This window comes from Parasutterella sp. (assembly GCF_057870745.1).
Genome location: NZ_DBMALT010000013.1, coordinates 1 through 57,671, shown reverse-complemented (window position 1 = coordinate 57,671; position 57,671 = coordinate 1). Strand labels below are relative to the sequence as shown.

General features: G+C 46.9%; 32 protein-coding genes and 1 pseudogene (1 of these 33 running past the window's edge). 16 read left to right on the top strand and 17 right to left on the bottom strand.

The window, feature by feature from the left end:
• From ACZND6_RS05240 to ACZND6_RS05225, 4 genes are all read left to right on the top strand, one after another.
• Positions 1-4,919, top strand: the 3' portion of a protein-coding gene (locus ACZND6_RS05240; RefSeq protein WP_489524440.1) for an autotransporter family protein. The gene continues 118 nt to the left of window position 1, outside the view; the window shows 4,919 of its 5,037 coding nt (coding positions 119-5,037); its start codon lies off the left edge, out of view; the stop codon is at positions 4,917-4,919.
• An 88-nt stretch (positions 4,920-5,007) separates the two neighbouring features.
• On the top strand, positions 5,008-5,688 hold the full coding sequence (locus ACZND6_RS05235) for a hypothetical protein (protein WP_489524439.1): 681 nt from the start codon (positions 5,008-5,010) through the stop codon (positions 5,686-5,688).
• Positions 5,689-6,363: 675 nt separating this feature from the next.
• Positions 6,364-7,959: a ShlB/FhaC/HecB family hemolysin secretion/activation protein gene (locus ACZND6_RS05230; RefSeq protein WP_489524438.1), complete on the top strand. Its 1,596-nt coding sequence runs from the start codon at positions 6,364-6,366 to the stop codon at positions 7,957-7,959.
• Positions 7,960-7,966: 7 nt separating this feature from the next.
• Positions 7,967-26,716 (top strand): leukotoxin LktA family filamentous adhesin, encoded by an 18,750-nt coding sequence (locus ACZND6_RS05225; RefSeq protein WP_489524437.1) that lies wholly within the window; start codon positions 7,967-7,969, stop codon positions 26,714-26,716.
• Positions 26,717-26,789: 73 nt separating this feature from the next.
• Here the strand turns inward: ACZND6_RS05225 and ACZND6_RS05220 are convergent, their stop codons facing one another.
• Genes ACZND6_RS05220 through ACZND6_RS05205 form a run of 4 tightly spaced genes read right to left on the bottom strand, consistent with a single transcriptional unit; the run spans position 26,790 to position 30,809 of the window.
• A complete protein-coding gene (locus ACZND6_RS05220; RefSeq protein WP_293737552.1) occupies positions 26,790-28,343 on the bottom strand; it encodes a tripartite tricarboxylate transporter permease in 1,554 nt (517 codons plus the stop codon).
• A 10-nt stretch (positions 28,344-28,353) separates the two neighbouring features.
• On the bottom strand, positions 28,354-28,821 hold the full coding sequence (locus tag ACZND6_RS05215) for a tripartite tricarboxylate transporter TctB family protein (RefSeq protein WP_293737551.1): 468 nt from the start codon (positions 28,819-28,821) through the stop codon (positions 28,354-28,356).
• 20 nt (positions 28,822-28,841) lie between these two features.
• Positions 28,842-29,795: a Bug family tripartite tricarboxylate transporter substrate binding protein gene (locus tag ACZND6_RS05210; RefSeq protein ID WP_300875944.1), complete on the bottom strand. Its 954-nt coding sequence runs from the start codon at positions 29,793-29,795 to the stop codon at positions 28,842-28,844.
• Positions 29,796-29,840: 45 nt separating this feature from the next.
• Positions 29,841-30,809: an aminopeptidase gene (locus ACZND6_RS05205; protein ID WP_293737549.1), complete on the bottom strand. Its 969-nt coding sequence runs from the start codon at positions 30,807-30,809 to the stop codon at positions 29,841-29,843.
• A gap of 469 nt (positions 30,810-31,278) precedes the next feature.
• Here ACZND6_RS05205 and ACZND6_RS05200 point away from each other — a divergent pair, with 469 nt between their 5' ends.
• Complete coding sequence (locus ACZND6_RS05200) at positions 31,279-34,491, top strand: S8 family serine peptidase (RefSeq protein WP_300875947.1); 3,213 nt, start codon at positions 31,279-31,281, stop codon at positions 34,489-34,491.
• 114 nt (positions 34,492-34,605) lie between these two features.
• Here ACZND6_RS05200 and ACZND6_RS05195 read toward each other — a convergent pair whose 3' ends face one another.
• Positions 34,606-35,595, bottom strand: a complete 990-nt coding sequence (locus tag ACZND6_RS05195; RefSeq protein ID WP_489524436.1) for a LysR substrate-binding domain-containing protein — start codon at positions 35,593-35,595, stop codon at positions 34,606-34,608.
• Between the two features lie 153 nt (positions 35,596-35,748).
• Between ACZND6_RS05195 and ACZND6_RS05190 the strand changes: the two genes are divergently transcribed.
• Positions 35,749-37,026 carry a pyridoxal phosphate-dependent aminotransferase gene (locus tag ACZND6_RS05190; RefSeq protein ID WP_302178829.1) on the top strand — a complete coding sequence of 426 codons (1,278 nt, stop codon included), beginning with the start codon at positions 35,749-35,751 and terminating at the stop codon, positions 37,024-37,026.
• A gap of 88 nt (positions 37,027-37,114) precedes the next feature.
• On the top strand, positions 37,115-38,386 hold the full coding sequence (locus tag ACZND6_RS05185; protein ID WP_293737545.1) for an amidohydrolase: 1,272 nt from the start codon (positions 37,115-37,117) through the stop codon (positions 38,384-38,386).
• 84 nt (positions 38,387-38,470) lie between these two features.
• Here ACZND6_RS05185 and ACZND6_RS05180 read toward each other — a convergent pair whose 3' ends face one another.
• Positions 38,471-39,844, bottom strand: a complete 1,374-nt coding sequence (locus ACZND6_RS05180; RefSeq protein WP_489524435.1) for a dicarboxylate/amino acid:cation symporter — start codon at positions 39,842-39,844, stop codon at positions 38,471-38,473.
• A gap of 234 nt (positions 39,845-40,078) precedes the next feature.
• Positions 40,079-40,639 carry a hypothetical protein gene (locus tag ACZND6_RS05175; RefSeq protein WP_489524434.1) on the bottom strand — a complete coding sequence of 187 codons (561 nt, stop codon included), beginning with the start codon at positions 40,637-40,639 and terminating at the stop codon, positions 40,079-40,081.
• A gap of 174 nt (positions 40,640-40,813) precedes the next feature.
• Between ACZND6_RS05175 and ACZND6_RS05170 the strand changes: the two genes are divergently transcribed.
• Positions 40,814-41,686 carry a hypothetical protein gene (locus tag ACZND6_RS05170; protein ID WP_293737543.1) on the top strand — a complete coding sequence of 291 codons (873 nt, stop codon included), beginning with the start codon at positions 40,814-40,816 and terminating at the stop codon, positions 41,684-41,686.
• Between the two features lie 80 nt (positions 41,687-41,766).
• Positions 41,767-43,098, top strand: coding sequence for a sodium-dependent transporter (locus ACZND6_RS05165; protein ID WP_008863818.1), 1,332 nt, complete (start codon positions 41,767-41,769; stop codon positions 43,096-43,098).
• 76 nt (positions 43,099-43,174) lie between these two features.
• On the opposite strand, the gene ACZND6_RS05160 is transcribed toward ACZND6_RS05165, so the two are convergent.
• The 4 genes and pseudogenes from ACZND6_RS05160 to ACZND6_RS05145 all read right to left on the bottom strand — a co-directional run bounded on the left by ACZND6_RS05160 (position 43,175) and on the right by ACZND6_RS05145 (position 44,200).
• Positions 43,175-43,345 (bottom strand): DUF4113 domain-containing protein, encoded by a 171-nt coding sequence (locus tag ACZND6_RS05160; protein ID WP_363324216.1) that lies wholly within the window; start codon positions 43,343-43,345, stop codon positions 43,175-43,177.
• Between the two features lie 57 nt (positions 43,346-43,402).
• Positions 43,403-43,642 (bottom strand): annotated as a pseudogene (locus tag ACZND6_RS05155) (DinB/UmuC family translesion DNA polymerase); the annotation flags it as partial.
• 12 nt (positions 43,643-43,654) lie between these two features.
• A complete protein-coding gene (locus ACZND6_RS05150; protein WP_008863820.1) occupies positions 43,655-43,879 on the bottom strand; it encodes a DNA polymerase Y subunit UmuC family protein in 225 nt (74 codons plus the stop codon).
• A gap of 36 nt (positions 43,880-43,915) precedes the next feature.
• Positions 43,916-44,200 (bottom strand): Y-family DNA polymerase, encoded by a 285-nt coding sequence (locus ACZND6_RS05145; protein ID WP_333492415.1) that lies wholly within the window; start codon positions 44,198-44,200, stop codon positions 43,916-43,918.
• 127 nt (positions 44,201-44,327) lie between these two features.
• Between ACZND6_RS05145 and ACZND6_RS05140 the strand changes: the two genes are divergently transcribed.
• The 3 genes from ACZND6_RS05140 to ACZND6_RS05130 all read left to right on the top strand — a co-directional run bounded on the left by ACZND6_RS05140 (position 44,328) and on the right by ACZND6_RS05130 (position 46,496).
• Positions 44,328-44,552 (top strand): hypothetical protein, encoded by a 225-nt coding sequence (locus ACZND6_RS05140; RefSeq protein WP_008863822.1) that lies wholly within the window; start codon positions 44,328-44,330, stop codon positions 44,550-44,552.
• A gap of 136 nt (positions 44,553-44,688) precedes the next feature.
• Entirely contained in the window at positions 44,689-45,492 is an 804-nt protein-coding gene (locus tag ACZND6_RS05135) for a hypothetical protein (RefSeq protein ID WP_293737540.1), read from the top strand.
• A gap of 140 nt (positions 45,493-45,632) precedes the next feature.
• Complete coding sequence (locus ACZND6_RS05130) at positions 45,633-46,496, top strand: DMT family transporter (protein ID WP_293737539.1); 864 nt, start codon at positions 45,633-45,635, stop codon at positions 46,494-46,496.
• Positions 46,497-46,613: 117 nt separating this feature from the next.
• On the opposite strand, the gene ribB is transcribed toward ACZND6_RS05130, so the two are convergent.
• Together ribB and ACZND6_RS05120 are read right to left on the bottom strand one after the other, a co-directional pair.
• The gene (ribB, locus tag ACZND6_RS05125; protein WP_293737538.1) at positions 46,614-47,273 is read right to left on the bottom strand and encodes a 3,4-dihydroxy-2-butanone-4-phosphate synthase; all 660 of its coding nucleotides are present in this window, start codon (positions 47,271-47,273) and stop codon (positions 46,614-46,616) included.
• Positions 47,274-47,382: 109 nt separating this feature from the next.
• Positions 47,383-48,696: an NCS2 family permease gene (locus ACZND6_RS05120; protein ID WP_293737537.1), complete on the bottom strand. Its 1,314-nt coding sequence runs from the start codon at positions 48,694-48,696 to the stop codon at positions 47,383-47,385.
• A gap of 202 nt (positions 48,697-48,898) precedes the next feature.
• Between ACZND6_RS05120 and ACZND6_RS05115 the strand changes: the two genes are divergently transcribed.
• Positions 48,899-49,372 (top strand): NifB/NifX family molybdenum-iron cluster-binding protein, encoded by a 474-nt coding sequence (locus ACZND6_RS05115; RefSeq protein ID WP_021867418.1) that lies wholly within the window; start codon positions 48,899-48,901, stop codon positions 49,370-49,372.
• Positions 49,373-49,466: 94 nt separating this feature from the next.
• Here the strand turns inward: ACZND6_RS05115 and ACZND6_RS05110 are convergent, their stop codons facing one another.
• The 3 genes from ACZND6_RS05110 to ACZND6_RS05100 form a co-directional block, all read right to left on the bottom strand.
• Entirely contained in the window at positions 49,467-50,984 is a 1,518-nt protein-coding gene (locus ACZND6_RS05110; protein ID WP_489524433.1) for an FAD-dependent oxidoreductase, read from the bottom strand.
• Between the two features lie 138 nt (positions 50,985-51,122).
• Positions 51,123-51,821: a potassium channel family protein gene (locus tag ACZND6_RS05105; RefSeq protein ID WP_008863830.1), complete on the bottom strand. Its 699-nt coding sequence runs from the start codon at positions 51,819-51,821 to the stop codon at positions 51,123-51,125.
• A gap of 13 nt (positions 51,822-51,834) precedes the next feature.
• Positions 51,835-53,682 carry a TrkH family potassium uptake protein gene (locus ACZND6_RS05100; protein ID WP_302178832.1) on the bottom strand — a complete coding sequence of 616 codons (1,848 nt, stop codon included), beginning with the start codon at positions 53,680-53,682 and terminating at the stop codon, positions 51,835-51,837.
• Between the two features lie 279 nt (positions 53,683-53,961).
• Here ACZND6_RS05100 and ACZND6_RS05095 point away from each other — a divergent pair, with 279 nt between their 5' ends.
• The 3 genes from ACZND6_RS05095 (at position 53,962) to ACZND6_RS05085 (ending at position 57,324) form a co-directional block, all read left to right on the top strand.
• Positions 53,962-54,654 carry a Crp/Fnr family transcriptional regulator gene (locus ACZND6_RS05095; RefSeq protein ID WP_293738009.1) on the top strand — a complete coding sequence of 231 codons (693 nt, stop codon included), beginning with the start codon at positions 53,962-53,964 and terminating at the stop codon, positions 54,652-54,654.
• A 69-nt stretch (positions 54,655-54,723) separates the two neighbouring features.
• The gene (locus tag ACZND6_RS05090) at positions 54,724-55,536 is read left to right on the top strand and encodes a MerR family transcriptional regulator (RefSeq protein ID WP_302178833.1); all 813 of its coding nucleotides are present in this window, start codon (positions 54,724-54,726) and stop codon (positions 55,534-55,536) included.
• 102 nt (positions 55,537-55,638) lie between these two features.
• Positions 55,639-57,324, top strand: a complete 1,686-nt coding sequence (locus ACZND6_RS05085) for a flavocytochrome c (RefSeq protein WP_300877028.1) — start codon at positions 55,639-55,641, stop codon at positions 57,322-57,324.
• 51 nt (positions 57,325-57,375) lie between these two features.
• On the opposite strand, the gene ACZND6_RS05080 is transcribed toward ACZND6_RS05085, so the two are convergent.
• Positions 57,376-57,627 (bottom strand): hypothetical protein, encoded by a 252-nt coding sequence (locus ACZND6_RS05080; RefSeq protein WP_489524432.1) that lies wholly within the window; start codon positions 57,625-57,627, stop codon positions 57,376-57,378.
• Positions 57,628-57,671: the final 44 nt, after the last annotated feature.

Here is a 57,671-nt window from a genome sequence, read left to right as displayed (position 1 = left end):
ATTTTTGTCTTGCGTCAAGACAAGCCTCTCCGCTTAAGCTTAAATTTGATCAATTCGACAGATCTTTTGGCGGCAAAAAATTTGGAGTAGTTACTTTTTCTGTTTTGGTCGCGTTAGGCGCAATATTTTCCCCTACAGAAAGTTTTGCATTCCCTGCGAGTCTAACTCAAAACGGGGATGAATGGACTTTTGGAGTTGATAGCGGTTTTACCATTGTGACAGATCCAGACCAAAGGCCGCAGTATACAGTTTTAAGCAATTCTATAGATGACCCTTTCGATAATAGTCTTGCTTGGATTTGGTCTTATTCAACCTTTACAACAGAAAGTTCCAGCACTTTAAATGTAACGATTTCGAAAACACAATCTTGGAACCATGAGTCAAACGGTCATTTTGTAGATAATTCAGACTCCACTATTTGGATCGCCGGTGGCCTACAAACAGATTTTGGTAAAACAAAAGAAGAAATTGGAGCTCTCACTGGAGAATTCTCGACTGGAAATTATTCGAAAACTACAAATGGCAATACACTCAGCATCAGCCTAGAAGAGAATGTGACCTTCATGGGTAAATTTTTTGGTTCTAGAAATGATATCGGTGGAGGGGTAGAAAAAGATATACAAAACTCAACTTATAGTTCTGTTGGTCAGGCGACTCATAATTCAGTTCTGGTGAAGCTTGCGCCTAAATCCAAACTTTATGCAAAACTGATTTTCGGTGGCCGTTCCGCACAGCTGGATGCTATTGAGGGAAGCGAAGTGACATTCAATGGTGTCACTACTACTGCTATACATAAAGGTTTTAAAACAAATAATAATCAGATTTTTATAACAGGTTCACTTTCGAACTCTCACACAAATGCAAATGATTTTGTAGCTAATGAACCTGGCAATGCCTCTCTTTTAATAACTAAAGGGATTTTTGGTGGAGAAGGTTATGAAAGCAGTGATAACCTTGTTTCCGTGAAAGACACTCTGTTAGTTGCCGGTTCTGTCAATGCTAGAAAATTAGGCTTGGTTGGCGGACGGGGTGTCTACTACATGAGAATCAACCAAGTTAATTTACCCAATGCAGATAACAGTTTTCACATCAACAACTCTCTGGTTTGGGATGGAAACGCTATAGCTAGCAATTCGGCTATCGCAAATCACAATGTGGTTACAATTGAGAATTCTTATATAGGGTATAAGGTTTCCAAAGATCTTAATGATTGGGATCCTGAAAATTTGAGTTCAAGTTGGGGAGATTCCAATCAGGCATTCTCTATATACGGTGGATGGTCAACGGGTTTAGCTGCAAATAATATTGTATCCATTAAGAATTCGACAATTAACGGAAATGTCATAGGTGGATTGGAATTATTAGACCGCCTATCTGCCAGTGCTAGTGACCTAAGAGAACTAAGTCCCAATTTAGTATCTCTATTTAATGTTAAGTTAGAGAAAGGTTCCGCAGTTTACGGTACTTCGACAGCTGAAGGGGAGTGGGAAACGACTGAGGGTGTTGATAGAGTTAAGGAAAGTTCCCTGAAAGCAGTAAATAGACGGCGAGGCGTTGTATATCTTTCGGGCGAAAACGAAGTTGATTCAGTTTACGCGCGATATGTTCATTTTGGTCAATATGTCGAAAACTCTATTTTAGAAAAAGATCCAAACACAGAAAGAAATATATCTAGAGATTATTATCCCACATCGGATAATTATCAAGCAGTTCTTGATAATCCAAATTATGTAGTTAAAGACTCTGCGGCACTAAAAAGAATTACATCTACTAATTCTGAGGCTGCTCAATACAGCATGAGGCTTGGCGATTTAGTGGCTAATAGTTATGTCATTAGTAGGACAGGTTTTCACTCTTCTCTTACTTCACGGGATCCTTCAAACGTTTCGGACGAAACAAACGGCCTTCACAATTTTTGGGTTGGCTCTTACGTTAATCTAGTGAAAGCGGTGAATGGAGATGGGGCGAACTTTAATAAGAATAAACAGGACTTATTCCAGGATAAAGCTAAGTATGTTGTTAACCATTCGTATGGGACTGGGGACTCAGAAAAGGACCAGAATTTGTCCCTGTTGGTTCATGACGACGGAATGATTTATTCATATGTAAGCTCTACCGGATCTGGGAGTTCCGGAGATTCTAACGCTGAGCATCGACCAGCTCTTATGCACAATTTTAGGTATCACTACGATGGGCTAGTTTTGTATACCGGTGTGAATACTGGTCTAGATGCCGACGGAAATAAGATCAATGCGGTTGCTATATCGTTTGACCAAATCGAGCAGTTCAGAGAACAAAGCAAGCAAAACCTTAATGCCTTCGGTAATACTTTCGTTGGAGTATTTTTAGAGGGCAATCCTCATCCTTTTTTTAAGCCAAGCTTCGAACATGGTTATGAATCAGTCTCTGCCTCAGAGATGACCTTTGAACCAACAACAATTAATGGTTCTTCTCCTTTTGAAATTTATCAGTCTGGTAGAGTTGTAGCTTTTGCAACTTATGGTTTCTATAAATACATGCATTTTGATGGGGAAGACGGTTTATTTAGTGATCCTTATGCAAAAGATGAATTTGGAAATCTAGTTGGAAACGTTAGTGGAAAATTAACTGAACCAGGTGAAAGTGGGGGTGTGGGGGTTAAGTATTGGCTTAAATCTTTAGATCTTGTTGAAGGCGAGACACTGTTGTTAAATGGTGCGTTAGATGATTCTGATTTAGGCGAAACTGAAAGCATTCGACTTCAAGAAAGATTTACTCTTTCTGCTGAATTAAAAGGAAAAGGAAACTTAGCGATTGCCGAAAAATCGACAGTTATCTTAGGTTCACCAAAAACAATATACACAATTGATTCAGTTAATGTAGATGGAGGGGTGACATATCATAAACCGATTCAAAATGCCTTTACCGGATCAACCATGGTTGAAACAAATGCAACCTTAATTTCAGGTATTGATGGTGCATTAGGCTCTTCGGATAAGTATACATGTAGCTTACAGTTGGAAGAGAAGGCTGCTTTCTACTTGCAAAAACATGTTCAAGATATTGGTCACCTGAACGTAGAAACGACGGCATTGCTTGATTTATCAAATGAACCTAAATTAGAGGCGATAGGCAATTCAAATTCTTCCTTAAATTACTCGCCAGATTGGGGGGGAAGTGGAGGAGTGTTGATTGTCCATAATACCCTTCAGAGGGAAGGAGAAACAGTTTCCAGTGTTATTTCTGGGAATATTCAGGGTTCGTCTGACTCAGCATTAATAGTCGACACTGGAAGAATGATAATCAACTCGGAAAATACTGAGTTTTATGGTGATTTTGAGCTGAGGAAGGCTGCTGGACTCTTGAACAATCCTAAGGCTCTATATCAGGGACGGGCGATTTTAACAACGAATTCCTCTTTATACTTCAACAGCGCATCAGCGTCGCTTACGCGTGGGGTTGATCCTAGAAGTGAGGCTCATATTAGAGCTATTCAAAATGCCGGAGATGTTTTCCTTTCTAGCGGCGAAGATAAAGTATCAAACTTAAACCATGTGAATGTGGCAGAGGATTATGTGGGCGAATCAGGATCCGTCATCCACTATAGAGGCTTAGTGCAAGGAGCGAATAATTCCTATGTAGATGTTATTCATTCTGATACCGCTTCTGGTACATCTAAGGTCTCCTTCGGCGATGATCATAGCAAGATTCCGGTCAGCGGTATCTTTAAAGAGGCTAGAGGTGAAAAAACTCTGAAGAGCGAAGGTATTCCAATCTTCGTTATTGCTGATAAGGGAATTGAAGGAAATCAACTTCGGCTTGAGATGCAGCCTTTCGGTGTCGTTGCTAAAGACAATGAGGCCTATAAATGGATTTATAGTCTTGGTTACAACGATGAAGAGCAAGGTTCGCAAAGAACTTGGGTGCTCTATAACTCGGACGACAAAGATCACTATGAACCTTCAGTACCTCCGAAGGAAGAAGAAAATCTAGTCCTCAGACCGGAAGCTGGTGCTTACGTGGGAGCATCTCAATCTTGGGCCAAGATGCACATGAGACTGCACGACCGCTTTGGTCAGGCTTACTATATTGACCCGTTTGACGGAGAAGAAAAGCCTGCAGCAGCTTGGGTCCGTCAGGTTGGTTCTCACTCTCACTTCCGCATGGCGGGTGGGCAGAGTAAGACTCATTCCAATACTGCCGTTACTCAGATCGGCGGCGATTTGCTGAGAAACGAATTTAACGAAGATTGGAAGTATATTGGCGGTGTCTTTGCCGGTGGGCTCTACAACCGTTCTGATAGCCGTTCTTGGGATAGCGCAAAATCCCGCTCAGATGGTTACTCCTTGGGTATCTACGGAACTCTGTACACAGGCAATAGCCCTGATGACGGTTTCTATGTTGATAGTTGGCTGCTCTTCGGTCGTTATGACAACAAGATTTGGTCAGATGAAATTTCTCCGTTCAAATTCAAATCACACGGCTGGGTTTGGTCAGTTGAAACCGGTTACACGATTCCTATCGGAGAAAGCGGAACGAAGGATTACAACAAGCTGATTTGGACATTCCAGCCGGAAGCCCAATTAGTATGGGACGGCGTTAAGGCCAATTCCGCTAATGACTCCTTCGGGACGAAATATCGCCAGTTGGGCACTGATAATGTCACGCTCCGAGTCGGCGCAAGACTACATGCTAACTATATGAATAAGGGCCTGGGATTCATTGAAGGCAACTGGATTCATAACAGCAAGAAGGCCGGCGTTCAAATGGGCACTGACAAGGTCTATATGGACGGCGGGAGAAACCTCGGGGAATTCCGTATGGGCTTAGAAGGTCACTTAAGCCGCAATACGCTTGGCTGGGCAACTGTTGGCGTACAGGCCGGTAAATCCGGATACCACAACGAAACCGCTCAGATCGGCATCAAGTACATGTTCTAAGCAAACGCTGAACGCATAGCTGATGGAACGGCGCGGAATAGATTCCGTGCCTCCCATCCCGACTCGTTTACCTAACGGAATAAGCATCATGAATACTAAAACGACATTATTAGCAGCTTCGGTCTGCGCATTGAGTTTGGCTCTGAGCGGTTGCGCTTATGACCATAAAGACTATCCGAGAGAAAGCTGGTTTGTTCAGCCGACAACCGTGATAGAAGCCGATCAGTTCAGGAAAGTAGAGGAACCGCTAAAGGTTTCGCTGGTTGTAAATTATCTGTGGGAAGGTCGTCCTATTGTGACGGAACCGTTTGATAAACGTCCGGCTGACTGGCGCGAACACTACGGTCTCTGGCTCGCTTCCGAACGCTATCTTGAACAGACAGGTCTCTTCAAGATCGTGAAGGAAGACGCGGAAGACAGACAAGGCGAAGTGGTAATTGATTTGACCCGCGCAATGGATCCGAAGACAAAGGCTGCGATTGAAGCCAAAAAGGCGGATCCTGACAATCATCCGGAAAAGATCGTCTATGAATACGACATGACGATGAAGATGGTGGTCAAATTAAAAGATAAGCCTGAACTAGAAGTTTCTCCGAAGACAGATCATATGTTCATAGGCCATGAAGACTCCAAAGAAGTCGGCCAGGATCCGAAGCGTTTCACGTTTTCGTATTTCAACAATATGGATTTCCACACAGAATTTGTCCGCCGTTTCTATAAGCAGATGGTCTTTGAAAGCGTGAAACAGTTGGAGAACAAACTGCCTTGATTTCTCAAGGCAGTTAGAAAAGTTTTATTTAATTTGTAGCATTTAGACCACTTCAAACTCGAAGCTGTCCCCTCGGTCGACTTCGTGGGTCGGAGCCTTGATAAGAAATCAAGGCTCAATTTTTTTTTAAATCTAAGTATTTGTTCTATTTGTTTGTTCTTCCAAACGTGAGTATACGTCTAGCATCTTCCTTAATCATTAAGGCTGCGTGAATTCATTTTTTGGTAATAATTTGAACCGCTTTGCTGAAGGAGGGTGGCTCGGACAAAAATTATCGCAATTTCAGACGACTCTCACGAAAAACATGAAAAGCCAAGCAAAACGCTTACTGGGAATTCTCTCTTGCCAAATGAAAATCATTTTGAAAGTTAAAAGTGAAGAAAGCTAAACATTCTTAATTTGTTAGTCGTAATTTTTATTAGAAATAACCCCGAAATAATAGCTGGGTGAACTTTTGTTTATTTTGAAATAATCTATTTTTCTCATTGAATATAAATAAAAAACTCTCTTCGATTTCTGAAAATTCAAGACTACCACGGCTGTTAAAATCTTTCGATAAACATAAAGAATCCCAAGGAAATGAATAAACTGCCGACACTTGTTTGTTTAGGGGTACTGACTTTTTTGTCTTTTAGTGTCCAAGCACAAATAGTTAACCCCGCTATCTCTGCTTCTATGGAGCGAGATGTTACGTTGCCTCAGCGAGATGTCCGCCGACTCTTGAATGAAGCTCAAAGAGTTGATCTTATAGAGCAAGAACGTGAAATTAGAAGGCAGGCAAAAGAAGCGGTAGAAAAAGCACTTTCCGCCTCAGAGTCTCAAAAATTCGGAGATGGCATTCGTTTCCTTCTTTCTTCCGTTCATTTCACACCGAGTCAGATTTTGACGGATGAAGAAACACTCGAAGCAGTAAAGCCATTTGTGGGTAAGGTTGTCACAGGTAAAGAGCTTACAGCAATGCTTGAGGCGGTTAACCGCCTTTATCGCCAAAAAGGCTACGTGGTATGTCAAGCTGTCCTTCAGCCGCAGAGAATTTCTAAGGGTGTTTTAACAATTACCTTAGTCGAAGGTAAGACCGGAGCAGTCTCTTTAAGTTCGGCAGTAGAAGAAAAAGAGTTTAAGACTCGAGACAGTTATATCTTGAGAGCCTTTGATCTGGAAAAAGGTAAGGTCTCCAATTACCGAGAAATGCTGGGTGATTTGGTCAAGTTCAACATGACCAATGACATTCAGCTCTCAGTGGACATGAGAGCAGGGCAAGAACCGGGAACAACGGACTATGAGATCTTTGTACAAGAGCCCGATCCTCGTACCTTCACTTTGTTTTCGGATTCTTCCGGCTCTAAATCGTCCGGCCGTTACCGCGGTGGCGTCAGCTTCACGGAAAGAAGTCTGTTTGGGTGGCGTGATCGACTCCAGCTGATCGGTGTGTTTTCCCATGGTTCAAGAAGCTTTATGGGTTCTTACTCTGTTCCGCTCAATAGTTTCGGAACACGTTTGACCGCAAGTTACTCATACGGACGCGTAAAAGTAGTTGACGGACCGTCCGAGGACTACGATGTCAAAGGACATTCTCAATATCTGTCATTGAGGCTCGACCATCCTTTGTATGTGACTTCGGCCTCAAAACTTACAGGCTATCTGCAGGCAGCACGCCAAACATCCGAAACTGAAATGTTTAATGTTCTGACAGTCAGCGATACTTCGGTGAAGAGCCTCACAGCCGGCTTGGAGCAGCTTTGGTTGAAAGAAGGTATTACGCTCTACACCAACGGTCAATACATTGAATCCTGGCTGAAAGACTACACATTCGATAACGCTTCCCGTTACCGCCGTCTGACAGGTTATTTAACTTGGGATCACCGGCTTTGGAAAAATTGGGGTTACACCGTAAATGCCGGCGCACAAAGATATCTTGGAGGCGGTGAAATGGCCTCCGGAGATTCTTTCTATTTAGGGACTTCTTCAGGCGTTCGTGGTTATGAGAATGACACGATCTCTGCTTACAACGGCGCCTGGATTAATTTAGAAGCGAAATACCACTTAGACGGGAAGGGCTCCAACGTGTTTGCCTTCCTCGATGCCGGGCGATTGAGCGGAGATTCTCCCTATAAAGATAAAAGTTTGGGCTCTGTCGGCATCGGAGCCTCTTGGAGACCGGTGGATTGGCTGATGAGTTCTGCCACTATCTCCTTTCCGTTTAAGAGAAATGTGGGTTCGGAACACGTGAGCAAAGCACGATTCGATTTCGTGATTAACGCTGTTTGGTGAGAACACTATGAATAAGATCTATAAAGTTATTTGGAATGTTTGCCGAGGAATACACGTTGTCACGGACGAGAATCATCGTGCCCATGGCAAAGAAGCCTCATCGTTAATCGTCCCCGTTGAATTATTGGTTATGGAAGCCTCTTTATTAACGCTTCCTTTAACAGCGGTCGCAGAGGCGTTGGATCATGCGATCACTGTGGATCCTAATTGGACGGGAACGACGATTACCAGTTCGCAAAACAATCTGCATCACGATATTTCGACAACTCACATAAACGGATCGGTTGCCGCGAATAAGTTCACGAAGTTTCAGGTAGGAGAGAAGCATCTTGTGGACATGCACCTGCCGACAAACACAAATCATTTAGTGAATTTTGTCGACAACAAGATTTCCGTTAACGGAACAGTTAACGCGTTAAAAGGAAGTAAGGTCGGAGGAAATCTTTACTTTGTTTCTCCGCAGGGAATGATCGTCGGTAAAACCGGTGTGATCAATGCCGGAAGTTTGACGGCCGTGATTACCACGGACGATGCCTATAAAAAGTACAGTGAGTTATCAGATAAAAAACTTCCTTTAGGTTTAGGACAAAAGGAAGAAGAAGCCCTCGCAACGCTGCAGAAAATGCAGCAGGGCGAAGTTCCTCTGAATCCTGCGGGTGTTATTACAGTTAACGGAAGCATCAATACAGGTAATCGAATCACGCTTGCTGCTTCCCAGATCCATTTAGAGTCCGGCACAAAGCTTTCCAATTTGGAAACGGATTTCAAAGACCTAGTTCATATTAAAGAAGGTCAGAACGTCGTTACTCAAAGTTCAGTATCTGACGCTATGGTAACCCGCGAAGCCGATGACGGCTCAGGCGATATTCTTTTATTGGCAAGAAGTGATAGTTCCGCGACCAGCTCTATTGCAGGATCCGTTACGAAACAAAAAGTCGAAGCAAAGATCAAAGTAGCAAATGGTGCTTCCGTTAAATCACGAGAAAACGTTAAGGTTTCTTCAATGGCCGGAAACGGTGTCTATGACATCAATAAGAGTCTTCGTCCATCGGGTTACGAGCAGCTTTCTGCGGAAGAAAAGGCTAAAAAAGATCGAGAAATCGGCCATTTCGTTTCTGACGGTAAACACAAGCTCTTGGATGTATCTTCCGAGATCTGGATTGACGGCGTTATCACCGCAGCTAAAGATCTTGACGTGAATTCCGTCGCAGAGAACCGTTTGGTTAAATCTTCTACGACAATGGCTGACCTTTCGACAGGTTTGACGCTGGAGATTTTAGGAACGGCCACACCGTTCAATGAAGCGGTTTATTATGCGGACTTAAAGACGTCTTCTCTCATCAATATTGGTAAGGGCGCAAGCCTTTCTGCCCGACAAAACTTATCTTTAGATTCTGTCGCGGATACCAAACTTGAAGCCGGAACCTCCACGAGTCTCTTTAACCTATTTAACACTGACTTAACTCAGAAAGTTCCTTCCATCGCAGCGATCGTCACGCTTGCTGACAGCGCAAGCACGGTGAACGTCGCCGGATCTTTAAAGGCCGGAAAAGACTTGAGCATCACCTCAGCTGATGACTTGACGGTTGAAGCTTCGGCAACTGCCGCCACAAAAGAAAGCAAAGCGGTTCAAACTTCGGTCCTTGTTGCCAAACTCAAAGGTACGTCTGACATAGACGTTCAAAGTTCGGCTTTACTGGATATCGTAAAAGATGCTGGAAAAGTCGAAATTTCCTCGACTCAAAACAGTTCCGTTAAAACCGAATCTTCAGTCGTTGTTCAGGATGGCAGTTACGGCGGTTTAGCTTTCAATTACACCGAGCTGGATACCCACTCGAATGTTCTGCTGAACACCGGATTTACAAACGAGGCTTTAGAAGCTTCGGTTACAGCTAAGAATGTCACAGAAGATCTAACCATTAAGGCAGATAATGCTGTCGGCGCTTCTGGCATGTCAAAACTTCTCTATGACACCATCGGTGCGGTATCGAGGGACTTTGTTGCTGGACTCATGGGGCAGGCAGGTCAGGGCGTAGACAGCAAGTTTGATTCGACCAAATTTAAACTTGGCGGCGCGGTTGGCGTTGTCCTCGGATCCCAAACTTCTTCTGTCATCGTTAATACTCCGGTGATTGAAGGCCGCTCCATCGGTCTTCAGACAGCAGGCAACTTAAACCTTTCCTCTGATGCGCTCTTACGAGATCATCATTATCTGGTGACTTCTAAAGTTTCTTCTGCAGCGCCTGAAGGAGAAACGAGCCAAACGAAACTTCAGGGTTCTTTGGCAGTTTTAGTCGCGCTCTCCGGAGATGAAAAAGAAGCTGTTCGCTCGATCCTCGAAATCGGTAATGATTCGGTACTTAAAGCGAACAATGGACAGCTTATCTTAGATTCAGAAGCCCAAATTGAGTGGAATCGCCTCACCAAGATGAAGGAAGATTTCGCTAAGGCTCGTGATCGACTCAAGGCCATTTTTGCTCATGAATTCAAAGATCAATGGGCAAAAGTCGAAGAAGCATTTGACAAGGTCGACGCAGATTTCAACAGTGTCAGCGACGCTAATCTTTCTTTTATCGAAAAGATTAAAAAAGTCGGGGCATCTTTCAGCACGCTAGGAGAGGCTTTAGGAGCGTTCTTCGGAGAAATAGGTGTTATCGGTTCGGCGGGAGCAGAGACGGGCAACGTGGTCATGAGCCTGCTTGAGTTCATCAAGCCGACCAATTATTTGAATGCTTACGCTGCCGCAGCAGGAGATGCCTCATCCGATAATTTCGCTTGGAGTGCGACCGGAACGGCAATGGTCATTAACCAGAAGACTGCTTCGTTGTTAACTGTCGGCAAAAATACAAGGATTGAAGCCCATGGCATGCCATCCGCTGACGCTCAAGAAAGTAAAAACAACGGGAATCTCGTTGTTCGTTCTAATGCCTTAAACGAAAGTTTGGTGTTGGGCGGAAAGGCTGCGACGGTATTCGGTATTCCGATACCGGATATGGAAAAAGCCAGCGCGCTTGGTGCTACGGTGGTTTACAACCAGCTGACATCTTCCAGCCGCTTAATCGTCCGAGAAAATGCTCAGCTCACTGCGGATAATGTTGCGCTCCTTACGGCCCAGGACAGTATTTATGGTTTAACGATCGGCGCAGCAGCCGACGTCAATAAAGGTGGCTTAAGCCTTGAAGGATTAGCGGCTGTAGCCGTGACCAATGGCTCCAACTTAGTTTGGCTCGATGATGAGTCTCAAGTCAAAGGTTCCTCAGTCGAAGTCAGTGCTAAGCGTGATGACGACGTCCAAACGATTGCCGGTGCTGTCGTTGTCGATATATCGGACAACGCGAATAAAGCAGCCGGTGCCGGTATTGCTGTGAATACCGGTAAGTTAGGCAATGAGCTCAGAGTTAAAGACAACGACGTTATTGCTGAGCAAGATCGTTCGCTCTATGACGCACAAGGTTTCTTAGAGGCTTCCGGAGCCGACGGCAAAGTTAATTTGCTAGCTTCTGAGGATTTGGCCATGAACGCGATCGGCGTTGCAGGCGGTGTCGGCGTTTCGGGGCATAGCCCGGAATCCAATGAGCCTCCGGGCAAAATTTCACAATTCTTCTCCGGCCTCGGAGATAAAGCTAGTTACGTTAAAGAAGGGCTGAGCTTCTATTTAGAAGAGGGCGGACCGCTTTTGGCTCAGAAGGCCAATGGCTTAGGTCATTCGATTAGGGATAAATTTAACCACAATCAGTCTCAGAACGACCCAACCAGCTCATCGATGAGCGGAAACAATAATTCCAACCTGGCGCAAAACGGCAGTACTGCAAGTACCACGAGCAGTTCAACTTCGGGTGTGGCCCAGGGTGGAACTTCTCAGTTCCAATTAGGTGCGGCGGGAAGTGCTGCATGGAACGACACTGATACGGAAAACGAAGTCAATATCGAAGTCGGTAACTTCCAAATCAAGGCGCCGGAAGAAGTCTCCGTCGATGCGGTTACCGATAAGTGGGTCGGTGCTTGGGCCGGTGCCGCTGGCATCAACTACATTTCCGAGCTGAACACTGCTAATTATGCTGCCGGTATTGCCGGTGCTGTTGCCGGAAACACCGGAAACTATAAGACGGCAGTCAATATTGATGCGGCGAAGTTAAATTCTCAGGGTTTAAGGTTCAATACAGACCTCAAGAAACTGAATATTCGTGCGGTATCCGGCGGTACGACGGTTGCCGAAGGTTTAGCCGCAGCCTTGTCGTTAGGCGCTGCTAAATTCAGCGGTGCATTTGATGCCGGAGTCTCGGCTAATCTGATCGAGAATTCGGTTACTACGAACGTTAAAGGTTTGTCTCAGTTAGAGGGAACCTTCTTTAATACGTCTTATAACCAGGCAAGTTGGGCCGGAGACACTCAAGTCACGGGTGGTATCGGTTTCTCGTTCGGTAAAGGCGGCAATACCGGCGCCAAGTCTTTCGGCGGCTCTTTGATCTTTGCAGTCGCGGACATTGACAACACCGTTTCTTCCGAATTTGCAGACAGCACTCTGAAACTTGCCGGACACAGCGCCGTTCGCGCACTTTCTGACATGACTCAGGTCACAACGGCAGTTTCTTCTGCGGTGACGACCGGAGAATCGTCTTTTGCACTTTCGGGCGCTGCAGCGACTTCCGAGCTGACGAACAATGTCTCAACAACGCTTAACAACCTCAATATTTCTCTTGCCGGAGAGGGCGGCTTCGAAGGAACAGCTCGTTCCTCCGGTGGTCAGGAAGCCGATGAGTTTGAGAATCTCGCTGACCGTAAATGGTACGTCAAGCATCTCAATGAACTCAGTAATGAATCTTATTTCAAAGACGTCGGTTTAAGAACCGCTCCGGATGCTAAGGAAACAGGCAAAGACGGTTCTGAAGAAAAAACGCAAAACCTCGGCGTTTTGTATGGTCAAGCCGGCAAGATGAAACAAGTCACCGTTGCCGTATCTCCGGCCATCAGTGTCGGCGGTTCGTCGGGCGGTGCCGGTGTGGTTGTGAATCAGATTCACAACCAATTTGCGGTAAACGCCTCCGGAACCGTCTTTAATGCCGATAACGCATCTTCTTCCGTTGTTTTAGATGTCAAAGATGACGCTTTTTCTCTCGGCGTAGCCGTTGGTGTGGCCGGAGGTAAAGGCAAATTCAACGTGGCAGGTTCTGTTGTTGTATCGAACGTCGATCAGGGTGCTTCTGTCGCCGTTAATGATTTGACTTCCACAGTTAATCGTTTAAATGTTCATGCCGACAGCGCGGCTACAACGGTTAATGTCGGAGGCAGCTTCGGTGTTAACGTCGGCGACGGAGCCATCGGTGCAGTCGGCGCTTCTGTTGTGGTGGCTAACACTAATAACACGGCTTCTGCAGATGTCGAGGCTCTCAATCTTTCTTCTGTGCAGTTTGCAGGTTCCAAATTAGATATTGCGGCGGCTAACCGAGCCTCCGCTTGGGCGGCCGCTGCGGACGGTGCAGTGTCGGTTTCCGGTTTAGGTATTGGAGGTGCAGTTGCGGTTAATCGCGTTAAGAACGATGCATTGGTTCAATTAAAGAATGCAAGATTAACGGGCCTTAAAGAGGCTTCACTGCATTCTTCGGATACAGCGGCCATCTGGACACTGGCCGGAAATGTTTCCGTTGCAGCGAAAGGCAAAGCCGGTCTCTCAGGAGCAGTGGCTTATGCCTCTTCCCGCAGCTCTCAAACTCAAGCGCTTGTTGACAGTGTGGTGATTGCTCAGCCGGATGGTTCAAATAATCTGACGGACTTCACAACTGATGCTCAAGCCGATGATCATATTTCAACGCTTGTACTGAGTGTCGGTGTTGCCGGAGGCAATGTGGGTCTGTCGGGAGCAGCCGGAACTAACGAAATTAATCGATCCGTTAATGCTTCTGTCAACAACCTTTCGACGGTTCAATACGCAAAAGACCAAACCACCCAAGGGGTCAAGGATCAAGCAGCCAAAGCGTTAAATGCCTTATCTGTTCATGCTTCAAGCAGCACTAATATTGATAACCTTGGCATTGTTGCAGGAGTGGGTGCTCAAGGCGTCGGTATCGGAGTCGGTGTTGCTGTCAACCGAGTCAACACGGATACGACAGCAGCTCTGAGTGCTTCGGATAAACAGAGACTTGTTTCTTCCGATACTCTGACGGTATTGGCCGAATCTAATAATGACATAGATACGATTGGAATCGGCGGAGCAGGCGGCAGCAAAGCCGGAGCTGCTGCCTCAACAGCCATTAATTTGGTCATGAACAACACTGCTGCTCGTACCAATAACTTAAATGCAGAGTACGCAGGCGCAGCCCTCATTCAGGCGCAAAGTGACGATACGATCGGAACATACGGCGGCCAAATCCAGGGCGCTCAAAATGCAGCTGTAGGTGCAACCGTTACTGTTTCAGAAAAACGCGGTATCACACAGACCGAAATCCTGAATTCCGATATCGTTCGATCTGCTCAGGAAACCTCTTCCGTTCTTACGACAGAAGCAGGGGTTGATGAAAATGCGATCAACTCGAATATCGTCAATGACGTGTCTCTGGCTGCTTCTTTGAGAGACGCAAGGCAAGATAAGACCTTCTCCGGATTAATGGTTGACGCTTCTTCCACAGAAACTTTTAAGACTTTCTACATTACCGGAGGAGGAGCCAAGGATGCCGCGGTCACAGCCACAGGAAACGTCAATTATCTTGGTGGAAAGACAGAAACGAAGGTTCAGTCCTCGAATTTGAATGCCGGTTCCGGTGCTCTGATGGTCGGAGCTTCTGACGCTGCGAACGTGGATACTGTGATTGCGACTGCGAGCGGTGCTTTGGGGGCGGCGATTGGCGTTGTAACGAATGTCATCACCACTGATCATTCAACCGGTGTAGTAGTTACCGGAACATCAACAGATAAATCTTCATTAACAGGTACCTCTGTTTCTGTTGATGCAGATGCTAAAGAAGGTATTTCTTCCTTACTAATTGCCGCCTCAGGTGCTCAGTATGCAGCGGTTAGTGCTTCCGTTAACGTGAATCGGCAGCTCTCGGATGTTTCTGCTGCAGTGGATCAGACGGAAGTGCTAGGTTCATTCGCGCAGAACGCAAATTATTTGGGCAGGATTACGACTTCTGCCATTACAGCTGCAGGCTCTCAATATGCTGCGGTACCGATCAGCGTGGTTATCAACTACGCTGATAATGCAGTTTCTTCTTCTGTAGCTCATTCGATCCTGAGAGCTGAGGGCCAGTCAGCTTCAGTGGGTGCGAATCGCATCTCGGAATTTTCTTCTTTGAACGTGACCGCTTCGGGAGCAATGTATGGAGCAGCCGCTGGGCTCGTGAACGTTAATACGATTGAAGGTGCGACATCTGCTGAAGTCAACGATTCGGAAGTTAAGGCCGGTCAGTTCAGCGTCAATGCAGAAAACGAAGACCATCTGAAAGTCACAGATGTTACTGCTACGGGTGCTATCGGAAGTTTGGGTGCTTCGGTCGTCGTTTCTTATTTTAAAGGCTCCTCGGCCGCTAACCTTCGTAATTCAATCGTTACAGCTGACAAACTCACGGTTTCCTCTCTTCAGGATCATTACGTTAACGGAACGGTTGCGTTTGCTTCCGGCGGTATCGGAACGATCGGTGCAAATGTATTCTCGCTGGTGATCGGTTCGGGAGACAATCCTTTCGCTTCAAACCGTCAAGATCTTGGCAGCGCAGAAGACACAGTTAATAAATATCTGTCCGATTACGCATCTTCAGGCACCGGATCTCTCGGCTTTATTACAGAGAATGATGAGCTGACTCAGGAAGAAAAAGACAAAATCGTCGGTTCGGCCGCAGCGGCAGACGCAAGCGTGTCCTCGGGAAGTGGGAATGGAACTTCCGTTGTGGTGTCGGGCAATTACCTGACGGTTGGAAGCAGTGATGTCTCTGTTAAGGAAGATTCAAAGGCAGGCAGCATTGACGTTACGCTCGGCAGCGGAAGTGCCGGTGCAGGAGTATTAGCGGCCTCTGTCATTACGTTGCGCCGTCATTACAACAATAAAGTTAATCTCAGCGGCAACACGATCACATCAAAGGATAACTTTAACGTTCTCAATTCACTCGAAGGTAAGACCAACCTTGAGGCGATCCAAACTTCGCTGGCTCTTGCCAGCGGAACTGCAGCTTATGCGGACGCCGAAATCACGGGCGGCGCTTCGACGATCTGGGAAGGCAACGTTTCCGGAGGAATTAAACTCGAAGAGCCAAAGCCTGACGGCAGTAAAGATGAGGGCAATAAGGCGGAAGAGAATAAACCTCAAACGACCAATCCCGTATTTGAGATTAAGACGGAAAATAAATCAGAAATCCATCTGAAGTCCTTCGGAATTACGGTTGCGGCAGCCTCCGGCGGCGGAATGGTCGCAGAAATTCGTGATAAAAGCCGTGTAGAAAGCCAAGTTCTGAATTCAAGGATTAATTCTTCGTTTAATGCCTCTGCAGTTCGTCAGCAAAAACTCTTTGCCGAATCGACTGCAGGCTACGGCGGCGCCATCAACGGAGTAGGTGCGCTAGCAAAGGTCTATGACGGAACCGATGGTGAGATTTCAACTCGAACGATCTTTAACGGAAATACAGCCGGCGGCGACGTCAGTCTGACCACAAATAACCGTCCGGATATCACGGTTAAGAGTTACGGTGCCGGAGCCGGAGGCCTCGGGATTGGTGTGGTTCAGTCGATTGCCGAAACCCGAGGTAAAGTCATTTCCGAAGTGACTGGAAATGTATTTAGTCATGCTAATTTGACAGTGGCAGCCGGTGCCGGTCTCGGAGATGAAAGTGGAGCCTTAAAGATGACGGCCGACTCTCAAACCTACGGCGGTGCCATCATTGCTTCGATTCCTGTCAATACCTCAGAGCTCACGAATTCGAATCAGGTCGAAAGCAAAATTGAACTGTCCGGTGATTCTTCTTTGGAGAACTTCACTTCGGTAACAGAAGGCAGTGCTGTCTATTTGTCTAAGACAACCGCAGGTACGGGAGGAACGATTGCCTCGGGCAATAATTCCGCAGAAGTGAACCATAAGGTATCGGTGAAGAACGAAGTTTCTTCTTCGTCTTCAGTGGGAGTTAAGAATGCGGTTGTAACAGCTTCTAATAAAGAAAAGGCGATGGTTCTTGCCGACAGTGCTGGAGGCGGAATTATTCTTGCCGAAGGTACCGATCTTGACGCAAATGCGGCTCAAGTAAAACATACAGATCGCTCTGATACGACTTTAACTGTCAGCGGCCGTTGGAATGTTCAAGATGCAGCATCCTTTGTGACCTCGGGCGAACACAACATCGGCATGAAAGCCGATAACACCAAAGGCGCTTTGGCCGGAGGAAGCGGTGCTTCGCTGATCAACGACATGCAAGGCACTAACAAAGTCTCGATCGGGGATGGCTCGGCAATTAACGCTTCCGGTATTCTTGTTGGAGCCTCTGATAATTGGGACGTTCATGCCGCTGAAGGAACTTATGCCGTTGACTCCCGTGTTTACGGAGCCTTTGTCGGTACCGGCATTAAAGCAAGCAATACGGAAAACCGTACCCAACAGGTCGATATCGGTAAAAATGTGGTATTGACTGCAGATGATCTGACCATTTCTGCGAAGAATGTCGGAAGAACTAGTCTGAAGGTTCGTGCTCAAACGGCCGGTGCCGTTGCCGGTGTGACAGCAGAAAACTTCGAAACCCTAAATACTCAAAATAGAATTAACTTGGCCGACGGTGTGCGTTTAACTGCTAGTAGCGCCGAAGGCACGCTGACGATTGCCGCCTCTTCTGACGAAGATGTTGAAGCACAGAGCGTCGGAGATGTTCAAGGCGCAGCGGTAGCCGGGGCAGGGGCCAAGGTTTCCGTCAACCAAAATCGCACCAATGAAGTAAATGTCGGCAGCGGTTCTAACATCTTGTCGAAAGGCAAGTTGGCGATTAGAGCAGGCAGAGATGCTGATGGCTCGAACTCTCAGTTTGATTTAGTGAGCTATGCCCACGCTTACAGCCACTCAGCCATCGGCGGAACGGATTCGGAAGTTTCCGACAGTCTTAACCTGACCAATAAGCTCAATCTCAACGGAGAAATCAAATCTTGGCGTGATACTGAGCTTTACGCACAAAGCGGCGATGTCTCTACGGAAGAGACAGCACGTTATTGGTTCTGGACGTCTGCGTCGGATGCCGGCGAAGTCTCGATTGCTTCAACAGCGGCCGGAACAAAATCCAAGAATCTGACCACCGACAATAAGATCCAGGTCGGCGGACTCGTTCAAGCCGGTGTGAATACCAAAGCAGATATTCAGATCAGCGGAATTGCTTCGCCCAACGAATCAGGCGTGACCCTGGATTCACAAAATCCCTTAACGATCACAAAGACCGGCGTTGATGATGAATCCGTCGGCGGTGTGAAGGCAGAATCCCTGACGAACATGTACTGGCAGCGTCATGAGGAACTTCAGAAAGCGATGCAGGATTACGGCACGACGAATCCCTCCTTGCTTGCTGCTTACAAGGCCGAAGACGAACTGCTTCTTACGACAATGGAGCAGAAGGGCCTTTTGATCCGGGGAGAGAACGGTAATTTTTCGCTTATTGATCAGACAAGCCGCCCTTATGTCCAAATTTCCAATGTCACAGTCTCGGGTGGAAATATTTCTGCCTTCACGGATAGCGTAACTGGAGGAGGTTCTTTAATCGCTAAAACTGCTGAGGGGATCAATATTGATAACCAAGCCACAGTGGCATTGAAGCTGAGCGATATCCAAATTTTGGATAAAGGCGGCGAGTTTAAACTGAACGATCAGGTTGTCATCGATAAGACAGGCGCCTTGAGTTCATTCCGTGGCCAGTTAACGACGTCAGCTAATTCAGAAGCTCTGTCAATAAAGGTTAACTCCGCTTACAACGGATCGGTTCTAGTTACCTCGGACGGTAAAGAGCAAAGAATCAATCCGGATACCAGCATTGATATTTCCGGAAAACTGATTAACCGGGCAGGAAATATCTCTGTTAGCAGCGGAGGAGACGTTTACGCCGATAAGACGGCTTCGATTTCCGCCGGAGGTTCTTTAGGAATTACGGCCAAAGGCTCCATTACTCAGTCTTACCGGGCCGGATTGTTTAACGTCGGAGGCGATGTTGAAGAGTTATGGAAAGATGAAGTCGGCAAGTTAGGTAGCAATTCTTCAGTTAGTTCTAACGCTAACCATGTGTACGGTCCGGGCAAACTTGGTAATGCAGACAATGGTCAAGCCGGAGACATGGTTGCCGGAGGAAGTATTTTCCTCGCAGCCGATGCGATTAACTTAAACGGCTACGTTCAAAGCGGTTATGCGAAATACGGTTTGACTTTGTTGGACACAGAAGTCGACAAGAAGATTTCTTCTATTAAGGCAAATTGGCAGGCACACGGATCACCCTCGGATGTCAACAGCAGAACACCGCAGTATGCCCTTCAGGAAGGCGGTCCTGTTTGGGATGAAGCTTCCAAGTCCTATAAGTATCAAGTCGCATCCTGGTACGATCCGGTCAATGACAGGGTGATCGTCGATGACATTTCTCCGCAAGGCGGACAGATTTACATTACCGGAAGAGTGGCAAGCACAGGCGGCGGCCAATTGTCCGTGGCGAACGGTTCGGCAGACATCAATATCAACGTCGGCAACCGCGACGTTCTGCTTGGAAATGTCGATACTGGCAATATTGAGGGCCTCATTCAAATCACGGATACAAACTCGGGATTTAAAGGCAGACCGGATAACGCAATCGCCAAGGTGACGGAAATCCGTAAAGGCGACTTTGTTGCTTATTGGCTCAGTGCAGACGGAACAAAATCTTCTGAAGCTTCGGTCTCCGATAGTTCCTACAATCCTTTGACCGGTCAGTTATATGGCTGGACCGATGGAAAAGGTTCAACAACGGTCACTACTCGATATAACTCCCAAAAGTTTACCGTTTGGGATGCATTTGATTACGGCGAGCCTACAAACTGGGCGTCAGTAAATACGACAACAGTAAGAGATGCAGACTTAGCAAACGGCTCGACCATTTGGGTAGCAGACCGTCCCGAAGGAAAGAATGAGTATTTTGAGGCTTGGACTACACAAGTGAGCAGTTCGGAGAGCTCAACGGTTACTCATTGGACAACTTATAACACTTGGGTCCACTTCTCAGGCACACATCACACTCAGAAAGTTACGACCACTTCGACTTCGACGCTTTATTCCTACACGGTAAAGGCTGACCATCAAGTAGGTACGTCTTTCTTAAGCGGAACCAATACAATCGTGATTGAAAGCGGTAAGTCAGTCCTGCTCGGAGGCGCTGTGAACGCCCAGGGCGGTTCTGTTAGCTTGATTGCAGGGAACAACATCCTCAATCAAAGCGGAGCCGCAGCAATAACCGGAGCATCTAATCTGACCTTGAAAGCAGCTTCAGGAACAATTGGCTCAGAGGGGTCGGCGATTAAGTGGACTGCGGCGGGAAGTTCCGACAAACCATTGAATCTCATAGCGACGGCCGGCAAGTCTATTTATATTGATGCTAAGAATCTGAATTCCGGTGCCTCCGTTTCCGGATCCCTGAATGCCGGAGAAACGGTTTCTGCTGAATTCAGAGGCGGCGTTGACTTGAATTCGCTTTCCGGACAGAAGCTTTCTCTTGTTTCCCAAGAAGGCGGAATTAATATTAAGAGTCTGGATCACAAAGAGGCCTCTGATCTGTCGCAGCGTCTTGACCTGACTGCAGCAGGTGATATTTCTTTGAAATCTGTCGGAGATATTTCTGTTGGTCAGATCAGCACGAGTGGGGATGTCACAATTGATTCAGCCGGAAATATTTATGATGCGATTGATCGCTCGGATCGCGATGAGCGTTCGGCACAAAAACGCCTTGAAAGCTGGATTGAAGCCGGCATTCTGACGACTGACGGAACTTCTAACGAAGGGGTTCGGTTTGCTAAAGACGAACAAGATATAAAAAATGGTATTACTTCCGACTTTAATCGATATCAGGCTTACCTAAACCATGAGCACCATGAGCAGGAAGCTGAAAAGGGGTGCGTAAGAGCGCTGACAACAGAAGAGCAAAAGGATTTTGCGGCTCTGAAGTCTCGCTTTGCAGGATGCGGCTCTGCAGAAGACGCAATTAACAAAGAAGCGAATACTCAAGGCTCGGCATTAAATCTTGTTCAAGCATCGAAAGACAATTACGGCTGGACGCAGAACGAATTGCTCTTTGCAGTGTCTGAAGCCATCTTGAATCCCGATCCGAGCTATGTTCCTGAGTCAGGCGTTGCCAATATCAAAGCAGCAAACATTACGTTGAAGTCCGGCGCCGGAATCGGTCAGGAACTTGACGGTCATACGGCAAACATCAGCGATTTGGATGCTTCGACAGAAAAAGGCTTGAACCTATACAAGCTTTTAGCTCGAGCAGAAGCTAACGACGTTACTTGGAACAAAGAAGCAGGCACTCTGACGATCAACTTGAAGAAAGCCTTTGAAGTCCATCAGAACAGCGACACGAAATTAAATGCCGATGCAGTAAACAGCATTTACCTACAGTCCGACTCTGAAAACACATTGAATCTCGGTTCCCTTTCTTCTCAAAACGGAGATATCCGCCTCACTGCTACAAATGGAATCACTCTATCCGGAGAGGGTGCGGTTAAAGCTAAAGACTTGATCCTGAGAGCAGGGCTTGGTTCAATCGGATCTGCCGACAAACTTCTTAAAACGGCGATCACAGGATCGGCCGTGTTCTCCGGCAACAGAGGCGTATTTGTTGATCAAGACGGAACGCTTAATCTCCAATCCGTGGCCAGCGGTAATGATGTTGTACTGAAGGCTGACAATATCTATTCCGTTAAGAATGCGACAGGACAGGCCGGGCGCATCAGTGGTACTAATTTTGCTTTTGAGACAGGAGGGGACGTAGGTCGGGCAGATGCAGCGTTGGTATTGGAGTCAGTCAATGACTTTAATGTTGTTCTGAAAGGCAAACCTCAGAATGTTTACCTTCAAGCTAATAGAGATTCTGAAATGTCTGTGTCGGTGACCGAAGAGACAGTTACTTCAAATGTTGAGATCTCGACGGAAGGTTCTCTGAAAGTTAAAAAACTTGTTTCAGAAAACGGAGAGATCGAATTTAATGCCAAAAAGACACTAACCATTGAAGAGATTCAGGGCAAAAGAGATGTGGCGGCTGAGTCTAACACGATCCACCTTAACGGAACAGCGAAGACCTCTGATGGTAATCTGACTCTTAAGGCAGGCTCGTCGCTTTCGGTCGCAGACAATTCCACCCTTTCAGCTTTAAACGGGACCCTTGATCTTTCTGCACCGGAAACGACCTTCGGAAAAGCGCTAACATTGGAAGCTAAAAAACTCGGCGTTACTGCAAGCAATGATATTTCTTTGACGGGCAGCCGTCTAACTGCAGGAACAGACGGCCTTTCGTTAGTTTCTTCCGAAGGATCTGTCTCCATTATTGGCGGCGCATTAACGTCTCAGAACTCTATAAATGTTTCATCAGCTAAGGACACGACAATCAGCAGAACTGCTGTTTCTTCAGAAGGAAACGACGCAGAGGCCGGAGTCTTTTTGAGTTCTTCTGAAGGCGCCGTCAAAGTCAGTGACGGCTCGATCAATTCGAACGGTTCCGTCAAACTTTCTGCTGTCACAGACGCGCAGCTGACAAATGTTTCCGTATCGGCTAAGGGAACGGGAGAAGGCAGCGGAGTAGAAGTGAATTCCTCTCAAGGTTCCGTCATGATCGATGCCGGAAAACTTGACTCTCAAAGTTCTATCCGACTTACTTCAGCAGCCGGCACACAAGTGACAGGAGCCGGTCTAATCGCCGCCGGCACTGGGGAATCGGAAGGCTTATTTATTAACTCAAATGGAGGAGCGGTTGAGGTAACAAGCAATACAGTAAGTTCAGGCTCAGTTATCGAAATTTCGTCTCAAAAGGATGCCAGTCTAACTGTTGAAAGTTTGAATGCAGATGGCAAACTCGATGTCGAGAGTAAAGAAGGAAGCATCAACGTAAGTTCAGAAGCGAACGGCAACACAGGCGGTTTGCAGGCCGCAGCAGAAAACGGTTCTGTTACGTTGAAGGGGCTCACTGTCGATTCTTCAACGGACATTGATGTTCTGGCGAAGGATAGTATTTCCGTTACCGGCGGCTCCTTAAAGAACAAGGATGGTTCTAATTTGATCTTGGTGTCGAAAGAAGGCAATTTGAACCTTGCTCTGAACGAAAAGAATCTTTCCGCCGATACGATCAGCTTAAAAGGAAAAGGCGAACTTAATCTCACGGGTTATACGCTTGTTGCTTCTAAAGGCGACTTGAAGGTTTCTGCCGGCGGATTGAATATCAAGGATGCCTCTTTGAGTACTTCGACACCCGGCTCGGTTCTCCTCTCCGCTGAGGAAGGAAACGTTGATTCCAATAACAAGACCAGCATTGATTCTGCCGGCAGTCTGGAAGTGGACGCAGCAGGGAAGGTCGATTTATCCGGAGCTAAGGTTGAATATTCAGAGGTCGGGGTATTGCGTCTGGTAGCGGGATCAACCGATTCTGATGCTCTTAAAGTCTTTGCTCATGAAAACAATACATTTAAGGGCGCAGAAGTCGTACTGGACAGCGCCGGAGGATTGATTTTTGCAGCTGAAACCTCCATTACAGTTGAGACTTCTTCCGGACAAGCCGTCTTGAAAGGACAGAAAATTGATCTCAAATCCGGTTCTTCTGTCAAAGCTGCAGGGGAAGCAACTGTTCGCGGATACGACAGTCTGGTTCTTGGAGACAAAATTTCTGTCGGAGGCAGCAGTGTATCTATCACCGGCGGTCAACAAGCCTTCAGCCTCGGAAATAATGTTTCTCTGACAGCAACAAACGGCGGAATTGAAGTTCTGGCAGACGCCGACGCGACGCTTGGCGGATCGCTCAACGTGAATGCTTCCTTGAAAGATCCGTCTGCGGGAGACGAAGCTCCGATCCGGATCGGAGCTCAGGGAGTTTTAAACGTTACGGAAGACAAATTCGAAGTCATTGCTGAAAACGGCAGTGTCGATATCTTTGGTGGAAACCGCCTGAATATCAAGAATGATTTAACGATCATTTCTGCGTCCGACAGCTCTTTAACTTCGGAAAACGGGTTAATTGATATCGGAAACAAAGCAACGGTAAAAGCAGGAACACAAAGCGGATTGGATCAAGAAAACCCGCAATACGGAAAGGTTAGTGTCATCGCCGGAGAAAGCTTCTCCATCGACCATGATGCTCAAATCCTTTCTGACGATCTGCTGGTTTCTGCAGAAAAAGATATTCGTTTCGGCAACAAGGCCACGCTTGTCGGCGCAACAGACGGAGTCACGGTAAGAAGCAGCGAGGGTTCGATCTATATGGGCGAAAACCTCACCGTGTCTTCAAATTCGGACAAGACTTTGTTTGAAGCCGGTAAAGATATTGTGATTGATCGGGATGCAACGTTGAACAGCGAGAAAAATTCTGTGGTGTTCAGCGCCGGTCAGGACATTAAGTTCGAAGAAGACTTTACGGTTCATGGAAAAGGATTTGAACTCAATGCTCTAGGCTCGCTGCTTGTAGGAGACAGAGCAACGGTTCAAACGAAATTCGGAAAATACGAGACCGGTTCGATAGAATCTTTGCCGCAAACGTCTATTGACGTGAAAGGAGATGTTCGATTCGGGAATGATGCAACGTTCCGTACGACGATGCTGTCTATGAACGCGGGAGATGATGAAAATCACACGGAAGGAAATATAACTTTCGGCGAACGTGCTTCCATCCAAACTTCAGTTCTCGGCGCTGTTATTGACGCTCAAGGAGATATTGCTTTCGGCGCTGGCGCAAATATCCGAACTCAGGAAGACCAGGCAGATTCTTATGTTCGAATCTCTTCGCGCGGTCAAACGAGTTTTGGAGAAAACGCCTATGTCACGTCTGGAACGACCTTAGACATTATCGGCAACAAGGGCATTTTCTTGGATAAGGGCGCCGTTCTTCAATCGAAGCTTGAGGTCGGCTCTAAGAACCATACGTCACTGGTTTCAGAGCATGGCGATATCAGGCTGGGAGAAAACTCCGTCGTCCAAGGTCAAACGGCTTACATCCGAACCGGAGATGAGTCGGGTGTCGGAGGCGGTTCTATCGAGCTGGGAGATAATTCTCAAGTCAGCGCGAAAGACAACGTCAGCATGACTGCGACAGGCGATGTGGTTCTCGATGGACAATTCCTCTCAACCTCTCTCAATGAAACGGTAATCAAATCTTCTGAAGGAAACGTTGTCCTCAAAGATGCATCTGAATTGATATCCTACGGAGATGTGTACTTAGACGCCGCTGGATCTATCGATATCGGCTCTGAGTCCTTCATTTTTGCCGGTAATGATCCGGATGCTTCCAATCGAGTTGGCAAGAAGGACGTTTCCTTCAGTTCCGGGCAAGATGTCACAATTGGAAAGGGCACGGTTGTTCTGACTCAAGCTGACCTGAATATTGAAGCAAAACGGGGTTCGGTTGTTTTTGAAGAGGAATCAGCTGTTGGTGTCCTCAGCTCTTCTGAAGATGAGGAAATCAACCGTTTGGCGGTTTCTGCCGGGAAGGACTTTACGATAAAAGACACCGTAATGCTGTTTGCTGCCGAAGAGGCGCAATTGAGAGCCGGGGAAAACTTCGAGCTCGGTCAAGGCTCCGTCTTGGCTGGGGACGGTCTTGTGAAAGTAGAGGCCGGGAAAGATGTGTCCTTGAAACAGGGCTCCGGAATTGAAGGATTCTCTTCTGACGGAGTGGAAAACTTCGAAATTTCTGCAGGAAGAAACCTCTACCAAGACGCTTCTGCCGACGGCATTGCGTCCGATCGTCTGGAAGTTTCTGCAGGCGGATCGGTTGAGTTACTAGCTCAGAAATCAGCCAAGGATAAAGAGCTGGGAAATCGAGTTGATGAATTGATTGTATCTGCCGGTTCGGACATTAATTTGGTCCTGAACGGTCAGAAGCAGGAAATTCAGATTAATGAAGAAAAAGGCAATATCATCAACGGAAATCTGGCTATAGAAAATTACAACGGTCCGCTTTCAGTTGGATATGAACTGACTGTTAACGGTCAGGCTGAAATGAAAGCCGACAGTGTGTTACTTAAAGATCTTCAAGCGTCTCGGGATATTTATCTCGAAGCCAACGGCGAAATTCGAGCCAATGGGTTAGTGTCCGGAGCGGATGTCACGATTGTCCAGCGCTCCTCAGATCCGTCTGCCGCCGTTGCGGTCAAAAATGTCGATGCCGGAGATCAGATCTTTGTCCTGAATGCTGGCGGTCCGGTATCCTTAGAAAAATCCGTTTCCGGTAATTCAACAATGATATTTGTCTCTCAGGATGGGTATAAGCCGGATAGGAACGTTATTTCTTCAAGATCCAACAGGGTAGGGATTTTCGCGGCTGCACCGCAAATGCTGTCGGTGTTCGATCGCTTTGGTCGCGAAATCTCTTATTTCAGTAAGGATTCTTTGCAAGCTGACCAGCGCCATCAACATTATGCGTTATATCGTTATGGAGAAGACACGCACATGCCTGCTTCGCGTTTATTTTTTAACGGATACAGAGCTGAAAGCGTAAGTCCTTCGAATGGTCTGATAAAGGAAGCTCTACTTTTTGTAACCAACCGGTGGCAGGTTAACATGGGAGAAGAGGGAATCGGAGAGGAAGTCGAAGACTGATGAAATGAGACCGAAAAGTCCGGTCTCCGCGGAGCCGACCTCCTCCTCTTCGTGTAGAGGAAGAGGAAAGAGGTCAGGAAGCCGCTGTAATCCGGGCTTCTTCCGATAATTCCGTTTTTTGGTCAGACGGCTTGGCTGAAGCTTTCCTTTTTTTGTATTGTGAGCGAATGATGGAATAAAGAATTAAACCGATTAGAATCATGCAGATTGGGCTTGAGAATATTCCCCAAAGCAATTGACCGACATCTCCTTGTACCAAAGCCAGGGCACGCGCTAATTCACTTTCAGCCATTGTGCCGAGTACCAAACCTAAAACCAAAGGTTCTCTGGGAAGGTTGAAGTGCTTCATTGCACATCCCAATGCTCCGAAGCCTATCATGACCCAAACTTCAACAATTGAGCCGTTGACGGCGTACGAGCCGATCACTGCTAACGCAAGCACTAATGAAGCAAGGATGGGTTTAGGCATCGCCAGCAATTTGACGCAGTATTTGGCACAAAGGATTCCGATGGGAATGAAAGCGACATTAGCGATGAGTAAACTGAAGATAAAGCTGTAAACAGTCTCAGCATTCTCTTGGAAAAGCGTTGGCCCGGGCTGGAGTCCATGAATCATCAGCCCGGAGATCAATACAGCCGATACGGCGTTGCCCGGGATGCCTAACGTAAAGGCAGGAACGAGCGAACCGCCGACTACGGCATTGTTGGAAACTTCTGAAGCCAAAACGCCTTCGGGGCAGCCGGTGCCGAAATGACTCGGATCTTTGGCGGATTTCTTTGCGTCATCGTAGGCAATAAATGAAGCGATGGACTGGCCGGCTCCCGGGACGATGCCGATTATGATGCCAATGATTGAGGCTCTGAGAGTCAGCATTTTGTATTTCAGGATTTCTCTCATCGCGCGGATAATTCCAGAGCAGGAAACCGAACTTTCGACTTTAACGGCATCTTTTTCGTCTCTTAACATTGAGACAACTTCCGGAAGAGAATAGAGGCCAATTAATGCAGTCACTAGAGATAAACCGTTGAAAAGTTCCGGCAGATCAAAGGTAAAGCGCGCTTCCCCGGTAATCGGATGCATTCCTACAATCGAAAGTAAGAGACCAAAAATACCGGAGATCATTCCTTTAACAATATTCTTTTCTGAAAGCGCAGCGATGATGGCGACTCCGAAAAGCGCCATGATGAAATATTCCTGAGAGCCGAATTCCAAAGCCAAACGCGCTAAAGGAGGAGCAAGAAATAAAAGGGCAAAGACAGAGAGAATTCCGCCGACTGCCGAACCGATCGTAGATAACGCTAAGGCGCGAGAAGCCTGCCCTTTCTGAGTCATCGGATAACCGTCAAGTAGCGTGCAGCAGTTCGAGGGAGTTCCGGGAATATTTAACAGAATTGCACTGATGGAGCCGGCGTAACTTGAAGAGGCATAAATGGCACCGAGAAGGGCCAGTCCCATCGCTGGGCTCATGCTGAAAGTGAAAGGTACCAGAAGGGCAACGCCCATAGTGCTCGTAAGTCCCGGCAGAGAGCCCACGACAATGCCCAGAATTGTCCCTAGGAGAACCATCCCCAGCATTCCGGGTTCCAATGCTTGGAAAAAAGCAGGAAAAAGTGCTGAAAGATCCATAGCGGCCCTCCTAAAAAGCCCATATCTCGCCGACAGGCAATCGTGTGCCAAGAAGCAGCGTAAAGAAGAGATAAACGCCGGCAAGGAATAAAACAGTCACTCCCAGATAGATCAAAAGATTCTTTTTACGGACGTACCCGAATCCGGCCATCACCAGTATTAAAAATAAGAATGTCGAGAGATAGTAGCCAAGCAGGGGGATAGCAGCTGCATAGGCTCCGACTAACAAGAGGACTGACAAAGAAAGTGGAAAACTCAGTTTGTGAAAGTTAAAGGAAAGCGACAGTTTTTCAGTTTTAATTTTTCTGAAGAGGGTGACGGCATTAAGGGCTGAGAAAGACACGAAAAGCCAGCCTAAGAAGACCGGGAACTGTCGGGAGTCCGGTTCATAAGAATAGCCTTTCCATAAGATCAGACTCCCCGCGAGCAAGAGAAAAGCAGCCAAAAACGTTTCTTTTCGGGTGTTTTCTTGTTCCATGATTGACTCCCGACAAAATGTTAGAAGAGGTTCTTGTTTTCTGAGACTAGTTTGGAGGTCTGAGAGACAATTCTTTGAGTTTCTTGGGCGTTTTTAAAGCCGATATCCAGCTTGAGTTTCTTGGTTTCAGCGATGAAATCCGGATCTTCGCAAATCCCTTTGATGCCGTTTTCTAACTTAGTTAATACTTCGGGACTTAAGCCTTTGGGCGCGCAAATGCCGCGGATAGCTGCGCCTGCAGGCGCGATATCTTTTCCGAAAGCTTCTTTGGCAGTGGGAGCGGAGGCTGCGGACTGATCAGCGAATACCACGAGAATTTTAAGTCCGTTGCCGAGCTGCTTTTGTGCGGCAGAGAGTGTTGAAGCACAGAGGTCAACTTTTTTACCCATCAATGCTGTAAGTGCCTTACCTGAGCCGTTGAAGGGAACGAAATTTGTCTTAATACCAAGATCTTTTTCAGCGATCAGATGCTGGAGCTGAACATTAGATTGCGGACCGTCTCCGGCGACATTCAAAGTTTTGGTTTTAGCTGCTTTGATGAAATCAGCTGCTGTTGTATAAGGACTGTCCTCGTTGACAACCCAGACAATTGGGTCAGATTGAACAGCTGCTATGAAGGTGAAATCATCCATAGAGAAAGGCACATTCTTACGCAGTTCCTTGATCATGATCATTGAAGGTAAAGAAGCCGCACCGATTGTGTAACCATCCGGTTTGGCTTTACTCAGAAGGGTCCAGCCGATTTGGCCGCCGGCTCCTGGTTTATTGTCAATGGTAAGAGTTTGACCGAGATGTTTTTCAGCGTATTTGCCCATGATGCGAAGAAGAATGTCATTGCCGCCTCCTGCGCTAAAAGGCACGATCGTCAAGAGCGGCTTAGAAGGATAAACATCCGCAGCGTAGGCTGAACCGGCGCCAAAGAAGCTTAAGGCAGTGAGAACGGAGAGGGAGGAGAGGAGTTTTCTGCGTTTCATGGTGTTGTCCTTGGGATGGAAATAAAGTTTTTGAGATAATTTTGATTAGAGCGTCGGATGGTCTTTGTCGAAAATTACTTTTCCATCGGCGACAATGGTCGGATGCCACATGATGAGATCGTAATGACAAGGAGCCTTGGTAACTCCGCCCAGTGTGAGACTTGTGCCGATGCCGATATGACAGGTACCGAGGACTCCCTCGTCTTCAAGCATGATTCCGCACATGCGACACTTTGGATTCAATCCAATCCCGAGCTCTGCAATGTTGTAGCTGTTTTTATCGCCGTGGCTGGCTAAATCTTTGCGAAGAATTTCTGCAGCTCTTCCGCCTTTGATTTCGGTGATAAAGCCGCCTTCGACTTTGCATATGACAGGTTCATCAACAAGGCCGATTCCGAGGTACGGAATAGAAGCATCGCATACGATAACCCCTTCAGCGGTTCCCTCGATAGGTGTGGTATTGGCTTCAATCGTTGGAATGGTAGAGAACTGACCTTTTTCAACGACGCAGTAAAGTGCATTTCCGCGCCGACCTTTCGTATTAAAGCGAAGATCGGTTCCTCCCGGAGAGGTGATATGAATCTCTTCAGCATTTTCCAAGGCTTTGGCTACGGCAATGCAGGTTGGTTTGATTTGGTCAAAGTCAGCTTCTATCCCGCCGTGCATCATAACTTCAGGGGTGAAATCTGTCATGACGATGATTCGAGCTCCGGCTGCCGCCGCATTTTTTACTGCATGTGTATGGGTAATAGAGTAACTGACGGGCACGATCACGACGTCCGCATTTTTCATGGCTGCGGCCACGGCGGCAGGTGGTTCTTCTCCAGCCCGTCTTCGAGGCTTCATGCTCATAATCATAACTTCAGCACCTCGGTCACAGGCAACGGCAGCAACGGCTTTAGCGATATCTGTTTTCGCATAGTCAGTGACCAAAAGGACAGTTTCTCCTGGCTGCACTTTTGTAGCAACGTCGACTAAGGTCTTGGCTCCCTTCATCATTAGAAGTTCTTTCATCACTTTTCCTTTCTTTGCGCCATCATCGTGCAGTCGCACCAATTTAGGGCATCCCTGCACAACCGTGACGCGTTTAAGTTAGGTTATTGAGGCTTTGAAAACTAGTCAGGTTGATTATTGGTTTAAAGATTTTGCTAGGTTTCAAAATAATCTATGCAAGAACTATGCCAAGTTTGCGTTATCTCATTGAACGAGTTGTATGAAAGTATCGTTAACTTAAACACTGCCTCTTTCCGAGAACATCAGGAAAAGAGCAAGCATGAAACCAATATCGGGTGAGATAGGAAAAAATATCTAAAAATAAATAAATGTTAAGGGGTGAATGATGTTAATCAAAGTGGTCACTCCGAACTGAGATCGGTAGGAAATACAGGAGAATTTTTAAAAAGTCCTGCCTCACAGTGTTTCCTCGCATTTTCAGAAGTTGACGGTACTAATACAGTGGATGGAGAAATCGCTCGGAATTAAAATGAAAACCACTCCAAAAATAAAACAATTAACTTTAGCCTGCTTTTTGGCTGCGGCCGCAGTGACGATTAATTCTGCTGGAGCTGCAGAATCCGAATTTCAAACGAAAGAATATTTTTCTTCCAACGGACTTGATTTAATTAATGCAGCCTCTGCCTACGATCAGGGATATACGGGAAAAGGTGTTCTCATTGGCCTTTTAGATACTCCTATGAGAGAAGATCACCCGGAATTGTCAGGCAAGTTTGAAGTGATCGCTGCCTTGGATAAAGACGGTCACTTGGTCGCAAATCCTACCACTTGGACTCAGGATGTAAGCCACGGTACTCATGTCGCCTCCATCATGGCGGCAAAGAAAGACGATATCGGTATGCATGGTGTTGCTTTTGACAGCAATGTAGTTGGACAGGTCTATATCGGTTTACAAAGTTACTATTTCGCCGATGACAAAAAATTCTTTCAAGCGCACCCGGAAATAAAAATTCTGAATAACAGCTGGAATGGAATGGCGGTTGACAAAAGTTTTGTTCCAAATGGTGAGGTGTATTCTGTCCAAGAGGCTAAAAAGCTGGCTATGACCGAAGGTGTTAAACCTCATTCCGGTCAGTTAGTAAAGTGGGCGATTGAAAATCCGAACAGTTTGGCGGTGGTAGCTGCGGCAAATGACGGCTGGGTGTCTCCCTCATTTATGGGAATGCTTCCGCGTTATTACGGTTCCGAATTAGGAAATTGGGTTACGGTTGTGTCTCTAAATCCGTTAGATGCAACGCGCAAAGACGGCAAGATTTCACTTGGACCGACAGGCTTGTCGTTGTTCAGCAATATCGCAAGAGGCGCAGAACTGTTCACAGTCTCGGCACCGGGAGGATATATCTCTGCCGCAGATGCGGTGACGAACGGCTATACAATCAAATCCGGAACCTCCATGGCTACGCCGCAAGTTAGTGGCGCCGCAGCGCTAGTCGCACAGGCCTTTCCTTGGATGAATGGAAAGCAGCTGGCGGACGTCATTTTGACGACCGCTAACAGCAATATCGAATGTCCGGATATATTGGTCGGTTTTGACGAGTCGACTGAAACGGCATTGGTTTTCTACTATTTTTCTACAGAAAAACCTTCTGAAGAACAGGTTATCAAGGCCCTAACGGAAACATATAACAAAGATCCTGAGGCTTGGGGGTACCGCTCTCTGAATTCAATGATCGAGTATTTTGTCAAAGATCATTTTGAGAAATCTGAGGCAGAGCAAGAACAAGACAAATATGTTCGTTTGATTCGTGTCACTAAGGAAGAGGTGTTTGGACAAGGTGTATTAGATGCCGGGAAAGCGGTCGGTGGTCCTGCACGGTTAGATGTGAACCGAATGTCTTCGAATTCCGTTAAGACTTATGCCGAATTTGGAAATACGGCGTACGCCTTTGAAGTCTTCGATACACAAGGTCATATGGCAGTTTTTAGCAATGACATATCGGAGCGACTGTGGGATGACAAATACCATCACGAGGAATACCGCACAGGTTTGCAAGGTATTTCTAGGCAGACTCGTTCTTCAGAGAATTCCATTCTTGCCGATAAAAAACCGGGTCTCATCAAAACAGGTTGGGGGATGCTGGCTCTGATGGGAACGAATACTTATTCTGCTCCGACTATTGTTGAGGGCGGATCATTAATGATCAACCCTCGCCCTGACGGATCAGGGGGTATCTTAGTTAATAGCTCAGTTTTGGTTCAAAAAGACGGCGGTCTGTTAGGTACCGGAACTGTCATAAATAGAGTGATCAACAATGGAGTATTTTTACCCGGGACGGACGAAGCGCCTTTTACGGTAGGCGATTACGAACAGGGGCCAACAGGAGATCTCCTCTTTATTGTGGACCGTTATGGGGCGCATAACCAGCTCAAAATTCTCAATACAGCAAAAGTGGAAGGAACGCTGTCGTTAGGATTGGAAAAAGCTTTTTATACCAACGAGTTTTCTCAAAGACTACAGCTGACGGATTTAATTTCTTTAGCCGATGGGGGGCAAAAACCGGAACTGAATTTCTCCGTCGTTCGTCTTATTAATGATTCTCCGACTTTGGATTTCGTATTAGAAAACAAAGGAGAAAACTTTGTTCTTTCCAGTTTGAGGCGAGGTGATAGTTATTCCCGCTATGCGCAGACGCCGGCTCAATATTCTCTTGGTCAAGCCTTGTATAGGATTGCGTCCGGTTCCGTATCCGATGATGGTTTGACGGACTTAATTGGAGAGTTGGACTTTTCGGATTTTGCCGGCAATAAAGTTCAATCGGCTTTAAAAAATGTCTTGCCCAATATTTATCTAGACGCCCAGAAGGCGGAACTGGATCAGAGCAGACTGCTCAATCGTTTTGTTTCTTCCGGGTTGCCGCAGAATGGAGTTTGGATGAAATCTCTTGCCTCTTTTGCCGACCGCTCCGGGACAGATCAAATCAATGGGTACAACACTCGGCAGGCTGGGGCAGTGGGCGGCTTGAGAACGAAAATTTCCGAGCAGCTGGAGACAGGACTTTTCTTCGGCGTCTCGGACCTAAATTTGAAGGAAGATGGTACCGGCAGTCATTACGACTCAACCTTATTCGCTTTCGGTGCAGAGGGACGTTATACCTCTTCGACTGTCCCGGGATTTTCTGCGTTCGGTAGCGTTTTTGTCGGGCTCTCTGATTCAAAAATTACAAGAAAATCATTGGATGAATGGCATAAAGCTCACTGGACGGGATTTACTTTTGGAACGCAATTAGGAGCCGAACTGCGGTTGTTGAGTCAAAAAGGGATATCAGCAGGGCCGTTCGCCTCAATTGATTACGTATTTAGCCATCGTCCTAAAGTTTCCGAGTCCGGTGGGTCGATCCCGCAAACTCTCTCTAAAAGCTCGAGAGGAGAAGTGAGTACGCTGCTTGGCCTGAAAATTGAGATGAAACAGGACCTTCAGCCGGGAATCCTGACTGCAGGCGGAAAAATCGGATGGCGACATTTCTATGGCAGCAAGAACATAAATGTAAGGAGCCGTTTTAATGCGTCCGAAGAAAGTTTTTATGCGCAGAGTGATTCCTACGGCAGAGACGCGTTAGAAGGAGCCGTAGGCTTTTCCTGCGAAACGAAATCCGGTATTTATGCGGGGTTTGAGGCTGTCGCATCAGTGGCAAGGAAAGAAAGAAGCCTAGGAGCGAATTTTAAAATCGGGAAACGATTCTGAAATTAGAACCAAAGGCATTCAAAAGAACTTTCACGTTTACCGGTACGTGGATGAATATGGGAAAAATTAATGAGGTGCTTCGTTTGGAAGCACCTCATTAAGCCAAAAGAAGGATTACTCCGAAGGACGAGAAGCAAGTTGGTCGAAGAGAGCTCTTTCTTCGGAGACAATTTTGGAAATTTCTGTCGCTATCAAATCCATAACTTCTCGATATAAGGGACTTTCTGAATTAGAGTTCCGGCAGTAAACACACAGAGGTGCATCGGGTCTGCCCCAACTGGGTAAGACCAGCTCCAGTTTGCCTTTTTGGATTTCCTCTGCCACAACGCCCAGTGTTACATCAACACTGATACCGACGTCTTTCAAAAGCATGCTTCTGCAATAAGATCCGTCGCCTTTGAGAACGTGGGGCAGACGTTCAATATCAATGCTTGTGCTTGGGTCTGAAGTTTTATTCGAACTCCTCTTTAGGAGAATCGGAGAAAACGTCGGACTTGTTTTGTACCTAAGAAGCACGACATGTTCTTCAAGGTCCTGAGCTTTTTTAGGCGCCGGATGTTCAGCTAAATATTTTTTTGAGGCAAGCAGGGGAAAGCGGTATTCTGCAATTTGTCTGCATGTTAGGGTAGGTTCTTCCTTTCGATAAAAACCAACGGAAATATCGGTTTCACGCTCCATTAGGGCCCTAAGCCCCATGTCAGCAGAAAATTCGAAAGTAACACTGCTGCCTTCACGCCGCTCATAGTTAACTAACTTTTCTAAGAGGGGTTCTTTATTAAGATTTATAGGCAGTGAAATACGGATATTGCGTTTAGGTATCTTCTGAAGATTAACGCCGATTTCACGACATTCATTTTCAAGACGGTCTTGGGCTGCAACGAACTCTTCAACAAAGGGAAAAATCTTTATTCCGTTTTCACTTAGTCTCATTGGACGCGGACGATGAAGCACTAAGAAGAAACCTAGTTCATCCTCCAATTTTGAAATCAGCCTCGAGGCATAGGGCAAGTCAATTCCGCATTCCTGCGCAGCATGGCTCAGTGTTCGACCTTGACCTATTAAACAAAAAATCTTCCAACTGAGTTTTCGGTCGTACAGTTTCATATCGACTCCTACAAACAAGTCTTGGTAATAATACCAATGAACAACTTGCGCGAAAGAACAATTTAGGATTTAGAAATCATACATTTTCATGAGTTCTACTTTTTCTTAACATGAAGGAAACCGTTCCGAAGTCCTTGTTTTCTTGGAGACTATATGTTCGAAAATCCTACATCTTTATTTCCTATGGTCAGATTTGTCCCGTATATGGGTGTGATTTGGACAATCCACGAAGCTTCCAAGCTTGGTTTTTACAATGGACATCCGGAATGGTGCAATGTTGGTCAGGGGCAGCCTGAGGTCGGAGAGATTCCGAAAGCGCCTCCGAGAATTAATTCGGTCAGCTTGGAAGAACTGATCGACGCCGCTTACGGTCCGGTCGGGGGAACTCCTGAGGTTCGAGCTGCGGTCGCTGATTGGATTAATAGGACCTATCGTCGTGGGCTGAAACCATATTCGGTGGAAAATATTTCTTTTGCTTCCGGCGGACGGTTAGCTTTGACGCGCCTGTTTAGTATTTTTAAAGACGGCAGTCGAATAGCCTATAAAAATCCGGACTATACCGCTTATGAAGATTACTTGTACCCGCTTCGTCATTCTTGCGAATTGATTGAACTAAGGGCGCAAGAGAAAAATGGTTTCATGGTTTCCGACGCAGAATTTTCCGAATTCATTAAACAATACAGACCGGACGCTTATATCTTCTCAAATCCATGCAATCCTACCGGTCAATCAGTAAAAGGAGGATCTTTAGCCAACTATGTGGACATTTGCCGTAAAGAAAATTGTCTTCTCGGATGTGATGAATTTTATGCGACATTTGCCTATGAAGAGGATGGTTCACCCTCGAAAGAACCGGTTTCGGTGCTGCCGTTTATCGAAGATGTTAATAAAGATCCTGTAGTTGTCTTTGACGGACTGACTAAAGGATTTCGCTATCCCGGTTGGAGAGCTGCGTGGATGGTCGGACCTAAATACTTAATTGAAATGGTTAACAGAGCTGCCAGCGCTGTTGACGGCGGTCCGTCGACGATCGTTCAGAGAGCGGCAATTGAAGAGCTTTCTTCCGGACACGCAGAAGCGGAATTGCTTGCCACAAGAAAAGAATTTGCCGTTAAACGGAGACTCATGATTGACGGCCTTCAATCGATAGGAATAAGAGTTCCGGATCCGCAGCCTCTAGGTACTTTTTACGTTTGGGCGTCGCTTGAAAACCTTCCCGGGAAATTATCGGACGCCGATTACTTCTTCCATGAATGCCTCAAGAAAAAAGTTATCACTGTACCGGGCCACTTCTTTGATGTTCGTCCTTACCGCAACCGTCCGACAAAAGAACCATATAGCCATTGGGTTCGCTTCTCCTACGGTCCAAACCGTCGGACGGTTGCGACCGCTCTGTCCCGAATGGCGGAAGTGATTCGAGAACATCGTTAGCACTGTCCGTTTACATATTAGAACCACTGTTTCACACCGCGCGAACCTTCGAAAAGAAAGGATTCCACGGTGTGAAAGGTTATTGAATATGTCACAAATAACACAACTCCTCAAACAACACCGACGAAACTTGCACGCTTATCCTGAGACAGCTTGGACCGAGTTTCAGACCACTTGGTACATCTATCAGCAGTTAATGGGTCTGCCGTTCAAGCTGAGGCTTGGCAAGGAGATCTTGAACGAAGCTTTCGTTTTGAATCGAAATGAAGAAGAGGTCAAAATCAGTGCGAAACGTGCTTTAGACAATGGCGTCCCAAAAGAGTTCATTCACATTCTTGACGAATTTACCGGTGTACTGGCGACTTTTGAGACTCATAAGTCCGGACCAACGTTCGTTTTGCGTTTTGATATAGATGCTCTTCCGATTCAGGAAACGGAGGACGCTCAGCATTTGCCGAATCTGCTGGGTTTTCGTTCGCGGCATGATAATTGTATGCATGCCTGCGGACACGATTTTCATACGGCAATCGGTTTAGTGCTTGCAAGATGGATTTCCGAACAGCGAGCCAAACTTCGAGGAAAGATTATTCTTCTTTTTCAGCCAGCGGAAGAAGGTTCTCGCGGGGCCAGAGCGGTTTCGGCTTCAGGCTTGTTGGATGAGGCCGATTATTTTGCAGCCGCACACGTCGGAATGATGGCTCGTACAGGTGAAGTTGTCATTGATCCTTATGGCTTCCTGTGCGGAACCAAGTTCAATGTTGATTTCAAAGGTCGGGCTGCGCACTGTGCGAGTGAACCCGAAGCAGGGAAAAACGCCCTTGCAGCAGCCTGTTCGGCGTTCATGCTCCTTCAGGGAATTTCAAGGAGTAGTAAAGGTGCGTCTCGGATCAATGTCGGCAAGCTCTCAGGCGGACGCGGCCGAAATATTATTCCGGATCAAGCTTACATGGAGATTGATCTCAGAGGAGAAACGACAGAGGTTAATGACTACCTAGTGAAGAGAACTCAAGAAATACTCAAAGGAACAGCTCAGTCATTGGATGTTCAACTTTCTATTGAAGATCTTGGGACGGTATATGACATCAAGAATGACCCGGAGCTTGTTGAATATCTCAAAGAGGTTGCAAGTCAATGTCCCCTTGTTAAAGCAGTCACGACTCACTCCGATTTCGGAGGCTCTGAAGATGCCTCGATCATAATTAAGCGTATTCAGCAGCTTTTCGGAAAATGTATTTATTTTGTGATCGGGGCCGATCGAACGGCAGGTCATCATCAGCCGGATTTCGATGCTGATGAGGCCGCTCTTGAGATCGGATTTGAAATGTTTAAGGGCCTGATCCGGAAGATCAATGGTTGTTAACTGCGGTTAACCATAGCGGCATTAATTAAGCCTTGGATCCTTTTGTGGGTTCCAAGGCTTTTTAACTGTCAAATTTTTGAAAAATTATCTTTGTTCGGCCGATTCTTTGATAGATATCGGAGCCAAAGCCTGCTGAGGAGAAAGGACATCTCCGATTTCTGTTTCGATCTCGTCTTCGAGCTCGTCCAAGAGATTTACGTCTTTGCCTTTTTTACTTAACGTATCGGTTAACTGTTCTTTGTTTAATTCTCCCACCCATCGACCGACGACAACACAGGCAATACCGTTGCCGATCATGTTGGTAATGGACCTTGCTTCGCTCATGAAACGGTCCACGCCGAGGATTAGTGCTAAACCGGCGACGGGGATGTCGCCGACGGCAGAAAGAGTTGCAGCTAACACGATAAATCCGGATCCTGAAACGCCGGCCGCTCCTTTACTAGTTAAAAGGAGAACCGTTAACAGCGTCGCCTGCTGAGTGAAGGTCATTTGGATGTCACAGGCCTGTGCAATAAACACCGCCGCCATCGTAAGGTAAATCGCTGTTCCGTCGAGATTGAACGAATATCCGGTCGGAATTACAAGACCGGTGACGGAACGGCTGACGCCGGCTTTTTGCATTTTGGTAATCATTTGAGGAAGGACAGCTTCGGAAGACGAGGTTCCGAGAACGATGAGAAGTTCCTCTTTGATATAGGCCAGGTAGCGAAGAATTGAAAAACCGTTGAAGCGACAAATCGCACCGAGGATGCCCAAAACAAAAAATAAGCAGGTGGCATAGAAAACCAGCATTAGTTTCCCTAACGGTAGCAGAGAGTGTATGCCGTATTTGCCGATTGTAAATGCCATGGTACCAAAAGCCCCGATTGGCGCGACCTTCATGATCCAGTTGATCATGAGGAAAAGGATGTCGGATCCTTTTTTAATAAGTTCGTAGACTGGGTGACGGGAGCCGCCCAAGAACTGGAGGGCAAAGCCGAAAATGATCGAGAAGAACAAGACTTGGAGAATGTCGCCCTGCGCAAAGGCCCCGACAACGGAGGAGGGAATGATATGAAACAGAAAGTCCAAAGTCGACTGAGGCTTTTCGGCTGTTGCATACATCGAGACGGAATTCATATCTAATGTTGCAGGGTCAACATGCATTCCGGCGCCCGGCTGCAGTATATTTACTAAAAAGAGTCCGACAAATAGGGCAAGCGTTGTGACGGCTTCAAAGTAAAGAAGGGCTAAACCTCCGACTTTCCCGACTTTCTTCATGTCTTCCATTCCCGCGATTCCAATGACGACAGTGCAGAAAATCACCGGAGCGATGAGCATTTTAATGAGCTTAATGAAACCGTCCCCGAGCGGTTTCATGGATGCGCCGATATCCGGGAAGAAAAAACCTAAAAGAACACCGATAACAATGGCTGCAAGAACTTGCACGTACAGTACTTTATATAATGGTTTTTTCATTCAGTCACTCCTAATAAATGGGATAAATCCCCGTTAGTTAAGGGTTTTATCTAACAACAAAGGAATGATTTTGCGGTACGGTTTTTACGCTCTTGTGACAAGTATCCCAAAAGAGGTATTCGGTAACAATTTGAATAATTTATAAAATCTGTCTTCTAATGCTCATCTGTCCGTCCAAATAAAAAAATCCGAAGCCTTTTGAGCCTCGGATTGAGATGATTTTTCAGCGAGTGGCTATTCTGTTGCAGGGGAGGCAATCCCCCCGAAGGTCATGGAAGCAACATAAGCGGCCGTGAAGTCTTCAGGCGACATGCCCGGTACGGCAAAACGGAACTGTGTTGTCTGGCCCGGTGCGAGAGCCGGCGTGACACGGGAAACCAACAGAGCGTTTGTATAAGCGTTCGGGTCCCCGTTGGCGTCCTTTCCGTACACGCGGATATCAAAAGCGACATTGGTATAAGTAATGCTTTGCGGGTTGACGATAGTGAGAACAAAATCACTGCCTTTTGCGTTTCCGGAAGGTTTGTCAATGGACATTAGGAATGTTGCACCGTTAACACGGATACTGGATAGCTTTCTTGCGTCCGACATTAAAACTGCTGTGGACGGCGGAACCAGCATCTCAAGGTAGTCCACTTGCTTTTGGAGTTGAAGTACAGTCTCTCTGAGATCCTGAACTTGCTGAGATAAAGGCACGGATTTAGATTTCGGCGCCGTACCGGCAGCCTGAACCATAGCAGAAGCAGATAGGCCTAAAGCGGCAGCCAAAAGAAAAGGAAGAGTTTTTTTGATCATGCAGACCTCCGTTAATTTTCAGGAAAGCATACAGATTCAAATCCAACTGTGTTCCTTTCTATGCGCATTTAAGGTACACGAAATTGCAACTCAAAATTGATTTTCGGGCTCTGTCCGCGAGGAAAAGTTACTAATATAAGACTGTAAGTCTCAGAGCGTTCGGAGGAATGAAAAGTGAAGTGGTTCGGAGTGGATTATCGCTATGTGATTGCCGGAGTCGGTGCCGTTTTTATTTTGGCTTATGAATTTGTCGGAACCCAATCCGGAGAAATTCAGCCGGATAAACAGGAAGCTCAAAACTCAAAAGCACTTAGCGTAGAAGCCCTAAACGAAAAACTTGCTTCCGCACTCACAGCAAATTCTGCTTCGCTCGAAGGAGTCAAAGCCTCTGTCTTAGGTCAGGACGAAAAATCCAACATCAACGTGCGTTTAAATTTTGCTGCACGCAAGGGCCCTCCTTTTACAGACGCAGAAAAGAAATACTTCAAAACCTTCCTGCTCGGATTAACTTGTGTTGAAGCGCCGTCCTATTACGACCACGGCATCGGAAACGTAAACTACGAATTTTTAGACGGAGAAGGGACGCGGTTTGACAGTGCGAAGATTCAAACCAAAGCTTGCCTGAATTTCGATAAAAACCTGAATTCAACGTATATCTCCAGAGACCTGCTTCCGGCGATCGGTTCAATCCTGCACGATCAGCCGAAGACGGCTCAGCAGCTCCTTAAAACGCCTTACGCCAAAATTCCTGAAATCGAAAGTGAGGACGGCTACGAAGTCACGCCTCTGGGTGTTTCTGAAGACGGTGTGATCCGCTACCGCATCAAACATACTCAGAATCTTGCCGCTAACTTCTCTCAGGAAGATAAACATCGCTTGGTGACCGGAGGCTTTAACGGTGTTTGTCTGAACCAGCAGTTCAGAGACCGATTCAAAGAAGGATTTCCTGCTTACGAAATCGAACATGTCGATAAAAACAATCAGTTGATTGACAAGGTTTTTGTCTCTGAAGATACGTGTCGAAGCGGTCGACCGGACGGCCGCTGATCATTCTGTTGTTTCGGATCCTTCTGGTGATGGTTTCAGCCTGTAACATATACAGCAGCTAAACCAACAAGATTAAGACTATGGCTTCAAATTCCACATGGGGATCCAGAATCGGATTCATTCTGGCAAGTGCAGGCTCTGCCGTCGGCTTGGGCGCGATTTGGAAATTCCCTTATCTTGCCGGCAATAACGGCGGTTCTGTTTTTCTTCTCTCTTATCTGCTCTTTACCTTTACAGTCGGTGTGGCGATGCTCATCAGCGAGTACGTCATCGGCCGAGAGGGCAGAATGGGTGCGATCGGCTCATTAAAGAAAGTGGTCGGCAAGCACTGGGGCGTGTTCGGCACGGTCGGTGTCGTTACCGCTTTTGCGATTCTTTGCTTTTATTCCTGCGTCGGCGGCTGGTGTATCAAATATTTGATCGACGCGTTCACAGGAACCGGAATTGTCTCTAATGCGGACGAACTCAATAAAAACTTCGGTTCGTTTGTGAGCAACGGCGCCTTAGCGTACTTCTATCAGATCATCTTCTTGCTCGCCAACGCGGTGATTGTTTCATTAGGCGTACAGAAAGGGATCGAACGACTGGCTAAATTCCTAATGCCGGTGCTCTTTATCCTCATGCTCATCTTAATTGTCCGAGGATTAACGCTTCCCGGCGCCGTTAAAGGTCTGGAATATCTCTTTAAACCGAACTGGAGCGGCTTTACCTCGTCTGCGATCTTTAACGCGATGGGATTTACTTTCTTCTCGCTGTCTTTAGGCGCAGCCGTGATGGTAACTTATGCCGGCTATCTCTCCGAGAAAGTCAATCTTTTAACCTCTACGGCTTGGGTTGCATTCCTGGCGATCATGGCTGCTGTGCTCGGCGGCTTAATGGTGATGCCTGCCGTGTTTGCCTTTAATTTGTCTCCGACTGCCGGTCCCGGTCTGACATTCGTGACGATGCCGGCGATTTTCTCGCAGATGCCGTTCGGTGTTTTCTTTGCGATTCTTTTCTATTTCTGCTTGGTTGTGGCGGCGATTACGAGCTCCATGTCCATGCTTGAAGCCGTAGTGGCTTCACTTTTGGACTATACCCGTCTGTCCCGAGCGGCCGTGACTTGGATCACAACGGCTTTGGCTGCGTTCATCGGCCTTTTCTGCACTCTGAGCTTCGGATCCCTGTCCGACTTCAAGATGTTCGGCAAGAACGTGTTTGATTTGCTCGACTTCCTGACGAGCAATGTCGGTATGCCGCTGTCTGAAATTGGCTTCAGCGTGGCAGCGGCTTGGATTGCCTGGAAGGTGACGGCTAAGCAGCTTACCAGTGCCGGTCCCGTGCAGTCTTGGCTGCTCTGGGCAATTCGTATCGTGATCGGTATTCTGTCGCCGCTTCTGATTGTTACCGTGGTACTGACCGGTCTTCTCTGACAACAGCTTATTGAGACCACGAAATCGGCAGGCGAGCTTTTGGCTTTCCCGTCGGTTTGAATTTTCGATGTGTCGATCAGAACGGAACGATTTCTTCTAAGAGCGGCCCGATGCGAGGCAGGTCTTTCCAGCAGGTGGTATATCCGGGACTTAAACGTGCGCGAGACATTTTCCAAGTGTCTTTTCCTAATTTAGAAGCCGCAAAGCAGAGCGTATTTTTACCGTAGCGCGTGTTGATGGAGTCCATCAGTTCACAGATGATTTGCTGCTGTTCTGTCTCCGGCTCTTCAAAAAGATCCTTGGTGACGGCATCTTTCGGAACGACTTCACCGACGTAGACGCCGGTGCGTTTATAGAGGAAGTCTCTGCGGTAACTTTGATTGAGCAGCCGTCGGGCACAGTGAATGATCGTATTGGTGTCCGAGATCGGGTAGGGAAGTCCCACACACGGATAAGCGTGCTGCTGGACGTCCTGCCGGCGGAAAGGATTCGTGTGTAAGACAATACCGACGGTGTGCGCCACCATACCCTCGTGGCGCAAGGTTCTTCCGCATTCCTATGCATGGAAAGTGATGGCGTCAAGCAATTCGTCTTTGTCGCAGATCAAATGACTGAAGCTGCGGCTTCGCAGAATTTGCTGTCTTTTTGGTTTTACAAGTTCCAACGGAATACAAGACGTTCCCTGAAGTTCTCGTACCGTCATAGAAAGCGTAATACCGAACCGATCACGGATGGCTTCTGCATCTGCACAGGCTAAATCCAAGGCGGTACGAATGCCCATCTTGCCGAGATGCTCGGTGTAACGCCTGCCGATGCCTCAAATTTCAGAGACAGGTTCGCAGGCAAGCGCCTTTGCCTGTCTTTGAGGCGTTAAGTCGAGCCAATTGCACACACCTTTAAGCCCGGCGTAGTGTTTGGCCAAATGGTTGCAGTATTTGGCTAAGGTTTTTGTCGGTGCGATACCGACGCATGTGAGGATGCCGACATTCCTAAATACTTTTTCCTTGATCCGAAAACCCAACTGGGTTAGGTCAGCACCTAGACCTTCGTAGCCGCTCATATTGGCAAAGCATTCATTCTTTCTGGAGAAGCGAAGGGTAATGGGATGATATCTCCATGCCCGTTTTCGGCCCTCTTCACACCTATCTCAGTCCTCAGAGGTTAAAGTGAATCGTGAAGTACGAATTGAGGCGAAGGGCCTCAACAAAAACTATGTTTGAGGAGCATCAATGACCAAAGCAGATAAAAAAGACGAAGAAAGGAAAGAACAACTCGAGACCGAAGCTCTGATGGACGCTGAAGTCGAGGCTGCTACCGACTGCGGTCCTGTAAGTCACAAGGCCGAAAAGAAAGACAAGGAAAAAGCTGAACAGGCTGAAACCGAAGCTCTGATGGATGCAGAAGTAGAAGTTGCCACAGACTGCGGATGTGGTTGCGGCCGCAGCAAGAAATAATTGTTCCGAGTCAGCCGATTTTGAAGGTTTCGTCTGAGTGTTGCTCATATATGAGTAGCTTCGGATGAGCGAGTGTTTTTCTCGCACAAAGTCGGGGGCGCGAAAAGAAGAATATTTTTAATTGGAGGATATCGAAATGGTTCAAGTTCCTGAGTTATTTACTCAATACATCAGCTCTTTTTCCGGCTGCATGGGCGGCAACCCTAATGCCCCGATCTGGCTGGTCGTAGATCACAGCGCTCGCTGCCCGCTGCCGATCGATCCGGAAAAAGTCTTTGCAAATCCGGTTACGAATATTGATGCTTTAAAGCGCGCACTGCCGACAACATGCCCGTGCACCGAATCCGTTACTCGTTTGATTAACAGCATTACAGGCAATCCTGAAGCAGAAACTTCTCTTGTTTTCAAACCCGAAGGACAGGAAGACAAACAGCCGATTCTTCTGCTGAGTGCTTCTCCGCTCTGCACCGGAATGATTACAACGAACGCCTGGATGGAAAAACTCGCTGTTACGACGCCTGACGGCGAAGTCACAATGGCTAAGTACACCGGACTGCCTTCTTACCGCGATTTCCTGAACTTCCTCGTTGCTCAGAGAGGTCAGGTTTTCCAGGCTGCAGTCGCTGAAAAGAGCCCGAAGATCATTCTTTGCTCGAACATCTTTCGTGCTAATGATTACTTCAAGCTCTTCGGCGCTGACCGTAAGAACGTTGAAGCCAATGACTTCTTCCTCGTTGCTCCGGTCATGAAGAATGACAAAGAAGTTCGTACTTTGGTATTCGTTACAGACATGCTGGGTTTGGGCACCGGCGATATGACGCCTGAAAACGAACTCGAACTTCAGCAGGCAGGCAACGAATTCCGTCACTATGCACACGATGCATTCGGTGACGGATGGCTCGGTCAGTTCTCCGGTGAATTGCTGACATTGAAGAAGTAACCTTTCCTTAGAGGTTTAGAACCGGCGTGACGGCTGAGATATTCAGCAGACGCCGGTTTTGTTTTGTTCAAAAATTAAGAAAACGTTGTGGTCCACGGTATATTTCTTTATCTCTGGGATGAAGATACAGAAATACAGCTATGGGATCTTTTTGGATCGTTTTATCGACATTTTTTATCAGCAGCGCCTACGTCTCTATCAAAGCGATGCCGGTGTCGATGGCCTTCTACGAAATCTTCCTTTTGCGATCCATCGTTGTCTTGACAGTGGCGATCTGTCTTGTCGCAGCCACAAAAACTACGCTTAAGACGCATGAACCGGCACTTCAGCTCTCTCGTGCTTTGTGCGGAGTCGGAGCTTTGAGCATCAATATTTTGGTTGCTCGGCATATTCTTCTTTCTACGGCTCAGACGCTCCAATACACGGGGCCATTGTTTCTAGGACTTTGGGTGTTCGGCTGGTACCTGTTCAAAGGCAAAAAAATTCCTTGGGTGCTGTTTGTCTTTTTGCTAATCGGATTTGCGGGCGTCTTGCTTGTGCTCAGACCTGATGTTGCTGATCAAAACGCTCTTTATGTTGGCCTCGGTCTTTTATCCGGAGCATTGAGTTCGGGTTCAAGTATTTCCTTGAGACTGCTGGGCCTGAAAGGAGAACCGCCAATTAGGACGCTTTTTTGGTTTGCCTTGGCGTGTACCTTATCCGGTGGGGCGGCTACTTTGATGTTTTCAACAGGACTGCGGGCAGAACACGTATTCTCGGTTCCAGTTCTGCTCATGGGTGTCTTCACGGCACTCGGCCAATGGACACAAAACATCGGCTGGAAGAAAGGCAAAACGCTTCTGTGCGCTTCTCTGCAGTTCAGTGCCGTGATCTTCGCAGTAATATTTGGCTATCTGTTCTTTGACGAAGTTCCAGATACGTTCACTTTCTTAGGCATTCTGATCATTGTGGCCGCGTCTTTAGGTGCAACCATCTTCAGGCTGAAGTATTACAAAGAAGGCTGAGACACGTGAGAGGTGCAGCAGCCGGAAATACAAAAGGCCTCCGATTCCATATAGGAAGCCTCCAAAAATCATGCGATTTACCGCCGAAGAAACTTCTTCGGTTGGCTAACTTAATGATTAGACGTTCTTTTCCTGACGATATTTAACCAGATCTTCAACCGTAATGATCGGAAGGTCGTGTTTCTTTGCGAAAGCCAATGCCTCAGGCAGACGAGCCATCGTACCGTCTTCGTTCATCAATTCGCAAAGAACACCGCAAGGATTCAGACCGGCAATTCTCATCAAATCGACGGTTGTTTCAGTGTGGCCTCTGCGCTCTAACACGCCGCCGGAGCGAGCACGAAGCGGATAAACGTGGCCGGGACGAAGGAGGTCTTCAGGTTTGCCATTCGGGTTGGCTGCTGCTTTGATCGTAGTGACGCGATCTTTAGCGCTGACGCCGGTAGTGCAGCCGTGAGCAGCTTCAATGGATACCGTAAAAGCAGTACCCTGAGTGTTGGAGTTAGAAGCAACCATCTGAGGAAGTTCTAAGCGTTTGCAGTCTTCGTCACGAAGGCAGACGCAGACGATGCCGGAGCATTCACGGATCATTAGAGCCATTTGCTTTTCTGTCAGATGATCGGAAGAGTAGATTAAGTCGGCTTCGTTTTCGCGGCTTTCGTCGTCAAGAACGACGACGCCTTTGCCTTCTCTTAAACCGGCAAGGGCGTTTTCAACACGGGTGATTGGATCACTACCGAAGTGGTCGAGAGTCAATTCAGCTTTTGTTTCCTGCATGCTGTACATCTTTAATTTTTGGAATCATATAAAAACAGATCGGACAAGGATAAGGCATTCCTGTCCGATCTGTTGAAAACTTTTGTTCGAAACGGTTAGTTTCCGCGTCTTAGTGAGAAATCAAAATTCCCACAAAAACCACTGCCAAAACTGCCATGGTCAGCGTAATTTCTTCTTTCTTACCGGCTAAGAACTTTAAGAGCACGAAGCTGATGACGCCGAAAGCCAAACCGGTGGCGATATTGAAGGTAAACGGCATCATAAAGATGGTTAAGAAGCAGGGAAGACCTGTTGTGATATCCGAGAAATTAATTCGCGAAGCCGTGCCTTGAAGCATCATGTAACCCACGATGATCAGAACGCAGGCAGTAGCAAAGGCCGGAACTAGAGTCAGCAGAGGAGCAACAAACAAGGTTAATGCGAAGAAACCTGCAAGGAACAGAGCGCAGAGGCCGGTTCTTGCACCGGCTTCAATGCCCACAGCGCTTTCAAGGATGGCGGTAGAAGTCGGAGTACCGATAAGACCGGCGCCCATGGTGGCGATAGAGTCGGAAATCAGAGCACGGTCGAGGCCGGGAATATTGCCTTGCTTATCCATGAAGCCGGCACGGTAAGACAAGCCGATCAGGGTCGACATATTGTCAAACAAGTCCACCATTGTGATGGAGAAGAGTACGCCCACAATACCGACGGTCAGCATCTGTTTGAAATCCACTTGGAAAATCGTTTCCGTCGGGAGGAGCTTGAAGCTGCCTGAGAAAAGATTGTGAATTCCGTCTGTCGGCGTGACGCCGGTAACAATACCTAAGGCCGCAACGATCAGAATCGTAATCAGCATTGCTAAGCGAATGCCTTTGGCCATCATCCAGCCGGCGAGCACAACACCGAGAATCGTCAAATAAGCCTGAGGCTGCATCATATTGCCGAGTCCGATCATCGTAGAAGGTGTTGCAACGACGATGCCGGCGTTTTTAAGACCGATGATGGTAATGAAAGCTCCGATACCGGCGACGATAGCCAGTTTTAGGTCCAGCGGGATCGCTTTAATAATGGCTTGGCGCACCCGTGTGACGGTCAGGATAAAGAAGACAAAACCGGAAATCACGACGGCAGCGCACGCAGCTTGCCAGGAGAGTCCCATTGCTCCGCAGACGTAGTACGCAAAGTAAGCAGAGATGCCGAGGCCCGGTGCCACAACAACCGGGTAGTTGGCGATGAAAGCAATCATCAAGGTGCCGAGGACAGCAGCCCAAATGGTTGCCACCGTGGCGTCTCCAATTGGCATTCCTGCGTCGGCAAGCATGCCGGGGACAACGATGAAAAGATAACAAACTGCGAGATAAGCCGAGACGGCGCCTAAGAATTCTGTCTTAGTCGATGAGCCGCGCTCTTTGACTTTGAAAAGCTTTTCGATGAGGGACATGATTTAATGATCAATTTTGCGAGCCGTAATTCTATGAATTATTGTTCTATTTAGAAGTAACGACTCTTTGCTAAGCACCATTTTCGGCGTAGACAAACTTTTTTGCATTTTCCGTTCTTGAATTTTCATCGGGTTGCCACCACTTAATCTAAATGGATAACCTTGATACAATTCCCGAACAATTTTTTTTGGAGAATTAAAAATGCGTATTGCCATCCCTTACGAAGACGGCGTTGTTTGCCAGCATTTTGGCAAAGCTCCTCAGTTCAAGATTTTTGACGTACAGCCCCAGGGCGTTGTTGAAAGTGTTGTGATTGACAGCGAAGCTTCCGGTCATGAAGCGCTGGCTGAATTCTTAGCCGCTCAAGGTGTACAGGCTGTTATTTGCGGTGGCATTGGTCAAGGCGCTTTGGTTTCTTTGGCTCAGAGCGGTATTGATGTACTTCCCGGCGTCACTGGCAACCCTGACGAAGTCATTGAGGCTCTGATTGCAGGAACCCTTCAGCCTGAAGGTACCGGCGGTTGTGGCTGCGGCTGTGGAGGCCATCATCATGAAGAACATGCTGGCGGCTGCGGATGCGGCGGCCACGGTCATGAAGAACACGAGGGTGGCTGCGGATGCAGCGGTCATGGTCATGAAGAACACGGCGGAAGCTGTGGATGCGGCTGTCACTAAATAACTTTCATTAACGGGTGGAGAAAAGGTTCGGATTTTTTGCCTCGGACCTTTTCGATTTTGGGCGCCAATTTCGGCGCTTAAATTTTTCGGGTTACTTCATTTCGTCTATCGCATTTAAGGCAGCGTGTCTGCCGGAGTAAGAAGCAAATCCGAAGGCATGTCCCAAAGACCAAGTGGAATAAGTCGGTCCGACCATATCAGACACTTCAAGACCTGTGGCGTAAAGCCCTTTGATCGGTTTATTGTTCTTATCCAGAACTTGATGTTTGCGGTTGGTGTTCAGACCGCCGTAGGAGCTGAAGAAGTAGGCTTTCAGCTTGATGGCATAAAGTTTCTTGGTGTTCAGCGGACGAAGATAGGTCTTTTCTTTGTAATACTCACTGTCATGACCAACCTCACAAGCCTTGTTGTATTGGTCCACAGCTTTCTGAAGGTTAGCCTCCGGAACTCCGAGTTCTTCGGCAAGCTGAGCAACGGAATAAGCGGCCTTAAATCCATCGCTCTTAACAGCGACTGCCTCATCAATCTCTTTCTGCAGATTCGGCAGTTTCTGACCGACCGGTACCAATACGCCGATGCCGGAGTCCACGCCTTTTTTCATCATGTATTGGACCTGGCTGTCGTCAAAAATTGACCAGCCGTAGTGATGAGGCTGAGCATAGATCGCATTGGCAGCCTGAGCAAAGGAGAAGGCGACATCTTCGTTGCTGAAACGGTTGCCGTCACAATTTACCCAAAGAGCTGAAGGCTGCCAGGATGTGGCATAGAGGTTTCCCAGGAACTTAATGCCTTTGCCCTCCGTGCCGAGGTGCTGAACAAAGGAAACGTTGCCCATGGCTGCACCGGCTTTCGTTGCCATGGCAATGCCGTCACCGGTTTTCCCGATAGGTACAGAGCTCTTCCAGCCTTCAGGATCGCGATGAGCCCAGTTTTTGACTTTCTGCGGATCGTCGCCGAAACCGCCGGTCGCAAGAATGACGGCTTTTGCGCTGATGGTGTAGGTATTGCCTTTCTTATCTGCAGCTTTCGCACCGACGACTGCGCCTTCCTTATTCAGGATTAGTTCAGTGGCAGGTGTTCCTAGCTTGGTTTCTACGCCGGCCTTGTCGGCAGCATCTTTGAGCCCTTTGATTAAGCCTGAGCCGTGATTTGTGCCTTTGTAATCACTGATGACGTGCCAGATTGCGGCCTCCCACGGCGTCATGCGCACAACTTCAAATTTGATGCCGTGACCGGCGAGCCAGGAGATGTTTTCAGCGCTGCCTTCGACATAATCTTTGGTTTTAGCGGCATCAATCACATAGCCGTGTTTTTCCATTAAGGTTTTGAAAGCTTCTTCTTTGGTAAGAGGATCGCTTCTCAGACGATTCCATTCTGAGCCGACTGCAAACAATCCTTCAGCAAACTGCGAGCTGCCTCCGACACCGAGATTTTTCTCTAAAAGGATAACTTTCTTGCCTTTTTCTGCAGCTTGAACGGCTGCCGTTAAGCCAGCCGAGCCTGCTCCGACAACTAATATATCGGCAGAAAGGTTATGGTCGGCCGCTAATGCGTTGTGACTAAAGGCAAGTGCAACAAAAGCGGCGGAAAGAGTGAGTTTTGCATACATAACGAATGTCTCCTTAGGATTAACGCTTTATGTTCCTAAAGTTACGCTAATTCCAAAAATTGGCTCGTTAAATACTGAACACTCTCGCTGCCGCCCCCTGTTCCGTTTTCGAAAAAAAATCGTGAACCCGCCGTTTTCTCAGTTTGTTTGAACCGAAGAAAGAAAGTCTGTGATATTTTTTCTTGTCCCCATTACGATGATTTCGTCACGGGAGGCGATTTTTTCTTCCATCGATTTGCGCTCCAAATCTAAGATTTCCTCTCTTGAAGAAGAAAGTCCTAGTAAATTATTTTCGGTAACTTTTCTAACAGCAGAAATAAGGACTAAGCCAAACCGAGAAAAATTAATGCTCCGATAGCTGTGTCCGACGAATTTTTCCGGCGCTGTAAATTTCAACACCATGAAGTCTTTTGTGATGTTAAAAGTACTGCACTGGGTGTTCAGACTGAGTTCCAGCGTTAAATCGTTTGCAGCTCTTTTTTCCGGCGTCAAGATGCGTTCAAGATTAAATGCTTCGAGAATAGACTGGTGAAGGTTGTCGATGGCTCTGGCATAAATGTGCTTGACACCGTTCTTTTTCAAGAGGGCAACCGTTTTTAAACTTGCGCCGAAATCCTCTCCGATAGCAACGATAACAATGTCCATGTTTTTAAGAGGAAGCAGCTTCAAAGAATTCTCATCCTTGGCGTCAAGTTCGTAAACGGTCATGAGTTGTTCTTTCACTGCCTCAATGTTTTCCGATCGATGATCTACACCGATAACTTCATTGCCTTGTAAAGATAAATTGATAGCCAGCTCACGTCCGTACGTGCCTAAACCGATAACAAGATATTTCATATGGATTTCACAGTTAATTAATGATGATGTGTTCGTTTGGGAAAGAACAGCCCTTTGCTCCGCGGTGGCCTAATAATCCTATAAGGATAGAAAGTAGTCCGACACGCCCTAAAAACATTGCAATACAAAGAACAAACTTCGACTCTCCTGAAAGTACCGGTGTTAATCCGAGGGATGAACCAACAGTAAATAGAGCCGACATAACTTCAAAAATGATGCTTCTGATCGGCTGTCCGGGTTCAAGGAGAATCAGGATAAAAGAAAATACAAATACACAAACGGTGGCGATGAATGCTACGGCGTATGCGCGCAGAACAGCCTTTTCGGAAATAGCTCTATGAAAAGCTCCGGTTTGATCGCTGCCTGTGATAATGCTTTTAAGGTTTAAGAATAGAACTGCTACCGTGTTGACTTTTACACCTCCGGCCATGGATTGGGAGGATCCGCCGATCCACATCAAAAGGCAGACGAGAAGAATTGTGGAAGGCTGGAAATCCGCAGGATTGACGGAAGCAAAACCCGTAGTTCTAGGAAGAATAGCATTAAACAATGACTGGACAATTTTTGTGAAGAAACTCATGTCTTTGAGTGTCCCGTCATACTCGAAAATTAGGAAAAGCACCGTTCCTGCCGCGACCAGGATGGAAGAGGTAATTAAAACTAGCTTCGTATTTAAATCAAAGCGAATGAAATTTGTCTGTTCTCCTGTAGAAGGGAAAAGCTGCTTTTTTAATTTCCAAAATAATTTATCTTTTAGATTAATGAGAATAGGAAAACCGATGGATCCTAAAAACATCAACGCACAGATAACCAAGTAGAAAAATTGGTTCCCTTTAAGAAGAACTTCATTACTTAGCCCGTCTTTTAAGTTTGAAAACCCCGCATTACAAAAGGCAGACATTGAATGGAAGGCAGAAAAAATTAATTTATCCGATAGCGTTGTAAATAGGGAGGAGGGGACAGTTACATAAATTAAAAATGCCCCAATCGTTTCAATACTTAATGTAAAGCCGAGAATATAGAGGAGAGTAGGCAAAAGGGCATCCATGGATTTGGAGTAAATCATGTCTCGGATGAGCAGCTGGTTGTAGACAGAGGTAGAGCCTGCATAAAAAATAGCAAAAACACTGGTAAACGCGATTAATCCTAAGCCGCCAATCTGAATTAGGACCGAGAGAACGAGAAGGCCGAAATTCGTAAATATTTGCGAGATGTCGATCGGCGACAGACCGGTGACACAGACAGCACTGGTAGATATAAAAAAAGCGTCGATAAGATCTATGGGTTCCTTAGTACTTTTCGGGAGCATGAGAAGGAATGTCCCGATGAGAATCACAACGATAAAACTAGAGGCAAGAATCAGAGAAGGATTCATGCGATAGCTATTGGCCAGATCAAGGGCTTTCGCGCTGAGAAAGACCAACGAATAAGAGGCCAAGGAAAAAAAGAGAAACTCCTTGGAGCTAATGCATCCGAACCAGTTTGAAGCCGCTGGAAAGAAATAGGCCGCAGCGCTAATAAGGATTAAGAGATTTACGATCCACTTTAGGATGCCGGCATGAAGAACGAATCGATTAAAAGCAAAACAGATTCCTAGAAAAATATTTACCGCAAATAAGAATAAAGCTGCGTGGAGCCCAACCAAGAAGCCGGACGCTTCGTTCGTTGAATTATTAAGACCGTAATAGAATGCGATCCCAAGCAGGGAGCCGACAGAAGCGATCGCCGTCAGACAAGTAAAGAATACATCTATTTTATGCAACCACTGAACGTAATTTTGAGATTCATTGGGCGCTTTATGCTTCTGTTCCCAAATGATTCGCTTAATAGCCTTTTCTAATCGAGGCAAATTATTTGGCATATAGTTTTCTATCCTTCCAACAGACCCAAGGAGAGAGTCCCTTATTCATGTTAAAAGAGAAGGAAAACGGGTTGTTTGCCGTTCTCCCAGACTGAGCTAGAGTGGCGCAGAAGGTTTCATATAACTCACTGAGGTGTTGGTCGGCATCTTTTTAAGTGGGGTGTTTGAACTTCGAGCCTATCCTAAACTGCGATTACGGCGGATATTTAGGAAAATCGCTTATATCTCCAGTTCATACACGGGGTTATAGTTAAATCTATAAAAAGAAAAAAGACGAAAATGAGACAGATATTATTTGGTGAACAATGGTTCCATCCCGAAGCTCCGGCAGAGGTTGTCGAAATCTTCAATCGCTTGGGTAGAAAACGTACTTTCAAGAAAGGAGAGGAGCTTAAACACGGAGCACCTGATGGAGAAATTACTCTTCTGCTGACGGGTTTGTGCCTTTATCGGTTTTGGGATACTCAGGACAAAGAGCACGTATTAAGTCTCATTCTCCCGAATAGAACCATGGGGGACATAGACGGACTGACCGGGACCATGGCCAACGTCAGTGCTTACACAATCAAAAACAGTACAGGGTTGGTCCTGCCTTACGATGTCTGGCACAAAGAGATTAGAAAAGACATTAATGTCTACGAAAAGGTTGCCCAAAACATTACATTTAAGCAGGAAAGCCACATTGAGGCGCTCCTTGCCTGCTTCACCTTGGATATTGACAACAGGCTTCGCGCTTTCCTCCATTCTTTGATCAAGTCTTACTACAAGCCGAACTATGCCGGCTGGAACCCCATGCCGGTTCGGCTGACAGCGACGTTAATTGCCTCAATTATTTCTGCAAGCCGCACCTCTGTTTCTCTGACATTAAGTGACTGGATGGGAAAAGGCTGGATGAAAAAAGACGGCAACATAACGCTCTTCCATGGTTCGATCTTCACGAATCTGAAAGATTGGTGGGCTCCCAGCGCTTAACTCAAATATTGCTATCTAATTGAGTTATAACTATTTCTTCGTTTTGAGATTAAGTTCAAGACTTGAACCATGCTGACCGTCAAGAAATTAGCTGATCTGTTGGGTTTATCTCCTGAAGTGATTCGGCATTACACGCATATGGGTATTTTGAAACCCGTCGTGAATTCCGGAAATAACTACAAATATTACGACGAACAAGATCTGTTGTATCTGGCAAATATTCGAGTGAACCGCAGTCTCGGTCTTTCTCTGCCTCAGGCTCAGGACTTTCAGTCCGGTTCCGTCCAGGATCAAAGAAACTTGTTGGCTGAGCGCAGTCAGCAGCTTTCTGCCGAAATCGAAAAACTCCAAAAACTTCAAAAAAGACTCACCGAAGTAGAAACTTTCCTTGCTCAAGCCGAAATGTGCACAATGGAAGGTGTCGTCAAAGATGTTCGCCGTGATCCGATTCACAGCGTCTATACCTACGGTTTGAAAAAACCTCATACGGATCAGCTTGCGATCGTCCAGCAATGGTCGAAGTTGTTTCCGTTCGTCCATTTTTCGGTCAAAATTCCAAAAGAAGAATTGAACGATCCGAACTTTGGAGGCCCGTATTCGGTTGAGTTGGGTCTCGGCATCGTGCACAAGTATTTAGAGGAATTTCATCTTCAGTCCACACCGCCGGTTGAAACAATTCCGGAGGGCCGATTCCTGATCATCTACCTTAAAACGTACGATATCCTCAATCTCGGCCCTAAAGATCTCAAGCCTCTGTTGGATAAGGTCCTAAGCTTAAATATGAGTTTTACCCACAGCTCGTCCGGTCGTCTGCTGGCAATTGAAGAAACACCGGATGGACCGCTGTTTTCTATTCTGATTCGCGTCCGAATCTCTGATTAATTATCTGACTTCCTTGACCTGTGTGTAACACACAGCTTTACTATTTCTCTATCAAACGAGCGGCATTAAACGCCCCAACCACTTCAGATCAAAGGAGAAAAAATGAGAATTAAAGCTGTATTGCTAGCCATGGGCTTGGTTTCCTGCGGTTTAGCTCAAGCCGCGCTGACATCCGGAACGTATGTCGCAGAAGGAAAGGGCAATAACGGTCCTGTCGTTGTCGAAACCACCATCGAAAATGGTGCGATCACTAAAATTCGTGTCTTGAAGAACTCCGAAACACCGATGATCGGCGAGACAGCCATCAAACTGCTTCCCACAAAAATCGTTGACCGTCAGTCTTTGGACATTGATAAAGTCGCCGGCGCCACCAACAGCAGCAACGCTATTCTGACGGCTGTCGGAGAAGTTTTGAAGAAAGCCGGCGGTTCTAAAGCCGACCTTAAAGCTGTAGCTCAGAAGAAGGATCAAGCCGCTGTATTGGAAGATGCCAATACCGACGTAGTCGTAGTCGGTGCGGGCGGCAGCGGTATGGCCGCGGCCATCGAAGCCAAACGTAAAGGTCTAAACGTTATCCTGATCGAAAAGCTTCCGATGATCGGCGGCACCACAGCTTTGTCTTCCACAGCATTTAATGCCGGCGGCAGCAAGATCCAGATGGCCTTGAAGAAACCGTACACCGCTGACGACTACTACCTCAAACTTAAAGGCAAAGGTCCGGATGACGCCTCTCTGCGCAACCTCGCTGACCTTTCCGGTCCGACAACCGATTGGTTGGTAGACATGGGTGCTGATCTCGGCCGCGTAATTAACGGCTCTCAGCATACGCCGAAAGACGGCGGAGCACTTGGCGCCATGCTCGTTCCTGTCATGAAGAAGCAGCTTGACAAACTTGGAATCGAACCTCGCACATCCACAAAGGCTGAAGATCTTTACGTTAAAGACGGTCGAGTTGCCGGTGTTCGCGTCAGCCACGACAACGGTAAGTATGTTATTCACGCCAAAGGCGTGATTCTGGCTACCGGCGGTTTTGCTTCAAATCCTGAACTTGTCGCTAAATACACGCCGATGTGGGCAGGTTACCCGTCAACTGCCAGCCGCGGCGCCACAGGCGATGCATTAGCGATGGCGACTAAGGTAGGTGCAGCGCTGGGTCAAATGGATCGGTCCGGACCTCAGACCGTTGCCTACCAAACCGGTAACGGTGCTGTCTCTTTGACGAACGTTCGCTACAACGGTGCGATTTTAGTGAATGAAGACGGCAATCGCTTTGTGAATGAATTGGCTTTAACGCCGATCTTGGGCAAAGCCATTAAGGATCAGAAGGACAGACATGCTTACTTGATCTTCGATCAGGCTTCCGTGGATCGTGCCGCTCTGATGAAGAAATACAAGGAAGCCGGTTACTTCGTTGAAGCTCCGACATTAGATGCATTGGCTAAGAAACTCGGTATCAATGCCGAGAACCTCTCTAAGACCGTTGCTGCCTATCAGAAAGGCATGGATGACGGTGTCGACCACGAATTCGGTCGCAAAGATTCCCGCTTCAGCCGTATCGACAAGGTTCCGTACTATGGCGCCAAGATCAGTCCGGCAAGCCAGACAACCTATGGCGGCGTCAAGATTGATCTGAAGGCTCGTGCTGTCACCGAAACCGGAAAAGTCATTCCCGGACTTTACGTCAGCGGCGAAGCAGCTTCTCAGTACGGCCAGGGAGTCTCGATCGGTGTGATCTTAGGCAAACTAGCAGCTGATACCGCGGCTGAAGACATCGCCAAAATGAAGTAGTCCCCACATGACAAAGGCCTCCGAAAGGAGGCCGAAATGTTTGTGAATCAATCAGTTAAAGTTTTTGTAAACCTTGCGAGCGGCTTCAAGCGCCGGATTGTTTTCCGGAAGTTCTAGAAGCGACTTGCCTTCGCTGTCATAAGCTTCGACTTCTTCATCCATCGGAATCGACCCAAAAATCTCAAGTCCCAAATCTTTGGCAAACGCTTCTAACTTAGTGACGTCATTGCGTGTGCGGTTGAAGACTGTCTTGTACTGAAATAAGTTGACTCCTAAAGGAGTCAGGAATGGAAAATAAGGCAAAGATTGATCCTAAAAGATTTGGAATCTTAAAGGCTTATCAAAAA

Coding starts and splice junctions, on each gene's coding strand:
- ACZND6_RS05205 (WP_293737549.1), bottom strand. CDS start 30,809: ATGAAAGAACTTCTAATGATGAAGGGAGCCAAGACCTTAGTCGACGTT.
- ACZND6_RS05220 (WP_293737552.1), bottom strand. CDS start 28,343: ATGGATCTTTCAGCACTTTTTCCTGCTTTTTTCCAAGCATTGGAACCC.
- ACZND6_RS05090 (WP_302178833.1), top strand. CDS start 54,724: ATGCTGACCGTCAAGAAATTAGCTGATCTGTTGGGTTTATCTCCTGAA.
- ACZND6_RS05190 (WP_302178829.1), top strand. CDS start 35,749: ATGTTCGAAAATCCTACATCTTTATTTCCTATGGTCAGATTTGTCCCG.
- ACZND6_RS05185 (WP_293737545.1), top strand. CDS start 37,115: ATGTCACAAATAACACAACTCCTCAAACAACACCGACGAAACTTGCAC.
- ACZND6_RS05165 (WP_008863818.1), top strand. CDS start 41,767: ATGGCTTCAAATTCCACATGGGGATCCAGAATCGGATTCATTCTGGCA.
- ACZND6_RS05115 (WP_021867418.1), top strand. CDS start 48,899: ATGCGTATTGCCATCCCTTACGAAGACGGCGTTGTTTGCCAGCATTTT.
- ACZND6_RS05135 (WP_293737540.1), top strand. CDS start 44,689: ATGGTTCAAGTTCCTGAGTTATTTACTCAATACATCAGCTCTTTTTCC.
- ACZND6_RS05130 (WP_293737539.1), top strand. CDS start 45,633: ATGGGATCTTTTTGGATCGTTTTATCGACATTTTTTATCAGCAGCGCC.
- ACZND6_RS05200 (WP_300875947.1), top strand. CDS start 31,279: ATGAAAACCACTCCAAAAATAAAACAATTAACTTTAGCCTGCTTTTTG.
- ACZND6_RS05225 (WP_489524437.1), top strand. CDS start 7,967: ATGAATAAGATCTATAAAGTTATTTGGAATGTTTGCCGAGGAATACAC.
- ribB (WP_293737538.1), bottom strand. CDS start 47,273: ATGCAGGAAACAAAAGCTGAATTGACTCTCGACCACTTCGGTAGTGAT.
- ACZND6_RS05210 (WP_300875944.1), bottom strand. CDS start 29,795: ATGAAACGCAGAAAACTCCTCTCCTCCCTCTCCGTTCTCACTGCCTTA.
- ACZND6_RS05095 (WP_293738009.1), top strand. CDS start 53,962: ATGAGACAGATATTATTTGGTGAACAATGGTTCCATCCCGAAGCTCCG.
- ACZND6_RS05230 (WP_489524438.1), top strand. CDS start 6,364: ATGGAGCGAGATGTTACGTTGCCTCAGCGAGATGTCCGCCGACTCTTG.
- ACZND6_RS05235 (WP_489524439.1), top strand. CDS start 5,008: ATGAATACTAAAACGACATTATTAGCAGCTTCGGTCTGCGCATTGAGT.
- ACZND6_RS05085 (WP_300877028.1), top strand. CDS start 55,639: ATGAGAATTAAAGCTGTATTGCTAGCCATGGGCTTGGTTTCCTGCGGT.
- ACZND6_RS05215 (WP_293737551.1), bottom strand. CDS start 28,821: ATGGAACAAGAAAACACCCGAAAAGAAACGTTTTTGGCTGCTTTTCTC.
- ACZND6_RS05160 (WP_363324216.1), bottom strand. CDS start 43,345: ATGGACTCCATCAACACGCGCTACGGTAAAAATACGCTCTGCTTTGCG.
- ACZND6_RS05100 (WP_302178832.1), bottom strand. CDS start 53,682: ATGCCAAATAATTTGCCTCGATTAGAAAAGGCTATTAAGCGAATCATT.
- ACZND6_RS05110 (WP_489524433.1), bottom strand. CDS start 50,984: ATGTATGCAAAACTCACTCTTTCCGCCGCTTTTGTTGCACTTGCCTTT.
- ACZND6_RS05150 (WP_008863820.1), bottom strand. CDS start 43,879: ATGGGCATTCGTACCGCCTTGGATTTAGCCTGTGCAGATGCAGAAGCC.
- ACZND6_RS05140 (WP_008863822.1), top strand. CDS start 44,328: ATGACCAAAGCAGATAAAAAAGACGAAGAAAGGAAAGAACAACTCGAG.
- ACZND6_RS05120 (WP_293737537.1), bottom strand. CDS start 48,696: ATGTCCCTCATCGAAAAGCTTTTCAAAGTCAAAGAGCGCGGCTCATCG.
- ACZND6_RS05195 (WP_489524436.1), bottom strand. CDS start 35,595: ATGAAACTGTACGACCGAAAACTCAGTTGGAAGATTTTTTGTTTAATA.
- ACZND6_RS05180 (WP_489524435.1), bottom strand. CDS start 39,844: ATGAAAAAACCATTATATAAAGTACTGTACGTGCAAGTTCTTGCAGCC.
- ACZND6_RS05175 (WP_489524434.1), bottom strand. CDS start 40,639: ATGATCAAAAAAACTCTTCCTTTTCTTTTGGCTGCCGCTTTAGGCCTA.
- ACZND6_RS05105 (WP_008863830.1), bottom strand. CDS start 51,821: ATGAAATATCTTGTTATCGGTTTAGGCACGTACGGACGTGAGCTGGCT.